The sequence below is a fragment of the Pseudomonas sp. Leaf59 genome (assembly GCF_920984685.1).
GTDB lineage: Bacteria > Pseudomonadota > Gammaproteobacteria > Pseudomonadales > Pseudomonadaceae > Aquipseudomonas.
This window is the reverse complement of sequence record NZ_CAKLBR010000026.1, coordinates 1-57,671: the sequence shown is the minus strand read 5'-3', so window position 1 is coordinate 57,671 and position 57,671 is coordinate 1. Positions and strand designations below refer to the sequence as shown.

Annotated in this window: 47 protein-coding genes and 1 pseudogene (1 of these 48 running past the window's edge); 22 read left to right on the top strand and 26 right to left on the bottom strand. The window is 61.6% G+C overall.

Features of this window, described 5'->3' with window-relative positions:
* On the top strand, positions 1-73 hold the 3' end of the coding sequence (locus LUB09_RS21820) for a Pr6Pr family membrane protein (protein WP_209989125.1). It extends 554 nt beyond the left edge of the window; the window shows 73 of its 627 coding nt (coding positions 555-627); the start codon falls outside the window, past its left edge; it ends in the stop codon at positions 71-73.
* Positions 74-393: 320 nt separating this feature from the next.
* Here the strand turns inward: LUB09_RS21820 and LUB09_RS21815 are convergent, their stop codons facing one another.
* Together LUB09_RS21815 and LUB09_RS21810 are read right to left on the bottom strand one after the other, a co-directional pair.
* Positions 394-1,161, bottom strand: a complete 768-nt coding sequence (locus LUB09_RS21815; protein ID WP_231423666.1) for a siderophore-interacting protein — start codon at positions 1,159-1,161, stop codon at positions 394-396.
* The gene (locus LUB09_RS21810) at positions 1,158-1,703 is read right to left on the bottom strand and encodes a PadR family transcriptional regulator (RefSeq protein WP_231423665.1); all 546 of its coding nucleotides are present in this window, start codon (positions 1,701-1,703) and stop codon (positions 1,158-1,160) included. The genes LUB09_RS21815 and LUB09_RS21810 overlap by 4 nt, the downstream gene beginning before the upstream one ends.
* 475 nt (positions 1,704-2,178) lie before the next feature.
* Here LUB09_RS21810 and LUB09_RS21805 point away from each other — a divergent pair, with 475 nt between their 5' ends.
* The 4 genes and pseudogenes from LUB09_RS21805 to LUB09_RS21790 form a co-directional block, all read left to right on the top strand.
* A complete protein-coding gene (locus LUB09_RS21805; RefSeq protein ID WP_209989134.1) occupies positions 2,179-2,697 on the top strand; it encodes a fimbrial protein in 519 nt (172 codons plus the stop codon).
* A 53-nt stretch (positions 2,698-2,750) separates the two neighbouring features.
* Complete coding sequence (locus tag LUB09_RS21800; protein WP_209989137.1) at positions 2,751-3,302, top strand: fimbrial protein; 552 nt, start codon at positions 2,751-2,753, stop codon at positions 3,300-3,302.
* 19 nt (positions 3,303-3,321) lie between these two features.
* Positions 3,322-5,937 carry an outer membrane usher protein gene (locus LUB09_RS21795; protein WP_231423664.1) on the top strand — a complete coding sequence of 872 codons (2,616 nt, stop codon included), beginning with the start codon at positions 3,322-3,324 and terminating at the stop codon, positions 5,935-5,937.
* A pseudogene (locus LUB09_RS21790) lies at positions 5,934-6,083 on the top strand (molecular chaperone); the annotation flags it as partial. The gene LUB09_RS21795 and the pseudogene LUB09_RS21790, both read left to right, overlap by 4 nt.
* On the opposite strand, the gene LUB09_RS21785 reads toward LUB09_RS21790, so the two are convergent.
* The 4 genes from LUB09_RS21785 to LUB09_RS21770 form a co-directional block, all read right to left on the bottom strand.
* A complete protein-coding gene (locus tag LUB09_RS21785) occupies positions 6,067-6,393 on the bottom strand; it encodes a hypothetical protein (RefSeq protein WP_231423663.1) in 327 nt (108 codons plus the stop codon). The pseudogene LUB09_RS21790 and the gene LUB09_RS21785 sit on opposite strands and share 17 nt — an antisense overlap.
* Positions 6,394-6,532: 139 nt before the next feature.
* Positions 6,533-9,613, bottom strand: a complete 3,081-nt coding sequence (locus LUB09_RS21780; protein ID WP_231423662.1) for a transglycosylase domain-containing protein — start codon at positions 9,611-9,613, stop codon at positions 6,533-6,535.
* A gap of 73 nt (positions 9,614-9,686) precedes the next feature.
* Positions 9,687-12,392 carry an NEL-type E3 ubiquitin ligase domain-containing protein gene (locus LUB09_RS21775; RefSeq protein ID WP_231423661.1) on the bottom strand — a complete coding sequence of 902 codons (2,706 nt, stop codon included), beginning with the start codon at positions 12,390-12,392 and terminating at the stop codon, positions 9,687-9,689.
* Between the two features lie 62 nt (positions 12,393-12,454).
* Positions 12,455-13,588 (bottom strand): OpgC family protein, encoded by a 1,134-nt coding sequence (locus LUB09_RS21770; RefSeq protein ID WP_231423660.1) that lies wholly within the window; start codon positions 13,586-13,588, stop codon positions 12,455-12,457.
* Positions 13,589-13,835: 247 nt separating this feature from the next.
* Here LUB09_RS21770 and LUB09_RS21765 point away from each other — a divergent pair, with 247 nt between their 5' ends.
* The 3 genes from LUB09_RS21765 (at position 13,836) to LUB09_RS21755 (ending at position 16,232) form a co-directional block, all read left to right on the top strand.
* On the top strand, positions 13,836-15,167 hold the full coding sequence (locus tag LUB09_RS21765; RefSeq protein WP_231423659.1) for an HD domain-containing phosphohydrolase: 1,332 nt from the start codon (positions 13,836-13,838) through the stop codon (positions 15,165-15,167).
* A gap of 154 nt (positions 15,168-15,321) precedes the next feature.
* Positions 15,322-15,729 carry an NUDIX hydrolase gene (locus LUB09_RS21760; protein WP_209989196.1) on the top strand — a complete coding sequence of 136 codons (408 nt, stop codon included), beginning with the start codon at positions 15,322-15,324 and terminating at the stop codon, positions 15,727-15,729.
* Positions 15,726-16,232: a GNAT family N-acetyltransferase gene (locus tag LUB09_RS21755; RefSeq protein ID WP_209989198.1), complete on the top strand. Its 507-nt coding sequence runs from the start codon at positions 15,726-15,728 to the stop codon at positions 16,230-16,232. Before LUB09_RS21760 ends, LUB09_RS21755 begins: the two co-directional genes overlap by 4 nt.
* A 130-nt stretch (positions 16,233-16,362) precedes the next feature.
* Here the strand turns inward: LUB09_RS21755 and metR are convergent, their stop codons facing one another.
* Both metR and LUB09_RS21745 read right to left on the bottom strand, forming a co-directional pair.
* Positions 16,363-17,280: a transcriptional regulator MetR gene (gene metR / locus LUB09_RS21750; RefSeq protein ID WP_209989201.1), complete on the bottom strand. Its 918-nt coding sequence runs from the start codon at positions 17,278-17,280 to the stop codon at positions 16,363-16,365.
* An 84-nt stretch (positions 17,281-17,364) separates the two neighbouring features.
* Positions 17,365-22,965, bottom strand: coding sequence for a dermonecrotic toxin domain-containing protein (locus LUB09_RS21745; protein WP_231423658.1), 5,601 nt, complete (start codon positions 22,963-22,965; stop codon positions 17,365-17,367).
* A 215-nt stretch (positions 22,966-23,180) separates the two neighbouring features.
* Between LUB09_RS21745 and LUB09_RS21740 the strand changes: the two genes are divergently transcribed.
* Both LUB09_RS21740 and LUB09_RS21735 read left to right on the top strand, forming a co-directional pair.
* A complete protein-coding gene (locus LUB09_RS21740; RefSeq protein WP_209989207.1) occupies positions 23,181-24,200 on the top strand; it encodes an alpha/beta fold hydrolase in 1,020 nt (339 codons plus the stop codon).
* Between the two features lie 54 nt (positions 24,201-24,254).
* Positions 24,255-24,908: a DsbA family oxidoreductase gene (locus LUB09_RS21735; protein WP_231423657.1), complete on the top strand. Its 654-nt coding sequence runs from the start codon at positions 24,255-24,257 to the stop codon at positions 24,906-24,908.
* Positions 24,909-24,923: 15 nt separating this feature from the next.
* Here the strand turns inward: LUB09_RS21735 and LUB09_RS21730 are convergent, their stop codons facing one another.
* On the bottom strand, positions 24,924-25,685 hold the full coding sequence (locus tag LUB09_RS21730; protein WP_231423656.1) for a MipA/OmpV family protein: 762 nt from the start codon (positions 25,683-25,685) through the stop codon (positions 24,924-24,926).
* Positions 25,686-25,915: 230 nt separating this feature from the next.
* On the opposite strand from LUB09_RS21730, the gene LUB09_RS21725 reads away from it, so the two are divergent.
* The 6 genes from LUB09_RS21725 (at position 25,916) to LUB09_RS21700 (ending at position 33,252) form a co-directional block, all read left to right on the top strand.
* Complete coding sequence (locus LUB09_RS21725; protein WP_209989216.1) at positions 25,916-26,617, top strand: MtnX-like HAD-IB family phosphatase; 702 nt, start codon at positions 25,916-25,918, stop codon at positions 26,615-26,617.
* Entirely contained in the window at positions 26,610-28,004 is a 1,395-nt protein-coding gene (locus LUB09_RS21720) for an aspartate aminotransferase family protein (RefSeq protein ID WP_209989219.1), read from the top strand. Before LUB09_RS21725 ends, LUB09_RS21720 begins: the two co-directional genes overlap by 8 nt.
* Entirely contained in the window at positions 28,001-28,894 is an 894-nt protein-coding gene (locus LUB09_RS21715; protein WP_209989222.1) for an alpha/beta hydrolase, read from the top strand. The genes LUB09_RS21720 and LUB09_RS21715 overlap by 4 nt, the downstream gene beginning before the upstream one ends.
* A 77-nt stretch (positions 28,895-28,971) precedes the next feature.
* Positions 28,972-30,096, top strand: a complete 1,125-nt coding sequence (locus tag LUB09_RS21710) for a GNAT family N-acetyltransferase (RefSeq protein WP_231423655.1) — start codon at positions 28,972-28,974, stop codon at positions 30,094-30,096.
* A complete protein-coding gene (locus tag LUB09_RS21705; RefSeq protein ID WP_209989229.1) occupies positions 30,096-31,874 on the top strand; it encodes a sensor histidine kinase in 1,779 nt (592 codons plus the stop codon). Before LUB09_RS21710 ends, LUB09_RS21705 begins: the two co-directional genes overlap by 1 nt.
* The gene (locus LUB09_RS21700; protein WP_209989236.1) at positions 31,864-33,252 is read left to right on the top strand and encodes a sigma-54-dependent transcriptional regulator; all 1,389 of its coding nucleotides are present in this window, start codon (positions 31,864-31,866) and stop codon (positions 33,250-33,252) included. Before LUB09_RS21705 ends, LUB09_RS21700 begins: the two co-directional genes overlap by 11 nt.
* Positions 33,253-33,281: 29 nt before the next feature.
* Here the strand turns inward: LUB09_RS21700 and LUB09_RS21695 are convergent, their stop codons facing one another.
* The 11 genes from LUB09_RS21695 to LUB09_RS21645 all read right to left on the bottom strand — a co-directional run bounded on the left by LUB09_RS21695 (position 33,282) and on the right by LUB09_RS21645 (position 45,693).
* On the bottom strand, positions 33,282-33,611 hold the full coding sequence (locus LUB09_RS21695; RefSeq protein ID WP_231423674.1) for a GlpM family protein: 330 nt from the start codon (positions 33,609-33,611) through the stop codon (positions 33,282-33,284).
* An 8-nt stretch (positions 33,612-33,619) separates the two neighbouring features.
* A complete protein-coding gene (locus LUB09_RS21690; RefSeq protein ID WP_269325508.1) occupies positions 33,620-34,957 on the bottom strand; it encodes a sigma-54-dependent transcriptional regulator in 1,338 nt (445 codons plus the stop codon).
* On the bottom strand, positions 34,954-36,855 hold the full coding sequence (locus LUB09_RS21685) for a sensor histidine kinase (protein WP_231423654.1): 1,902 nt from the start codon (positions 36,853-36,855) through the stop codon (positions 34,954-34,956). Before LUB09_RS21685 ends, LUB09_RS21690 begins: the two co-directional genes overlap by 4 nt.
* 171 nt (positions 36,856-37,026) lie before the next feature.
* On the bottom strand, positions 37,027-37,761 hold the full coding sequence (locus LUB09_RS21680) for an amino acid ABC transporter ATP-binding protein (protein WP_003208734.1): 735 nt from the start codon (positions 37,759-37,761) through the stop codon (positions 37,027-37,029).
* Complete coding sequence (locus LUB09_RS21675; RefSeq protein WP_053133478.1) at positions 37,758-38,429, bottom strand: amino acid ABC transporter permease; 672 nt, start codon at positions 38,427-38,429, stop codon at positions 37,758-37,760. Before LUB09_RS21675 ends, LUB09_RS21680 begins: the two co-directional genes overlap by 4 nt.
* Positions 38,429-39,175 (bottom strand): amino acid ABC transporter permease, encoded by a 747-nt coding sequence (locus tag LUB09_RS21670; protein ID WP_053133475.1) that lies wholly within the window; start codon positions 39,173-39,175, stop codon positions 38,429-38,431. Before LUB09_RS21670 ends, LUB09_RS21675 begins: the two co-directional genes overlap by 1 nt.
* Before the next feature lie 195 nt (positions 39,176-39,370).
* Positions 39,371-40,297 carry a glutamate/aspartate ABC transporter substrate-binding protein gene (locus LUB09_RS21665; RefSeq protein WP_231423653.1) on the bottom strand — a complete coding sequence of 309 codons (927 nt, stop codon included), beginning with the start codon at positions 40,295-40,297 and terminating at the stop codon, positions 39,371-39,373.
* A gap of 285 nt (positions 40,298-40,582) precedes the next feature.
* Positions 40,583-42,118, bottom strand: coding sequence for a glycerol-3-phosphate dehydrogenase (glpD, locus tag LUB09_RS21660; protein WP_209989250.1), 1,536 nt, complete (start codon positions 42,116-42,118; stop codon positions 40,583-40,585).
* Between the two features lie 287 nt (positions 42,119-42,405).
* Positions 42,406-43,161, bottom strand: a complete 756-nt coding sequence (locus LUB09_RS21655) for a DeoR/GlpR family transcriptional regulator (RefSeq protein WP_209989253.1) — start codon at positions 43,159-43,161, stop codon at positions 42,406-42,408.
* Between the two features lie 95 nt (positions 43,162-43,256).
* The gene (gene glpK / locus LUB09_RS21650; RefSeq protein ID WP_003231438.1) at positions 43,257-44,762 is read right to left on the bottom strand and encodes a glycerol kinase GlpK; all 1,506 of its coding nucleotides are present in this window, start codon (positions 44,760-44,762) and stop codon (positions 43,257-43,259) included.
* Between the two features lie 76 nt (positions 44,763-44,838).
* Positions 44,839-45,693: an MIP/aquaporin family protein gene (locus LUB09_RS21645; protein ID WP_209989257.1), complete on the bottom strand. Its 855-nt coding sequence runs from the start codon at positions 45,691-45,693 to the stop codon at positions 44,839-44,841.
* A 327-nt stretch (positions 45,694-46,020) separates the two neighbouring features.
* Here LUB09_RS21645 and ybaK point away from each other — a divergent pair, with 327 nt between their 5' ends.
* Positions 46,021-46,491 carry a Cys-tRNA(Pro) deacylase gene (gene ybaK, locus LUB09_RS21640; RefSeq protein WP_231423652.1) on the top strand — a complete coding sequence of 157 codons (471 nt, stop codon included), beginning with the start codon at positions 46,021-46,023 and terminating at the stop codon, positions 46,489-46,491.
* A 47-nt stretch (positions 46,492-46,538) separates the two neighbouring features.
* On the opposite strand, the gene LUB09_RS21635 is transcribed toward ybaK, so the two are convergent.
* Complete coding sequence (locus LUB09_RS21635) at positions 46,539-47,588, bottom strand: ABC transporter ATP-binding protein (protein ID WP_209989263.1); 1,050 nt, start codon at positions 47,586-47,588, stop codon at positions 46,539-46,541.
* A complete protein-coding gene (gene argF / locus LUB09_RS21630) occupies positions 47,585-48,505 on the bottom strand; it encodes an ornithine carbamoyltransferase (RefSeq protein WP_003231428.1) in 921 nt (306 codons plus the stop codon). Before argF ends, LUB09_RS21635 begins: the two co-directional genes overlap by 4 nt.
* A 435-nt stretch (positions 48,506-48,940) precedes the next feature.
* Here argF and LUB09_RS21625 point away from each other — a divergent pair, with 435 nt between their 5' ends.
* Both LUB09_RS21625 and grxD read left to right on the top strand, forming a co-directional pair.
* Positions 48,941-51,049 (top strand): molybdopterin oxidoreductase family protein, encoded by a 2,109-nt coding sequence (locus LUB09_RS21625; RefSeq protein ID WP_231423651.1) that lies wholly within the window; start codon positions 48,941-48,943, stop codon positions 51,047-51,049.
* An 86-nt stretch (positions 51,050-51,135) separates the two neighbouring features.
* On the top strand, positions 51,136-51,474 hold the full coding sequence (gene grxD, locus LUB09_RS21620; protein WP_057007688.1) for a Grx4 family monothiol glutaredoxin: 339 nt from the start codon (positions 51,136-51,138) through the stop codon (positions 51,472-51,474).
* 68 nt (positions 51,475-51,542) lie between these two features.
* Here the strand turns inward: grxD and bfr are convergent, their stop codons facing one another.
* Positions 51,543-52,013, bottom strand: a complete 471-nt coding sequence (gene bfr, locus LUB09_RS21615) for a bacterioferritin (RefSeq protein ID WP_003231421.1) — start codon at positions 52,011-52,013, stop codon at positions 51,543-51,545.
* A gap of 201 nt (positions 52,014-52,214) precedes the next feature.
* On the bottom strand, positions 52,215-52,433 hold the full coding sequence (locus LUB09_RS21610; RefSeq protein WP_209989275.1) for a bacterioferritin-associated ferredoxin: 219 nt from the start codon (positions 52,431-52,433) through the stop codon (positions 52,215-52,217).
* Positions 52,434-52,676: 243 nt separating this feature from the next.
* On the opposite strand from LUB09_RS21610, the gene LUB09_RS21605 reads away from it, so the two are divergent.
* Entirely contained in the window at positions 52,677-53,279 is a 603-nt protein-coding gene (locus tag LUB09_RS21605) for a peroxiredoxin (protein WP_003231418.1), read from the top strand.
* A gap of 98 nt (positions 53,280-53,377) precedes the next feature.
* On the opposite strand, the gene rnt is transcribed toward LUB09_RS21605, so the two are convergent.
* Positions 53,378-54,049, bottom strand: coding sequence for a ribonuclease T (gene rnt, locus LUB09_RS21600; RefSeq protein WP_003231417.1), 672 nt, complete (start codon positions 54,047-54,049; stop codon positions 53,378-53,380).
* On the bottom strand, positions 54,046-55,092 hold the full coding sequence (gene pyrC / locus LUB09_RS21595) for a dihydroorotase (protein WP_209989279.1): 1,047 nt from the start codon (positions 55,090-55,092) through the stop codon (positions 54,046-54,048). Before pyrC ends, rnt begins: the two co-directional genes overlap by 4 nt.
* A 156-nt stretch (positions 55,093-55,248) precedes the next feature.
* Between pyrC and LUB09_RS21590 the strand changes: the two genes are divergently transcribed.
* Both LUB09_RS21590 and LUB09_RS21585 read left to right on the top strand, forming a co-directional pair.
* Positions 55,249-56,157 carry a flagellar protein MotY gene (locus LUB09_RS21590; RefSeq protein ID WP_209989281.1) on the top strand — a complete coding sequence of 303 codons (909 nt, stop codon included), beginning with the start codon at positions 55,249-55,251 and terminating at the stop codon, positions 56,155-56,157.
* Positions 56,158-56,286: 129 nt separating this feature from the next.
* Positions 56,287-57,504, top strand: coding sequence for an argininosuccinate synthase (locus tag LUB09_RS21585; protein WP_209989284.1), 1,218 nt, complete (start codon positions 56,287-56,289; stop codon positions 57,502-57,504).
* Positions 57,505-57,671 lie beyond the last annotated feature (167 nt).

Below are 57,671 nucleotides of genomic sequence, written 5' to 3'. Positions count from 1 at the left end.
TCTGCTGGGGTTTGTGTTGGTCGCGCTGGTCATGGTGGGGCTGGGCAAGTATGCGAAGACTTGCGCGAACTGATGGGCAGCAGCAGGCGCTATCTCAGGCAACCAGCGTGTTGTGATGCGCGGGCTTGTTGTGGCGAGCCCTAATGCCGTTCAGTTAAGCGCAGCTCCCCTGTGGCGAGCAGGCTTGTCCTGCGCTGGGCTGCGCAGCAGCCCCAAAGCCAGGCGCTGAGCCGTATCAGGTACACCGCGTTTTGCTCGATTGGGGGCGCTTCGCACCCCAACGCGGGGCAAGCCCGCTCGCCACAATAAGCCCACAAAATTTCCTTAACTGAACGGCATTAGGGCCAGCCCGCTCACCACACAATACATGTCGAGTCTTTCACAGGGGCTGGCTCAGGCTTCGTCGCTGCCTTCCGCGCGCCAGTAGCCGGCGGCCTTGAGGAACTCTTCGTTGACCTGATGTGTGTCCAGCAGCACGCGGCGCAGCTGGCGCGATAGTCTGGATTCCGTGGCGACGAAGCAGTACAGCGAGCCATCCGGCAGCGTCAGCTGCTGCACCGTATCCAACAAGTCATCGCGGCCACGTATGACCCAGATCACTCGTACGTCCGCCGCACTCTGCAGGGCCTGCTGCTCCGCTTCATTCTCGATTTCAATCACCGCCAGCACCTGGCGCCCGGCCGGCAGTTCTTCAAGGCGTCGGCCAATGGCCGGCAGCGCAGTTTCATCGCCGATCAGCAGGTAGCTGTCGAAGATATCCGGCACGATCATCGAACCCCGTGGCCCGCCGATATGCAGGTGCTGGCCGACCTTGACCTGCTCGGCCCAGGTGGACGCAGGGCCATCGCCGTGCAGTACGAAGTCGATATCCAATTCACCAATGTCCAGGTCAATGCGCCGTGGCGTGTAGTCGCGCATGGCCGGTTGCGGGCCGTCGCCCTTGACGCTGAAAGTCGGGCTTTCCAGCGCAGCCTGTTCGGCGGCGTTCTGCGCAAACAGCAGTTTGATGTGATCGTCGCTGCCCAGGCTTACGAAACCCGCCAGCTCGGGCCCGCCGAGGGTGATGCGGCGCATGCGCGGGGTGATGTCGACCACGCGCAGCACCTCGAGGCGACGGCGTTTGATTTCATGGGTCACGCGATGGATGGCTTGGGTATTCATTGGTCCTTCCCGTCGGCAATGGCTTGCGCGGTGCGATTGAGCAGCGCCGCGACACGTTCGATTTCTTCCGGGCTCCAGCGCCCGTGGTGTGAGTGCAGGGCATGACGCACGTTGTGCACCGCCTCATGGATCTGCGGCGGGCGGTCCTGGCCACGCAGCGAGCGCTTGCTCACGTCGATGCGCATGCGCACCCCGTCCAGGGCCACCGCCTGCTCGCTTATGAAGAGACGACCGGCGTCGGTGATTGTGTAGCGTTTTTTCCCGCCATCGGCGTCGCCGCTGATCAATTCGCTCTCTTCGAGAAAGGTCAGGGTCGGGTAGATCACGCCGGGGCTCGGGCTGTAGGCACCGTCGAACAGGCCCTCGATGCGGCGGATCAGGTCGTAGCCGTGGCACGGCTGCTCGGCGATCAGCGCCGGCAGCAGCAGTTTCAGGTCACCCGGTGCAAACACGCGGGGGCCTCGGCCCCCGCGTTCGCGGCCTGGGCGTCTTTCAAAGCCGTCGCGGCTGTCGTGGTGGGGAGGATGATGATGCTCTTTCATGTGTCTGCTCTCCGTCATGGTTAGATACAACTTAAGATATATCTTGAAGCGGAAGCAAGCCGTGCTGACGGACGGTCACGCAGCCTTCTAGGCGCGTTCATATCTGGATACGCGTTGTTTAGTTCATCTTAGTGCAACTTGTAATACCGTTCTTACAGTCGCTGATAGACACTAATAGTTCTCGAAAACTTCAAGTAGTCCATTTCTTACAGTCGAATTCAAAGTTTTGGCAAAGTGCCAGTTTTTTCCCATAAGTTGTATTGACTTTCGACTACTCGAGTAAGCGAAAGCGCCTGCTTACTTCACACAAGTAACTCGGGATACTTCTCCGGCGCTAATCGAGCGTCCTGTTGTCAATGCAACTTGTTGGAAAACACGGAAGCCTTTCCGTGTCACTGGTCCTCAACGCCCGTAGTTCGCGGGCAGCGGGGCCGGGCTCTCTTACTGGCATTTTTATTAGATGGATATGTGCAATATGAAAACCAAAATGAAAACCGCGCTGTTGGCTATCGGTTTGTTGGCAGGTTCGGCGTCTGTTCAGGCGGCTGACGGAACAGTAACGTTCACCGGTTCAGTGCATTCGGGCGCCTGCTCCATCAAGCCTGAGTCCGTCGATCAAACCATTCCGCTGGGCGCGATCGCCAAGCATCAGTTGCAGTCGGGAGGTCAATCCAACCCTCGGCAAGTCCTGATCAAACTCGAAGGCTGCGACTTGTCCGGCCTCACCGACAACACCGTAACCACCACCTTCACCGCAGCACCGTCGACTGTCGTACCGGGTGCGATCGGTACCGTCGGCAGCGCCGGCGGCGTGGGCATCATGATGAGCCACGGCGGCAGCCTGGTTGAGCTGGGCAAGCCTACTGCGCCGCAGATCATCAGCACGGGTGACAACACCCTGGAATTCGGTGCCTACGTGAAAGGCGCCGCCACCGACCCGATCATTCCGGGTGATTTCAGCGCCGTCACCAACTTCACCCTGGCTTACCAGTAAGTCTGTTCCCCCGCCGCACCGGGTGCGGCGGGGGAATCTGGCGGGAGATAAAGGTGAAAACATTCATAAGTCTCGCTGTCGCCTGCTCCCTGATGAGTTTCACCAGCCTTGGCATCGCAGCGTCCCAGGGCGAAGGGATCGTCACATTGGGGGGGCAGGTGATGGACTCGGCCTGCGGGCTGGAACTGGCCAGTCGTGATCAAACCATTGAAATGCCGCCCGAGCCTGTCGGTCGCCTGTTGCGCAATACGCAGGGGGACCCTCATCCCTTCGAGCTGCGCCTGGTCAATTGTTCGTTGAGTCGCCCCGATCCATTTCGCCCCGGCGGGAGCCTGCCGGATTGGGAGCACCTGCGTGTGATGTTCGACGGTGCCAGCGACATGGACGGGCGCTCCTTTGCGTTGTTTGGCGAATCCCAGGGCGTTGCGCTGGATATCACCGATGCGGACGGCCACGGCAGCGTTCCAGGTGAAGCCATGCCGCGCAAACCCTTGGTTGAGGGCGACATGACCCTGCACTTCACGCTTCGTCTGGTGGGTAACGGGCGCCCGATAGTTGTCGGGCCTCATCGTGCCGCTGTGCGGTTCAAGTTGGAATACTTTTGAAGAATGATGGGTTGCTTGCATGTGGAATACGTCGAAGGTCAGAAATACGCTTCGCCCCAGTCTCTTTGGCGGGTTGATGACACTGGCAGGAACAGCGCTCGGGGCTGGGGACATCGAGTTCAATACCGACGTTCTTGATCTGAGTGATCGCACCAATATCGACTTGTCTCGGTTTGCCCGCAGCGGGTTTATCCTGCCGGGTACCTACCCGATGGTCGTGCAGTTGAATGGCCAGTCTATTCCTGAGCAATCGGTGACGTTCCATGCACCGGATGATGATCCGAAGGGAAGCCAGGCCTGTTTATCCGCAAGCCTTGTCGAGCAGTTGGGCCTCAAAGCGGCCGCAGTGGCCAAGTTCACCTGGTGGAAAGGCGGCGAGTGCCTGGATCCGCAAAGCCTGCCCGGTATGGAAGTCAGTGGCGACCTGGCCACCTCCACGCTGAGCATCAGTTTGCCCCATGCCTACCTTGAGTACAGCACCATCAACTGGGACCCGCCCGCGCGTTGGGACGAAGGCGTTCCAGGGCTGTTGGTGGACTACAACCTGACGGCACAGTCCAACTACCGGAGAAACGACGGCACCCGAAACAACCTGAGTGGCAACGGCACCGTCGGCGCCAATGCCGGGGCCTGGCGCGTGCGCGCCGATTGGCAGGGTCGGGTCGAGCGCGCCAACGAAGGCGCGTATGGCAATCAGACGCTGGAATGGAGTCGTTTCTACACGTATCGCGCCATTCCTGCACTGAAGGCGCGCCTGGTGGTGGGCGAGGACTACCTGTATTCGGACCTGTTCGACAGCTTCCGCTTTACCGGGGCGTCGCTCAATTCGGATCAGAGTCAGTTGCCGCCAAACCTGCGCGGTTATGCCCCCGAAGTGGTCGGGGTGGCCAAGACCAATGCCAAGGTCATCATCAGCCAGAAGGGCCGCGTGCTCTATGAAACCCTGGTGGCCGCCGGCCCGTTTCGTATCCAGGATCTTCACGATGCGGTGACGGGTTCGCTGGATGTGCGGGTTGAAGAGCAGGACGGTTCTGTGCACAACTTCAAGGTCGATACCGCCGGCGTGCCTTACCTGACGCGGCCCGGGCAGGTGCGGTACAAGCTGGCGGCCGGGCGACCGACCAACCTTCATTACGGCTCTGACGGCAACATGTTCGGCACCGGGGAATTCTCCTGGGGCGTCAGCAACGGCTGGTCGCTGTTTGGCGGCGGCATGACGGACAACAATTATCGCGCGCTGTCCGTCGGGGCCGGTCGCGACCTGCTGGCCTTCGGCGCTGTGTCGGTGGACGTCACGCAGTCCCACACCCAACTCTGGGGCGATACGCTGACGGGCAAATCCTACCGCCTGCAATATTCCAAGAACTTCGAGGAGTACGACAGCCAGGTGACGTTCGCCGGTTACCGCTTCTCCGAGAAGAACTTCCTGAGCATGAGCGAATACCTGGACGCCCGCCATTACGGGTTGAACGGCGAGCGCGCAGGCGGACGCGGCACACTCAACGAACACGGTGAATACGTCGAGAGCTGGAAGCCGATCGGCGGCAGCAAGGCGCTGTACACGGTCACGGTCAACAAGCAGTTTCGTGATCTTGGCGCTACGGTCTATGCCAGCTACAACAAGCAGACCTACTGGAGCCGGCCGGACACCCAGCGCTGGAACCTGTCGCTGTCGCGCTACTTCAACGTGGGCAGCGTCAAGAACATGAGCCTGTCGCTGAACCTGTACCGCAGCCAGGAATACCAGCACCAGGACAACGGCATGGCGCTCACGGTGAGCCTGCCGCTGGGGCGCACCGGCACCCTGTCGCTGGATTCCAGCCGGGCGGGTGGCAGCAACACCTTTTCATCGCGCTACAGCGACCGCCTCGACGAGCGCAACAGCTACCAGTTGAGTGCCAGCAACCGTTCGGCCAGTGCGTACCTGAGCCACACGGGCGATCAGGCCGACATCGACCTCAGCGCCAGCACGCAGGAAGGCGATTACCGCACCCTCAGCGTATCGGCTCGCGGCGGTGGCACGCTCACGGCACAGGGCGCTGCGCTGCACCGTACCGGCAGCACCGGCGGCACGCGGCTGATGGTCGACACCGGTGGTGTGCCCGATGTACCGGTGCGCGGCTACGGCTCGCCGACGCGCAGCAATGCGTTCGGCAAAGCAGTGATTTCCGATATCAGCAGCTATCAGCGCACGGCGGTGAGTGTCGATCTCGAACGCTTGCCGAGCAACGTCGAAGCCATGCAGTCGGTCACTCAACTGACGCTTACCGAAGGGGCCATCGGCTACCGATCCCTGGACGTGATTGCCGGAGCCAAGGCGATGGCAGTGTTACGCCTGGCCGATGGCAGCGCACCGCCGTTCGGCGCCACGGTAAAAAACGTCAAGCAGCAGGACACCGGCATCGTCAATGACGACGGCAATGTCTACCTCAGCGGCATCCAGCTCGGGGAGTTGATGATCGTCAGTTGGGGCGGACGCGAGCGCTGCATCCTCACGCTGCCCGACGTCCTGCCCGACGATGGTTTGACCGATGCCCTGCAACTCGGCTGCCGCCCGGTAGCCGCTGAACAATCCTCGCCCGAGCCAGCCGCGCTGCCCGGGAAGCACCTCGACATGGAGAACACCGCCACATGATGCTCACTACGCGTTTCACCCTGCTGGCCCTGGCGTTACTGGCCTTGAGCAACAGCGCCGTCGCCGCCGTCGGCCTGGACCGCACCCGCGTGATTTTCGACGGCGGCAAGGAGGCCACCAGCGTCAATATCACCAACAACAATACCCATCCACTTCGCCGTAGTGGGGCAGCAACGCGCCCTTGAGCAACGACTCGGCAAAGGCGCGCAGGTCGTTCAGCGGGCCGAGGCGTTTATCCAGCGCCGTCTGGGCCTGCCAATGCTCGGCAACGGCGGTCTTGAGCGCTTGATGCTGTGCAGGCGAGGCCCTGGGGTAGGGCACCGGCGTTCCGAGGCCATCGCGCTGGAGGGTTTGGATACGGGCCGGATTAGTGTTTTTTATCCACGCGGGCAGTGCGTTTTGGATCAGCTCGACATGGCGGCCCTGGAACGGGGCTGCGGATAAATCAGTAGGCATGATGTGAACCTGAATAGACCAGTTGAGCACCTGAGTCTATTCACTCGATACGCCTGAAATAAGCTTAAAAATTAGTCGGTTAGGCGTGCCTAACGGTCAACATTTCAGCGCTGAAAACTACCGGGATGCCACCCTTTTTTCAGCGCGCCACACACAGCGTGTTCGCGCCGGGTTGCAGGTACGGTGTGAGGATCGGTGCCATGCCCTTGAGTACCTGCACCGGCAAGGCTGAGGTGAAGGTGAAATGCTCGGCCGATGCGCCGGGCACGAACGCGGTGAGTGTGCCGAAGTGATGCTCGCCGATGTAGAACACGAAGGTCGCGGTGCGATTGACGGATTTTGAGCTGATCAGGCGCCCGCCGGCGCCCATGGCCTGGATGCGGTTATCGCCGGTGCCGGTCTTGCCGCCCATCGACAGTGGCGTGCCGTCCGCCAGTTTGAAACTGCCGGCCACGCGCTTGGCCGTGCCAGCATCCACCACTTGCGAGAGCGCGCCGCGCAACGCCGTGGCGACTTCACTGGGCAGTACCCGCCGCGCGCGGTCAGGGTCGCTGACCAGGTGTGTTTCGTAAGGGGTGCCAGCGGCAAAGGTCAGTTGGTCGATACGCACCACGGGCAGGCGCACGCCGTCGTTGAGGATGATGCCCATCAGGTCGGCGAGGGCGGCGGGGCGGTCGCCGGAACTGCCGATGGCGGTGGCCAGCGACGGCACCAGGTGATCGAACGGGTAGCCCACGGCCTGCCAGCGCTGGTGGATGTCGAGGAAGGCTTCGATCTCCAGCATGGTGCGAATACGGCTGTCGCGGGCGCTCTGGTGACGGCTCTTGAACAGCCAGCTGTAGACTTCCTGGCGCTCGAACTCGCTGGCCTTGATCACCTCGGTGAAGGTCGCCTCGGGGTGGTTGAACAGATAGCCGAGCAGCCACAGGTCCAGCGGATGCACCTTGGCAATGTAGCCCTGGTCCGGCAGGTCGTAGGCGCCGGGACCGTAGCTCTGGTAGAGCGTGGCCAGGCGTTGGTCGCTGAGCGTGTCGGCGGTTTTGAGGTGCGCGCGCACGAAGCTGTTGAAGTTCTCCTGACTGGCCCGGGGCAGCAGGTAACGGTGCACGGCGGCCAGGCGGATAGCGGTGGGGTGCAGGCTGTCCATGAACGTGTCGAGCCGCGCCTGGGTGTCCTTGTTGCGGTATTTTTTCCAGAACTTGAGCAGAAACGCGCTGCCTTCACGGTCGGCGAATCTGGCCAGGTATTCCTGGCGGCGCGGGTCGCTGTCGTCCTTGAGCAATTGCACGCTGGTGCTCTCATTGGCGTAGGTGACGTAGCGCACCACATCACGCATCAGGCGAATGAATGGCAGGTTGATCGACTCGCGCAACGCATCGCGCAAGGTCGGGTTGCGGCCGTTATCCTCGTTGCGAAAGTTGTGAAAGCGGTGCAGGCCGCCACCGGTAAAAAACGCCTCGCCGGGATTGGCCGAATAGGTGCGGTCGAGGGCCGCGTCGAGCATCTTCGACAACCTGCGCTCGGGGTTGCGTATCAGGTAATCCAGGGCCCAGCGCGACAACGCATCCTGTTCGGTCACCGCTATTTTTTTCAGCGCCTCGGCGGGTTGCGCGGCGTAGCGCCCGTGCAATTCGCTGATGATCTGCAGGTAGGTGGTCAGCACCCGCAGTTTGGCGGTAGAGCCCAGTTCCAGTTTGCTGCTCTGATTGATGTCGAAGGGCTGGTCGGTGTTGTCCGTTTGCACCCGCACGCGCGCACCGCCTGGGGTCAGTTCGAACAAGGTAAAGCTGTAACGCACCTGGGGCGTGCTTTGCGCGGTGAGCAGGCGCGGGCCAAGCAGGCCGATCTGCCCGGCGAAGGTCGGATCGGCCAGGCGCTTGAGGTAGTCGGTGGCCTGGGTTTGCAGGTCGTATTGCAGGGTGCTGCTGGCGGCCAGGTCGAGGCGGTCCAGGTCATACAGCGGGCGGTCGAGCAGGCTGGCGAGGCGGCTGCGCGCGACGGTGATGGCCTTGTTGGTGTCCACCGGCTGCAGCGTCGGCTGCTGTTGCCAGTCGCGGTAGGTGACATGCCTGGCGAGTGCGGCCGCGGCCAGCGCCGGGTCGATCACCTTGCTTTGGGCCAACAGGCGGATATGGCTGTCGGTCAATTGCGCCAGCTCGTCACGGCCCTTGTTCAGATAGTGCGAGGGGCGCCGCTGGGCGATCATTAGCGACAGCACCTGGCGCAGGGCCAGGCCTTTTGGCGCGAGGTCCTGCGGCGCATCGTCAGCCAGCAGCGCATTGACCTGATGGAAGTCGGCGCCGAACCACACCCGCAAACCTTCGGCCATGCCATGCACTTCGCCGTGCCCCGGCACAGCCGAGAGCGGCACCGTGTTGAGGTAGTCGCGCACGATGTTCTGACGGCTGGCCAGGGTGTCCGGCCCCGGTAGATAGGCCCTGACGCTGGCGGAAATCATCTGGCGGATTTTCTCGCCGCCCGACAGGGTCAGGCCGTCGGGCGAATGGCGGTACTTTTCCAACTGTGTGGCGAGGGTGCTGCCGCCGGCCGTTTGCCCAGGCAGATGCAGGAGCCGGGCCATCTGCGACCCAGCAGCCCTGGCGAAGCGCGGCCAGTCCACGGCCGGGTTGGCCGTGGGGTGTTGGGGATCGAGCAAGTCGCGGTCTTCGATAAACAAAAGGCTTTGCACGACCTGCGGGGGGATCGCGGCGAAGCTGGCATACAGCTGTTGCGGGTAAGTAAAACTGTACAGCGGCTCAGCGTGGCAATCGGTGAGGCTCAGACCGGCCTGGACTTTTTCGGCGTAGGGCACGTACAGCCCGCGCTGGGCGTAAGCCATCAAGGCCGGGGAGAAGCGCGCCTGCGCCGCGATCAGGTAGTTGCGCTTGAGCAGGCGTGGCAGGAATTCATCGAGCGCGCTGTAGCCCAGGCGCTGATCGAAAGGGCCGGCGCCGGGGTAGATGATCGCGTCGCTGGCACCGGGCTCCACGCGGTAATCCAGCGACGCGGCAAACGGGCTCAAGTGCTCGGCTTGCAAGCGCGAGGTGCGCATTTCGTTGCTCGCGGACCACCCCAGCGCCACCAGCGCGATCACCACCACCAGCCACATCAGCCGCCACCATTGCGCTCGCGAGCGGGGGCCTTGTGGCAAGGGCGGCTGATCCGCGCTGTCGGTGTCTACCGCAGCTTTGTTCGAATCGGTTTGCCATAAAGCGCCCATAGTCGATTGATCCCTTCACGCCGATTGATTGGACCTGAATGAAGCGTAGTCGCTGGCGGCGCTGTGTGAAAAATTACTCGGACGCTTGGCTCACACGTCGCAATGCGGCCTGTGTGGCCAAGGTGAGCTGGCGCACCAGGCGGTTGTGTTCGTCGTTCTCCAGGTCAACCAGTGACTGACGTCGCTCCAGGTATTCGTCCGACTGCTTAGATGGCAGTTGTTTTTCCAATAACTGCACTTTGTATTCGATGGTCTCTTTCACGGTAGCAAAGGGCTCCGGGTGACTCTTGGTCAAGTACTCTATCCAGAACGCTTCCATCAGCAGCCATTCCTGCAAGGCCGGGCTTTTGCCCAGACGTTGCAGTTGAGTGCGTGCGTCTTCAAGCACTGCGGGGGTCACGTAGCTTTCAACGGTGTACAGCAACTCCAGTGGGTAAAAGGGCAGGTTGAACTCCTTGGCCAGGCGCGCGCGGAAAAAAATCGTGACCTCAGCCGGGTCAACCTCTTGGCCAGCCAGTTCTCGGGCATGAATGAACTTGTCGGAAATATGGTCCAGGTGGTTCAGGTAGAAGCGCCCGGTGGACAAGGCGATCAACGCCCGGTCGCTTTCGTAGGTGCGGCTCAGTGACTTGGACTGGTGGATCCGATGTTCCAGTTCCATATTGGTAAAGGCCAGCAGTGCACTGTCACCGCACGTCCCGGCCCCATAGGTGTTCAGGCACACGTTGTTGCGCAATTCGGTGGAATCGCCCATGGCCTGCAGCAAGGTCCAGACCCGAGTGGTGAGCGCTTGCCTGGCGTCGGTCGAGGCCTTGTAGGCGAACGTCTCTGGCAGGTCCCGGAGTACCTGGAACACATCGTCGGCGCGTACTTCTTCATTGGCGCGCAACTGCTCCCACAACCAGCTGCGTTCGGTTATCTCGGTGGCGGGGACGCCGGTGAGCCACAGGTTGATGTCGTCAGACTCCGGCGTGTTGTGCAGCGTAGCCTGCGGCGCGTCCACGTTGATGGGCCTGGGGGCCAAGGCGTAGCGAATTCGCCGGCGGGCGGTGTCGGACAGCGGGTTGCCATGCAGGAAGGTCTCGCCTTCGGTCATTGACCGCGGGCCCGTGAACACCTGCTCGGGAACGCTGCTGATCAGGTTGTCTTCCAGGAACAGAGACCACAGCTGAGTCAGTTGCCAGGTGCCGGAAGGCCACTGGGTAATCCGGGTATTACGCAGGTTGAGTCTTTGCAGCTCACTGAGCCGGCTGACGTTGGGCGCAATGGCGAGCCTGTTGTGGCTCAAGTCGAGGTATCGCAGGCGGGTCATGTTGGCCAGCGCCGAGGCGAAGCTGCCGGCTTCGCCTTTGACCGCCGCATCCAGGCCCTGGCCAAGGCTGTAGGTCATGCTGCCCATCACCGCCAGTTGCATGATCCGGTTCATCCCGGTGACACCGCCGGGCATGGGGGTCAACAATAGTTGCAGGATCTCCCCGGCGACCGCTGCGACGCCATCCTTGAGCGCCTTCCAGTCGGCTTCCGAGCGGGTGGTGGCGAGGCTGGACAGGTCGGTCTGATAGCGCTGGATATGCCGCCCGACCAATGTGTTCACCAGTGACAATGTGCGCCCGGTCTTGGCGTCGGCGGAGAAGCGCACGCTGTCCAGCGTACGTTCCGGGAAGACCTCGTGGAACCCGTCATACAGCTTTGAGGCCAGCCAGCTCATGCCCTCGGGGCGCGGCTCCTGGGTCAGCAGTGGCTTGAACACCGACATACCGATCAGGGGCAACTGCCGGGAAAACCAGCCCAGGTCCTGTTGCTGATGACTGGTCTTGAGTTGCTGGCGAAGGCTGCTGTTCGCGCCCTTGGCATCCGCGTGATAACGGAACGCGCCACCGGGGCGCAGGGGGAAATATGACACCACCCCGAGGCTGGCGACGCGGATCACCAGCAGTGGCAACGGGATCGAGGTTTCCCAGGGTACGAAGGGCACGGCCACGATGGGGGTGGGCGCGCCGTTGAGGTTCAGAGTGTCGAAATCCAGCGGCGGGCCGTCCGGTTCGAGGGCGTTGCGCAGGGTGTCGTACATCGATTGCGCAAGGCCGGTGGCGGCCCGGGTACGCCATGATTCCAGCAGCTCGAAGCGCAACATGGCCCGGGTCGCGCTAACGAACAGACTGCGCAGATTGCCATTGACGGCCAGGGCCGTCTGCAGGCGCACTTGCAACTGGCCCCCGAGGTTCAGTTCGCGGGCAATGTTGATGAATGCCAGGGCGTCGAGCGGCTTACCGGGGCCGATAATTCTGCTCGACTCCACCAGGCTATAGCCTGAGTCCTGTATGACGGAATGGGTGAAGCCGAAGTTCAGGCAGGCGGCTTCCCACAACGTGACACGTTTGGTGTGCAGTGTATGGCGCCATTCGTCATAGGCGCGGCGCGGCCGCGATTCCGGTACACGCACCGGCGGGTCCAGGGGGAAGGGTTGCTCGCGTTTTTGCAGGTAGTCGGTTTCGAAGTGCAGTTGCTCGGGATCGCGGCCATCGAGTCTGGCGCGCAACTGCGTCATGCCTTCGGTCTTGAAGGCCGAAATCAGCGCGGCCTTCTTGGCTTCGAGGTCGGCAAGCGCCTGTTGTGCTTCGCGCAGCAATGTGAGGTAGTCGGCCTGCTCTTGTGCGCTCAGCGTGTGCATGGCCTGTACCACGTTGCGCTGGATCAGTTCCAGCGCCTGTTGCTGGCCCCATTCTGTGCTCGATTGCAGATTGCCGGACAGGTCGTTGAGGAGGTTGTAGGTGGTCACGTGTGCTCGCCTTCGCATTGAGTTGAAGGCTAATGGGAGCACGTCGTTTTTGGTTGCCGGGGCTATGTATTTAGCGGTTCGCGACCTTGCTCCGGTTGATTCAGGCGTTTATTGAATTCCAGCCATGCGGCCAGTGCCGCCATCAGCGCGACCCCCGCCAACGCGGTGCCAATTTGCAGGGTCGCGGTATCTCCGGTCAGCGCGTTGACCATGTCGGCCAACGGCGCCAGCAGCACGCCGAGGCAGAACACCTCCAGCGAATAACGGCCCATGCGGCACGTTTGCCGGGCCAGCCAGTTTTGCGTCCAGCCACGTCCCGGCAGCAGCTTGGCGGTGACGTAGGCAAGCGCGAGGAAATGCAGCAGGCGCACGGGTGAAAGGTCGGTCTTGCTGATCGGGTACAACAGGTCGCTCAGGGCGCTTGGCATCCACGCATCGTGGATCTCGGGCCAGCGCCAGGCCAGCGTGATCACCCCGGCGATCAGCGTGTAAAGCGCCGCCAGTACGAACAGCGGTTGCCTGGCAAGCGGTCGTGTGTGCACCAGACGCGGTCGGCTGGCGTGAATCGCCGCTGCACCGCCCAACACGAACAATAGCTGCCAGGTCACCGGGTTGAAGTACCACACGCCGTCGGCAATCGCCCGCAGGTTCCAGCCCATCCAGGGCGCCATCAGGTACACCGTGGCCGACACTGCCATCACCGCCCAGGTCATGCGCATCATCAGGGGCAACGCCAGCGCCAGCCCGGCCAGCAGCACGATGTACAGCGGCAACGGGTCCATCAGGTTGGGCTTGAAGCGCAGCAGCAATTCATCGGTGAGCGCCTGTTGCGGGTGGGTGACGAAATGCGTCAGGCCCATCTCCGCCACGAGGTCGCGGGTTTCCACATGGCTGTTGGCAAAAAACACGATGCCCATCAGCATCGCCAGCAAAAAGATATGCACCACGTACAGCACCCAGGTGCGCCGCAGGATTTTCAACGCGGCGATCCAGTACCCCTCGCGCTGCAGCACCTTGCCGTACGCCAGCACCGAGGCGTAACCGGCCAGAAACACAAACACTTCGGCGGCGTCGCTGAAGCCGAAGTTGCGCAAGGTGATTTGACCGAGGGGATTGTGGGGGACGTGATCCCAGAAAATGAAGATCAACGCCAGGCCCCGAAAGAAATCGATGCGCGGGTCGCGTCCGTTCAGCATGGCAGCGGGCTCTATGAACAAATTGTTTAGTAGGGACAGGCGCGCGCAGGGTGGTGCAGGCCGTGCGTCGGGCGGGCGCAGGTTGGCGGTATTTGTAAGCAATTGCAAAGTATGGATATTACTGAATGTCTCAAACGCTTCGCCTCGTTCGGTTCAGTTCATGAAAACCCAACTAAACTCTTCACTGTCCGCCAGGAGGCAGTTGCCCAGACCGTAAGGAGCGCACACCGACGATCCGAGGTATTCCATGGGAGAGTCCGTTACGTTCACCGAGGCCGAGCGCCCGGTGGTGCTGTTGATCGATGCCCACCCCGATGTGTTGCAGCGCCTCACGCAGTTGCTGCGCCTGGAGCCTGTTGCGCTGCACAGCGCGACCTGTGCCGCTGAGGCGTTGGCCATTCTGGCCAGTCATCCCGTCGACCTGGTGATGAGCGCCGCGCGCCTGCCGGACATGGACGGCGCCTCGCTGCTGGCGCATATCCATCAGGCATACCCGCACACCGTGCGCATCCTGTTGACCGGCGAAACCGACCTGACCCTGATCGTCAAAGCCATCAACGAAGGCGAGATCTACCGCTACCTGAGCAAACCCTGGAAGGATGAGGAACTGCTGCTGGCCCTGCGCCAATCCCTGGCCCACCAGCATTCAGAGCGTGAGCGCGCGCGTCTTGAACAGTTGATCCAGCGGCAGAACGATGAACTCAAGCAGCTCAACGTGTCCCTGGAAAAACGCGTGGCAGCGCGCACCAGTGAGTTGCAGCAAACCGCCGACATGCTCGACCTGGCCTATGAAGAGCTCAAGCACAGTTACGCCACCGGCACCGAGGTGTTTTCGCTGCTGGCCAACCTGCGCCTGCCGCGCGCCAAGCAGACCAACCGGCAAATCATCGAGCTGGTGCGCACCTGGTGTGTGTCCCACGGCGTCGATAGCGCCAGCAACCGCGACCTGACCATGGCCGCCGCGCTCTACAACATCGGCAAGCTGAGCTGGAGCGACAGCATGACCGCCGCGCCCTCGGACCTGCTGCACAGCACCGACCGCGAACGCTATCGTGCCTATCCGAGCCAGAGCGAATCGCTGCTGATGACCCTGGAGCCGATGAAAGACGCCGCACGGCTGATCCGCCATCACCAGGAACGCTGGGACGGCAGCGGGTTTCCCGACCACCTCAAGGGCGATGCTATTCCTGCGGGTTCGCGTTTGCTCAAGCTGGCGGTGGACTTTATCGAGCTGCAAAAGGGCCTGATCCTGGAGCGCCAGATGAACAGTGACGAAGCGTTGCTGTACATCCGCAAATACGCCGGGCGGCTCTACGACCCCAATCTGGTGGAAGACTTCGTGCGGGTCTGCGCCACCTACCTCACTGACGTGACCCTGGGCGATCCCAACGTCAAGGTGCTGGGCACCCGCGAGCTGGAAGAGGGCATGGTGCTGGCGCGCAACCTGAATGCAGACAACGGCATGTTGCTGCTCAATGCGGGCAAGTCGCTGAATTTGCCGTTGGTGGACAAGTTGATTGCGTTCGAGACGATGGAAGGCGCGCGGTACAGCGTGTTCATCAAGGCTCAAGCCAATTGAAGTGTGGGAGGGGGCTTGCGCCCGATGACGGCGGGTCGTTCCAGGTAAGCTGACTGCCATACCTCCATCGGGAGCAAGCCCTCTCCCGCATGGATTTGCGGTGTAACCTTGGGCCATGTGATCCTTGCGCCTTTGCATTCAAGGCAGCCTGTCCATGACCTCAACCCTTCGCATCGCCGCCGCCCTCTTGATCGGGAATGACGGCCAGACCCTGCTGGTGCGCAAGCGCGGCACCCAGGCCTTCATGCAACCGGGCGGCAAGATCGACGCTGGCGAACAACCCGTGCAAGCCCTGGCCCGTGAGCTGTTCGAAGAGTTGAACCTGCGCATCGAGCCGGACGCCGCCGTCTACCTTGGCCACTTCTCGGCACCCGCTGCCAACGAGCCAGGCTTCACCGTCGAAGCCGAGCTGTTCCGGGTAAACATCGATGTGGCCGTGACGCCCGCCGCAGAAATCGAAGAAATCCGCTGGATTGACCCGGCTGGCGATGGTGGCCTGCAGCTGGCGCCGTTGACCCGTGACCTGATCCTGCCGTTTTATCGCGCCGCGCTCAGCGCATGATCCTGCGCCCGCTGCAGGCTCATGACGCCGAAGCCTATCGCGCATTGATGCTGCAAGCGTATGACGCCTATCCCCAGGCGTTTACCTCCAGCGTCGCCGAGCGTGCGGCGATGCCTCTGAGCTGGTGGGAAAAACGCCTCGACAACCCGCTGGACCGGCTGCTCGGCGCGTTTGCCGGGGACCTGCTTGCAGGCATTGTCGGCCTGGCGTTCGAGCCTCGGGAAAAGGCGCGGCACAAGGTGACCTTGTTTGGCATGTACGTGATCGAGGCGTATCAGCAGCAGGGCCTGGGCCGTCGGCTGGTGGAAGCGGCGCTGGCTGAAGCGCGCCGGCATCCTCGTCTCAAAGTGATCCAGTTGACCGTCACCGCCGGCAATGACGCTGCGTTTGCGTTGTACCGGCGCTGCGGCTTTATCCAGTACGGCCTGGAGCCGCTGGCGGTGCGGGTGGGCGTGGAGTATTTCGACAAGATTCACATGTGGCGTGAACTCAAGGCCGAGTGAGGCCGTGGTTATCACACCGCTCAATGTGGGAGCTGGCTTGCCTGCGATAGCGGTCTGCCAGTGGAGGATGGAGTGGCTGGCACACCGTCATCGCAGGCAAGCCAGCGCTCGCCTGGTTTCATTGTGATGTTCAGCGCACGGCACTCACGCCATCCAGCGTGGAAAACGACGTGTCTTTGGCTGTCAGCAGAAAATCGCGCATATACGGCGCGTCCAGCATGTCGGTGCGCACCCCCGCATACAGCGTGGCAAACAAGCCTTTCTCGCCCAGGCGCTTGGCTTTCACATAACCGCGCGAGCTGTATTCATGCAGCGCCCAATGGGGCATGCCGCACACGCCTCGGCCGCTGGCGACCAGTTGCATCATCATCACCGTCAGCTCCGAGGTGCGCACTTGCGCAGGCTCCACGTCGGCGGGCTCCAGAAAGCGCGTGAAGATGTCCAGGCGATCGCGCTCCACCGGGTAGGTGATCAGGGTTTCGCTGAGCAGGTCTTCGGGCACGATGTACGACTTGCCGGCCAACGCGTGCTGGTTGGCCACCGCCAGCATGGCTTCGTAGGTGAACAGCGGCACGTAGGTGATGCCCGGCAGCTCCAGCGGGTCGGACGTCACCACCAGGTCGAGGTCACCGCGGGCCAGCGCCGGCAGCGGCGCGAAGGCGAAGCCCGAGGCCAGGTCCAGCTCGACCTCCGGCCACGCATCGCGAAACTGGTCGATGGTCGGCATCAGCCACTGAAAGCAGCTGTGGCACTCGATCGCCATGTGCAACCGCCCGGCGGTGCCACCGGCCAACCGTGCAATATCTCGCTCGGCGCCGCGCAGCAGCGGCAGGGTGGCGTCAGCCAATTGCAGCAGGCGCAGGCCGGCGCTGGTAAAGCGCAGCGGCTTGGTCTTGCGCACGAACAATTGCATGCCCAGGCGCTCCTCCAATTCCTTGAACTGGTGCGACAGCGCCGACTGCGTCAGGTGCAGGCGTTCGGCGGCTTCGACCAGGCTGTCGGCTTCACGCAGGGCGTGCAGGGTCTTGAGATGACGGATTTCGAGCACGGGCTTTCCATGAAGGTAATTTGAGACAAACACACATAGAGTGAGTTTGTCTCATGTTCCCATGGGTGTCGACCGTGCCGTGGCTCACAGATCTTTGAATTGTTCGATAAATACTGCACGGCTGACGTCGCCGCGCCAGATCGGCGTATGGCCGGGCTGCTGTTTTTGCCATTCCAGGCCCAGTCGCCGTTGCTCCGGCAGTTTCACGTGCGCTTTGACGACGCTATCGAAGGGTGTTGTGGCCGAGTCGTAATGCGCATGGACGTACCACAGCACCGGCTCACCGGGCCGGGTTAGGTCATGCACGGCGTACTCCTGGAGAAAATCGCTGCGATTGTCCTGGCGTTTTCCGTTGGCGATACGCGCTCCCAGTTTGCTCAGGCGGATCGTTTGCCGATCACCCTGTTGGGGCGAAAGCAGGTAATCGAGGAAGCCGCCGGTAGGCTGTTTACTGCTCATCGATTGCTGGACGCGCAGGTGTCGCCCGGCCACGGTCAACTCAGCAGCCTTGCTGCGCAATTGGCCGATGATGGGTTCGTCTGGGGATACACGTCCGATCCGATTGGCGCGCACGGTCAACTCTGCTGCTTCGCTGACAAGCATGTGCTCCAGGTTAAGCGGGCTCATGTTCTGTTGCGCATAGCTCTGGACCTTGCTTTGGTAGTGGTCCACGGCGCTGAGCCGGGACTGCGCGTCATTCACCAGGGTGGAGCGCGCAGGATTGAGTTCGGGAACCGGCGCCGATTGCTCAGTCACGGCTAGGCGGGCGCGATTGGAGTGCGGGTCCACGTGCCAGGTTTCGACGTGGCCGGTAGGTGCTTCGACGATATATTGGCGGGCGCTGGTCTGTGGGTTGATTGTTTCGGTACCCACCTGCAATCGGTTTTCGTCGGTGGTAAAGACCTTGAGTCCTGGGTCTCGGGCACGGCTGGGCGTGATGCCGATGTCGTTGCGAGCAAGCTCGATCATTTTTTCCACGTCATCGAGAAGTGTACTCAGGCGAGGCTGATCGAAGTGCTGTGGGTAGCCCAGGTTCCAGGTTTTCAGATCGCGGCTGAAGTTCTGGTAGTCCTGGATACAGGCCTTAAGTATGGCCAGGCGTTCACTGCGAGTGGCGGGCGAACGGTCCAGGAGGAAGTGAAGGTTGAGCGCACGCGAGACACCGGCATGGCTCTTGAGGGACCGTTGGAATAGATAGAACCAGGACAACTCGCTGATGCCGTCATAACGATTGAAGCATTCCAGACTGAAACTGATTTTGGCGTAACGTCGATAGTCCGCGCCGAAATTGTGATTAAGCTCTGTGAGGTCTGTGTCCAACGCCTTGTAAGCACTCAGAATGCGGGGGTCAGTCTCGGTGAACTTGAAGTTACGGTCGTGCATGATTTTCTGATGCCAGGTGTTGGCCATGTGTGCGCAACGCTCCACATCATCGAGCGCATCGCGAATCTCGAGGCTGATGGCTTTACGTCGCCTGGCGTGATCGATCAGGTAGCCAATCTCGATTCGTTCGATGGTCAGCGCGGAGAACTGCTCGATCCGGGTCAGCATTTCCCTTCTCGCATAATTGGCAAGCTGGATGTTATTTCTGACGATGCTTGCAGCATTCGCGCGGCGCACCGCCTGATGAAAGGTAATGGCCACACGACTGGCGGGCCGAGGCAGTTGATCGAGGCTGCTGTCATGCCGCAGGGCAAGCTCGATTGATTCTCGCAGGGACTGGCGCAGGTCCGTCAGAGCGGCGGATTTGCCCTGGACCTCAGCGTTCAGGTACAGCAGTTCCAGGCGTTTTGTTTTGTTGATCTGGGTGCTGACGCGTTGGCCAAGGGTCATTACTTCATCTTGCAGACGCAGTTGCTGGCGCCATGCGCGATCGGTCCACCAGAGGGGCAGGCGCTCGCGAATCGCCACAGGCCAGACGGGATCGAGGCGGTCCGCCAGGTGCCCGAGCACACCACCGCCGCCGGCGAGTCCACCGTTGACCAGCGTGCCGTACACCGCGCCGTGGGTGTTCCAGTCGCCGGCCTCATCGAGCACGATGGGCTGTTTGTAGGTTTTGGTGCGCGTCCCTTTCAAGCGCAACGTGTGCAGGCTTTGATCCAGTTCGACCTCAAACACACGGCCCTGGCTGAGCATGAAATCCCCTCGTGCGTGCCGGTAGACGTTGCGGTAGATCCCTTCGCTGTGCGGTTGCAGGCCGTGCAGGGATAGTGGTTGTTCGTACTCGTAGCCGGCGAAGCGTTCGACGAGGGTTGACGACTTGCGCAATGACGGCGGCGACAGGTGGGCCCCGCTGCGGCCGATCCGAATCAACGGATGCAGGCGAACCTCGGGGCGGGTCGCACCGGGGGCGACACCCAGCCCTGTGCCCAGGTCGACGCCGGCGTCGATCAGCGCTTGCAGGCTGGATGCCAGGGCGTCGATACCCTCCTGAACATCGCCGCGCAGGAACGCCGCGACAGCCATGTTGGCTTGCACCCACGCGTCATACAGGCCTATAGCCGTGCCGACAAACGGCACGAATCCCATGGCCAGTTTTATGAAATACATCGCCTGCGCACCTTTGCCCGCCGATTCGCGCAGACGCTGTGCGCTGTTGGAGCGTGAGGTGTTGCGATGAGCTTCCAGCAGTTGCCCCATATGGATATTGAGCAGGTTTTTCGAAAGAGAGGTGGAGGCTGGCCAGGCGACGCCCACACCGATGATGGCGTCGTAGTGCTCGAGCAGCGCCTGCTTGATGCGGTGAGCGTGTTGCTCGGTTTTACCACCCAGTGCACGCCCCGCCACGTACTGGTGCATTTCTTCGCGAAAGCACCCGTTGAACAGCGCTTTGCGAGCCGCTTCCAGGGTGTCGAAACGGTAGAAAAACTGACCATCGACGCGGTCGGGCAAGTACAACAGGGTAACGCCGCTGATCAATTCCTCGATAAAGGTCACGCCCAAGAGCGTTGAACTGAGACCCTCTGTGTCGCTGCCTCCGACTGTAAGGAGTGCCGGTTTGATGACGATCCGGCGATTGCCCTGGCGCCAGGCCTGGTCGGTGCTGGCGTCGATGGCGATGTCGAGGATCTGCAGCGCGTCGTCCTTGAGATGCCCGCGGACCTTGGCAATGCTGCGTTGCAGTTTGAGCAGCAACCGCCAGTTTTCCAGCAGGGTTTCCTGCTGGTAGGCGTCACTGAAGCTGGGGGCGGCAGGCGTGCCCAGGAAAGTGCGGGTGATCAGGTCTTCATATTTTTGCGCGACGTCCAGTTCCGCGATGATCCGTTTGACGTAGGGGGCGGTGATGCCCATCAGCAGTCGCTGGCGCTCGGCCTCATCGTCGTTGAGCACCTCGACCTTCATGAACTCCAGGCGGTCCTTGAGTGTGTCGTCAACGGTGAACAGGGCGAGTTCGTGCAACGTCAGCGTGCTGCGTGCGGTACTGGCCTTGTTCACGGTGCGCGGTGAAAACGAGCCGGGAGCGCCTGAACCCAGCAGCGGTTGCTTTTCAACCGTCACCGGAAGGTCAAGGGTGAGTGTGAAGGGCTTGAGCAGCGAGAAATCCTCGCGCAGACGCTGGTCGACCTGGCCCTGGCTGAAGCGGCTGGCGGACGGCAGGTCGCGTTGCACCAGCACTTGCGATCGGCGCAACGCGTCCACACTGGCGTTGATCATTGGCTTGACCTCGGCTGCCTGGGCGTCGGACAGTTCACTGACCCATTGCGGCCGCTGTTCGGCCAGCGTGACGCTGCGCTGTTGTTCGACCAGTTGCGCATAGGCAAGGTCGCGCGCGTCATGGCGGTGCACCTGCCATTCGAGCCTGCATTTTTCCGGCAGTGCCTGCAGCTCGGCCGCGCGTGCGTGCAGCACGGTCGGGTCGGCGTCGGTTTCCATCAACAACGCGGCCTTTTGTGAGCATTGATGTGTCTGCGACTGCAGACCGTAGTCGAGCGCCTCGCGCAGCACCTCGGTCAGTTGCAGGCTCAGCTCGGCATCATCCGTTTGTATGTTGAACAGCGCGGTGTGCAGCGCCTCTCGCGAAGCGAAGCGTTGCAGCCCGCCTGACCGGCCCGGCCACCAGAGCAGCACGCCGTGGTCGCTTGACGGATCTTGCAGGTCAGCCGCATTGATGATCGCCAGCGGGCCTTGCAGCTCCTGGCTTTGCACCACGGTCTCGCCATATTCACCGTTGCTGCTGCGCTTGCTCACGAGCAGGCGGCAAGCCGCAACCGGCAGGGTGCGATCCTGGCGGTCGGGTTGGTTCAGGACCGCCTGCAGCCTCAGGTATTCGTCCTGGCTGATCTGCTTGAGCAAACGTTGTATCTCGGCTTCAGCGCGCAGGCCTTTGACGCGCGCGGCGTAGAGTTCGCTTTTGGCGCGTGAGGCGGTTTTGTGCAGGGTCTGCAACTGCAGGCCGGTCTTGTTTTCCAGCAGTGTGGCCAGTGCGCTGTCGGCCGAATTTTGTGCCGCGCTCAGGTCATCAATGTGGGGCTTGAGCCTGTGCAGGGGGTCGGCCTGCCCTGGGTCAAGTACGGTTTCCAGGGCCAGGCGCTGCTGCTTGAGCGTGGCCAGGCGTGTCGCCAGCGGCAGGTCGGCGCTGAGTAAACCGAAGGGTGTGGGTTCGCTGCCGCGCTCTTCGTCGGCCTCTGCCGTGACCGGTGAATCAGGCGGCGCCGGGAAGAGCCCGTCGTCGCGCAGCTGTCGGTAAGTCAAATCAATGGCGTGCAACGCGTTCGCACCTTGTGTGGCGAAGTCCGTGCCGCTGTTTTGGGTCAGCGCTGCCAGCAGGCGCGCCTCGGCGTCGGCGAGCCAGGCATCCATCGCGTCGGTAAAGGGGTTGTCGATCAGCGCATAGTCGATCTCCGACGCTGGTGTCGGGCGGTCCGATGCAATCAGTTGGCCTTGTTCGGCCAGCATCCAGCTTTCCAGCGCGTTGCGTTCCTTGAAAATCTGCAACACCGGTTGCCTGAAGGGCGTGTACAGCAACTGTGCGGTGAGGGGGACGGTGTCGATGGTCAGCACCAGTGCCGCGTGCAGAGGGACGCAATGGCCGTCGGCCCACTTGAAGCGCAATCGCTCGGCGTAGACGGCCCTGTCGGAGTCCTCGGGCAAGGCCAGTTTGGCCAGAGCCGGTTTGAGTTGCTCGGTATTCAGTTGTCCGAGGGCGAATGCCACTTGGGCAGCGGCTTCGAAGTGGCCTTTATACAGCTGGTTGGCGCGTGTGCGTCGCGACACCGGCGTGTGTGGCGCACGGTCATCCCAGTAGCGTTTCCAGCCATGGGTGATGAAACCCCGCAGGTCCAGCGAGTCCAGGCGCTCAAGCATTTCGCTCGCCGTCAACGCAAACAAGGGATGCGTGCTGCGCAGGCCCACCACAATGAAGTCCTGGTTAATGGAGGCCGGCACCTCAGGGCGCTGTTGCAGCAAGGCAAGCGCGTTGTTCACGTTGATGAAGGGTTTATCCGTGCTGCGCAGGCCAACGGTGTCGCCGTCCAGGTCCAGTTTTTCCAGGATCAGTTGCGCCACCAGACGTTGCGGGGACGGAATGGCGCGCATGAGATCGAGCATTGCCTGACGGCAGTCTGCCCAGTGTTGGAGGGCTGAGAGCAACAGGCTTTCGTCAACCCACAGACGTCCCAGGTGGGAGGTGTAGTTGAAGTCATCCAGGTCCGTTGCCGGGGTAATTGGGGGATGTTCGTGGGGCATGATCAGCGGGCCTCGTCGTGAGGAGCGGGCTGCTCCTCTTGCAAAGTCGCCATTGCACGGGAATTTGCGATGCGTCATGCGGTATTTCTGTCTGGCATCCGGCGTAAATGACCGCTGGGCACTCTTCATCAAACTGTCATGCAACTGTGGCAGCGCGCTTGAACAAACTTCATCAGACTCGCGCTCTACTGGGGTTCTGCGTTTCGGTGTTTTCCATGCGTGTGTTGCTTTTACTGGCCGCTCTTTTATTCGGCCTGCCGTCTTTTGCGGCGTCTCGATGCGATGTCAATGTCCCGACCCAAACTGTCGACCTGGCGCAGGTGAGCATTGCCTACCAGAGCATCGGCCGTGCGTCCGACCCTGCCTTGCTGCTGGTGATGGGCCTGGGCGGGCAGTTGATCCACTGGCCTGACGAAGTGGTGGTCGCCTTGTGCGAGCAAGGCTTTCGGGTGATCCGTTATGACAACCGTGACGTCGGCCTGTCCACCTGGCGCCAGGCGCCGGCCAACGCCAACCTGACCTTCGAGGTGCTGCGCTACAAGCTCGGCCTGCCGGTGTCGGCGCCTTATACGCTGACCGACATGGCCGATGACGCCCTGGGCCTGATGGACGCCTTGCAGGTCCAGCAATTTCACGTACTCGGCGCGAGCATGGGCGGCATGATCGCCCAGCACCTGGCGGCCATGGCGCCGCAACGGGTGGAAAGCCTCACGCTGATCATGACCAGCTCCGGCGCCGAAGGCCTGCCGGCGCCGAACGCGGCCCTGGTGCAATTGCTGGCGCGGCGCAGCGCGCCCAACCGCGAAGTGGCGCTGGAGCAGCAGGCGGACCTGCTCGCAGCCCTGGGCAGCCCGAACGTGAAGGACGATCGCCAGGTGTTGCTGCATCAGGCGGCGCTGTCCTACGACCGTGCCTTCAACCCGGACGGCGTGAAGCGCCAGATCATGGCGATCCTCGCCGAACCGAGCCGCGTGCCGTTGCTCAACCAACTGCGCGTGCCAACGCTGGTGGTGCACGGCACCGCCGACCCGCTGTTGCCGGTGATGCACGGCATCCACCTGGCCGCGCATATCCAGGGCAGCCAGTTGAAGCTGATTCCAGGCCTGGCCCATCGTTTCCAGGAAGCGTTCAAGGCGCCGTTGCTGGCGGCGGTGCTGCCGTACCTGCAAGCCCACCGCGAGGATGCGGCGCACTGGGCGCAGATCGATGCGGTGGCGCCTTCGAAGGTGTTGTGACATTGGTGTATCGTGCAGCCTTTCCGGCACATTTTGCCAGCGAGGTTGCCTGCCATGAGTACTCCCCTGAAAATCGATTTCGTCAGTGACGTGTCCTGCCCCTGGTGCATCATCGGCCTGCGCGGCCTGACCGAAGCATTGGACCAGCTCGGCACCGAGGTGCAGGCCGAGATCCATTTCCAGCCGTTCGAACTCAATCCGAACATGCCTGCCATCGGGCAGAACATCGTCGAACACATCACTGAAAAATACGGCTCCAGTGCCGAAGAGTCCCAGGCCAATCGCGCGCGTATCCGCGACATGGGCGCCGCGTTGGGTTTTGCCTTTCGCACCGATGGCCAGAGCCGTATCTACAACACCTTCGACGCCCACCGCCTGCTGCATTGGGCCGGCCTTGAAGGCTTGCAGTACAACCTCAAGGAGGCGCTGTTCAAGGCTTACTTCAGCGATGGCCAGGACCCGTCCGACCACGCCACCCTGGCGATCATCGCCGAGAGCGTCGGCCTGGACGTGCAGCGCGCCGCCGAGATTCTCGCCAGCGACGAATACGCCGCCGAGGTGCGCGAGCAGGAGCAGCTGTGGATCTCCCGTGGCGTGACCTCGGTGCCGACCATCGTGTTCAACGACCAGTACGCCGTCAGCGGCGGCCAGCCGGCCGAAGCCTTCGTCGGGGCGATTCGCCAGATCATCCAGGAAGCCAAGGGCTGAGCCTTTGGGCGGCGGTCAGTCGAATTTATAGCTGATCGCCGTCTGCAACTGGCCCTGGTCGACATGACCGGCTTGCTTGACGAGGCTGCTGTTGGCCGCCGAGCCGACCAGGTGCACCCAACTGGCGCTGGTCAGCAGCGACCAGTGTGCGGCCAGAGGGAATTCGAAGCTCTGGGTCAGCGTGAGGTTCTGGAACCCCGCGCTGGCGTTATAGGCGCGGATCCCGGAAGCGGCCGACTCCCTGGCATCCACGCCGAAAAAGGTCTGGGTCTGACGCGCGTCGGCAAAGTGCGCCATCAGGCCGGTGCTGCCGATGACGCCGCCCAGCGGGTAGCCCAGCTCGCCGCCGAGCTTGCCGAGCACGCCACCCTGTTCGTGACCGCCGCCGACGGCCTGGCCCACTTGCGCATACACGCGCCAGAAATCGGCCGGGGCGTACTGGACGAAGCCGCCGATTTCGGCCATGTCCGGCACATCGTGCAGGCCGCGCAACGGTCCATTGCTTTCCCGGCCCTGCAGGTAATTGATATAGGGGCCGGCGCTGATGCCCTGGCTGTTGAGTGCGCGCCAGGTCAGGCCGTCATCGGTGTCCAGGCTGAGTGTGCCCCAGTCCAGGTCGAAGTAGGGGATGGGGCGCGCTTCGTAGTGGTTGCCGCTCGGGTCGTGGGGCTGATAGGCGAGGCCCGCGCCGACTTCTCCGCTGATGCCGGCGGCCAGCACCGCGCTGGAAAACACCCACGATAAACCGGCCAGTACAGCCGTCGTAACCTGGCGCATGGTGCGCACTCCTTGATCGGAACATGCGCGCATTCACGCGCGAAGGGCTGCTCCGGCGCAAGCACTCATCTTGTTTGTAGCAAGCTACAAAAATTGTAGCTTGCCGGGTACAAAACCCTCGCCAGAATCCGCCGAAAGCCCGGTTCCGTTGGGTTTTATCCACTTGGCACACTCCCTGCTCTATCCCTGGTGCAAGCGCACAGAGCGCGCTCTCACAAGGTACGACGCAGATGATTCACTGGCATATCGTGTGTGACTTCGACGGGACCATCACCCCCACCGACGTCATCGACAACGTCCTCCAACGCTTCGCCGGGCCCGAGTGGGAAACCATCGAACAGGAATGGCTGGACGGACACATCGGTTCACGCGAATGCCTGAGCCGCCAACTGGCGCTGATCAAGGCCACGCCCGCCGAGCTGCTGGCGTACTTCGACAGTGTCGAGATCGACCCGGACTTCCCGGATTTCGTCGATCACGTCATGGGCCTGGGCGCGACCCTCGAAGTGGTCAGCGACGGCATCGAGCAGGGCATCGCCCGCATCCTGTCGCGCAACTACGTGACCTTGCTGCCGATCCTCGCCAACCGCCTGCGCCAGGTCGACCAGAACAGCTGGCGCATCGACTTTCCTTATGCAAGCGACGCCTGCCGTGCCGCCTCCGGCAACTGCAAGTGCAAGTCCACGCCGGGCAACAAGCGCGTGCTGGTGATCGGCGACGGCAAGTCGGACATGTGCGTGGCCGCCACCGCCGACTTCGTGTTTGCCAAAGGCAGCCTCGCCGACTACTGCGTCGCCCACCACATTCCCCATGCGCGTTTCGACACTTTTGCCGAAATGCCCGCCTTGCTCGCGCAATTGCCCCAGGGCATCGCGGCCAACGCCACCTCCTTTACTGCTGCCGACAACCAGGAACTCTTCCACCATGTCTGATATCCGTATCGCCACCGCCGAAGACCAGATTCTTCTGGATAAAGAAGCCAAGTACTGCTCCTACGGCGACACCGTTCACTACATCGAGCCGCCGCGCATCTTCAGCCGTTGCGAAGGCTCCTACGTGTGGGACACCGAAGACCAGGCCTACCTCGACCTGCAGATGTGGTACTCGGCAGTGAACTTCGGCTACGCCAACCCACGCTTGAACAATGCGTTGAAGCAACAGATCGACACCCTGCCGCAAATCGCCAGCCAGTACCTGCACAAGGGCAAGATCGAGCTGTCGGAAATGATCGCGGTCGACGCCAAGAAGAAGTTCGGCCTCGACGGTCGCGTGCACTTCAATGTCGGTGGCTCGCAGTCCATCGAAGACTCGTTGAAAGTGGTGCGTAACGCCTCCAACGGCAAAAGCCTGATGTTCGCCTTCGAAGGCGGCTACCACGGGCGCACCCTCGGCGCCTCGTCGATCACCTCCAGCTTCCGCTACCGTCGACGCTACGGTCATTTTGGCGAACGCGCCAACTTCATCCCGTTCCCTTACCACTTCCGTGGCCCCAAGGGCATGACCAAGGAAGAGTACGGCAGCCACTGCGTGCAGCAATTCGCGCGTTTGTTCGAGACCGAATACAACGGCGTCTGGGACCCGAAAACCAACCAGTGCGAATACGCGGCGTTCTACGTCGAGCCGATCCAGGGCACCGGCGGCTACGTAATCCCGCCGATGAACTTCTACCGCGAGCTCAAGCATGTGCTGGATCAGCACGGCATCCTCATGGTGTCCGACGAAATCCAGATGGGCTTCTACCGCACCGGCAAACTGTGGTCCATCGAGCACTTCGACGTGCAGCCGGACGTGATCGTGTTCGGCAAGGCGCTGACCAACGGCCTCAACCCGCTGGGCGGCATCTGGGCCCGTGAAGAGTTGATCAACCCGAAGATCTTCCCGCCGGGCTCCACGCACTCCACCTTCGCCTCCAACCCGCTGGGCACGGCGGTGGGTCTGGAAATGTTCAAGATGACCAATGAAGTCGACTACGGCGCCATGGTCATGAACAAGGGCAAATACTTCCTCGAAGGCTTGCAGGACTTGCAGAAACGTTTCCCTATCATCGGCGACGTCGATGGCCTGGGCCTGGCGCTGCGCTGCGAAATCTGCGGCCCGGATGGCTTCACCCCGGACAAGGCGACCCTGGACTACATGGTCGAGGAAGGCATGAAGGGCGACATGGTGGTGGACGGCCGCAAACTCGGTTTGATTCTCGACGTGGGCGGCTACTACAAGAACGTGATCACCCTGGCACCGTCGCTGGAAATCAGCTACCCGGAAATCGACCTGGGCCTCAAGCTGCTCGAGCAACTGCTGGTGCGGGCAACCCAGCGGTGAACGGCGCAGGGATCGACCTCGGCGAAGGTACTGCCGGCTTCGTTCTCGGTGAAGGTCCGGTCGGGATCCTGTTGATCCACGGCCTGACCGGCACCCCGACGGAATTGCGCCAGGTCGCAAAGGGCCTGGTCAAGGCCGGTCATTGCACGGTGTACGTGCCGACCCTGGCCGGGCACTGCGGTGACAACAGCGACCTGCAGGCCACCGGCTGGCGTGACTGGTACGAAGGTGTGCGCAAGGCTTTCGTACAGATCAGACAGCGGCATGCGCAGGTGTTTGTCGGCGGCCTGTCCATGGGCGCGGTGATGTCGATGTACGTGGCCGCCGAGCACCCAGGGCAGGTGGCCGGCCTGTTGATGTATTCCACGACCCTGAAGTACGACGGCTGGAGCATCAGCAAGCTGGCGTTTCTGTCGCCGTTGCTGATGAAGATTCCGTTCGGCGTGCATGTCTGCCGCTTCGAAGAGAAGCCGCCGTACGGCATCAAGAACGAGCGCCTGCGGGCCGTTGTTGAACGCCAGATGAAAGAAGGGGAGAGCAGTGAGGCCGGCCTGTTGACCATGGAGGGCATCACGGTGCGCGAGCTGCACCGCATGAACGCCGTGGTCAAAAAACGCATGCGCGAGGTCAAGGTGCCGGCGCTGGTGCTGCATTCCATCGAGGACGACATCACCAGCCGCTGGAACGCCGACTACGTGGAGCGTCACCTCGGCGGCCCGGTGACCAAGATCCTGCTGGACAACTGCTACCACATGATCACCGTCGACCTGCAATACCGGCGGGTGATCGAGTTGAGTGCCCGGTTCGTTGAGCAACACACGACGATAAACACCACCGTGGTCAATGGGGGAGCTGGCTTGCCTGCGATTGCATCACGGCGGTCTGCCTGATCCACCGAGGGGCCTGTATCACAGGCAAGCCAGCGCCCACATGGGTTCGGTGCTCAGTACACAAATAAGGGAAATCCGTGATCACCACGCAAGCCTTCTCGACCATCCGGGCCATCCAGCGCAGTGCCTGGAACGACTGTTTTCCGGGTGCGCTGGAGGATTGGGACTATTACGTGGTGGTGGAGAACGCCGCCATCGCCGATTTCACATGGCGCTACCTGGCGGTCTATGAGGACGGCACGCTGGTGGCGGTGGCGGCCGCATTCATCACCCGTTATCGCCTCGACACCACGGTATCGGGCGCCGGCAAGCGTTTTACCGAACGCCTGGAGCGACTGTGGCCGGGTGTTTTGCAACTGCCGCTGTACGCCATCGGTTCGCCGATGGCCGAGCACTGTGATGCAGGCATTGCCAGCCGCGTGCCGCCGGCAAGGCGCCCGCTGTTGCTCAAGCAGTTGATCAAGGCCGCGCGCCAGGATGCCAGTGAATTCGGTATCAGCCTGGTGGCAGTCAAGGACGTTGCCTCACAGGACTCGCAGTGGGCCGCGAGTTGCCGCAGCGCAGGTTTCAAAAGCATGCCGGGCCTGCCCGGCGGCGTGTTGAAGGTGCCCTACGGCTCGGTGGACGCCTACCTCGGCTCGTTGTGCAAGTCGACCCGCAAGGACCTGCGCCGCAAGCTGCGGGCGCCGGGGCCGCGCCTGGAGTGGCGGCGTAACATCGATGATGTGCTGCCCGAGGTCATGCGCCTGTACGATGCCACGCTCAGCCGCGCCGACCTGCAATTCGAGCGCCTGCCGGCCAGCTACTTCACCGGGCTGCTCGAACGGATGCAGGGGCGTGCGGTGTGTGTGCTGTATTGGGTGGGCGAACACCTGGTGGCGTTCAACCTGATCCTGGTGGACGAGCATCGGCTGATCGACAAGTTTTTCGGGCATGACAGCGCGTTCGGTCGCGAGTACAACCTGTACTTTCGCAGTTGGCTGACCAATGTCGACTATTGTATTGCGCACCGGATCCCGCTCTATGAGTGCGGTCAGGAAGGCTATGCCAGTAAACTGCGCCTGGGTTGCGAGTTCCAGGGCAGGCATTTGTTCTTTCGCCATCGCAACCGGGTGGTCAACGTGCTGCTCAACCTGGTGAAAGCGTTTCTTCGACCGGACCGTTCCGACCCTGCCATGGCTGCCGTGATAAGCGAAACCTGATGATCAACAAGACCCGCCAGAAAGCCCGTCCATTTGCCATTTCGCGCTGGAGTGTCCAGCGCAAGCTGGTGTTGGCGTTCTGGCTGGTCAGCGTTATTCCAACGATGATCGCCGCCGAACTGGCCGCGACCACGCTGTCGCAGATTTTCGACAGCAACGTGCGCATCTGGCTGCAGGAGTCGACCAAGATCGTCAAGGACGAGATTGGCGATATCCTTCATGACAACGCGCGCATGGCCAAGCTGTTCCTGCGCTACACCAGCCCGCCGTCGAGCCCGCAGGCGGCGCGGCACGACCGGCTGACCGCCGACATCGCCGATGCCACCGATATCGATGTGGTCGCGCTGATCCGCAGCAGCGACCAGAAGGTGGTGTTCAGTACCGCGTCCGAAGACGTGGTCAAGCAGATCAACCTCACCAGCAAAGCGGTCCTGCAAACCGTCAAGGTGGCCGGGGTGATGACCGGCCTGGTGGTGTCGACCTTCGAAACCAACCGCGATGGCGTGGACTATCAGCTGCTGGTGGCCACCTACCTGGACAGCAGTTTCCTCACCAGCGTGGCCGACGTGCATTCCCTCGACCTGCGCCTGTACCTGGCCAACCCCGAGGGTTTTTCGGAAATATTCTCGACCCAGCGCTTCGACGATCATCCGTTGCGCATCCCGGCAAATATCGAAACGGCCATGCGTGCCAGCCGCCAGCCGAGCGAGCAGTTCACCAGCAACTACAGCGGTTTGTACTGGCCGATCTTCAATGATGCCGGCGAACTGCAGGGCGTGATCTTCAGCGGCTTGCTGCGCCACACCAGCCTGGTGGGGCTGGTCAATCAGAGCAATTTGTTCGTGCTGATTTTCCTGCTGAGTTCGGCGCTGTCGCTGGCCGCCGGTGTGCTGGTGTCGCGGCGCCTGACCCGGCCGCTGCGCGACCTGTCCGAGGGCGTCGATGCCGTGATCGCGGGGGATTATCAGCACCGGGTGCGGGCCAGCGGCGGTGACGAACTGGCGCAATTGAGCAGCACCTTCAACCACATGACCGAGCGCCTGGGCGAGCTGCATCACCTCGAAGCCCAGTTGCGCCGGCGCGACCGGCTGCATGCCCTGGGCGAGGTTGCCATGGGCCTGGCCCACGAAATCCGCAACCCGCTGGGCATCATCAAGACCGCCACCCAACTGCTGCACCGCCGCGTCGACCTGCCGGACAGCGACAAGCGCCACCTGGAATACGTGATCAACGAAGTCAGCCGTATCAACGAGTTGATTACCGAGTTTCTCGATTTCGCCAAGCCCAACCCGCCGCTGCGGGTGCAGCAGGCGGCACGCCCGCTGGTGGAGGAAATCCTCGGTTTTTGCAGCCCGGAACTGACCACCCACAACATCGATGCGCGCATCGACGACCAGGCGCCCGGTGCGACCCTGTATGCCGATGCCAAGCAGCTCAAGCAGGCCTGCCTCAATCTGATCCTCAACGCCATCGACGCGATGCCCGACGGAGGCCGCCTGACGCTGGGCATTCGCAGCCAGGGCAGCAATACGGTGATCAGCATCGCCGACACCGGCCAGGGCATTGCGGCGGAGATGATCGAGCGCATCTTCACACCCTTTGTCACCACCAAGGCGTCGGGCACGGGCCTGGGCCTGGCCAAAGTCTATTCGATCATGGAAAGTCACGACGGCAGCATCGAGTGCACCAGCGAGAAAGATGCCGGCGCCACCTTCAGCCTGTACATTCCGGCTGACGGTGAAGACGACGGCGACGATGAGGAAGGTCATGACGCATAACGTATTGGTGGTCGACGACGAGCCCAAGCTCTGTGACCTGCTGTCATCCGCCCTCAGCCAGAGCGGCATCCAGGTGTTCACTGCGGGCAACGGCCTGCACGCGCTCAAGGTATTGGAACAGGAAGACATTGACCTGGTGATCAGTGACTGGCGCATGCCGGGCATGGACGGGCCGGCGCTGCTGGCCGAAATCCGTGTGCGCTACCCGCAGGTGCCGGTGATCGTGATGACTGCCTACAGCACCGTCAAAAATGCCGTGCAGTCGATGCGCAACGGCGCCTACGACTACATCGCCAAGCCGTTCGATATCGACGAGCTGGATATCACCGTGGCCAAGGCGCTGCAGTTTCGCGACATCACTCGCGACAACGCACGCCTGCGCGCCGAGCTGGACGAACACGCCCAGTTCGACAGCCTGGTGGGCGACAGCCCGGCGTTTCGCCAGGTGCTGCAAGCGGTGGATTCGGTGCGCGACAGCACCGCGACCATCCTGCTGACCGGCGAAAGCGGCACCGGCAAGGAAATGGTCGCCCGCGCCATCCACAAGCATGGCAGCCGTGCGGACAAGCCCTTCGTGGCAGTCAATTGCGCGGCCATTCCCGAAGGCCTGCTGGAAAGCGAGATGTTCGGCCACCGCAAGGGCGCCTTCACCGGCGCCGTGGCGGACCGGGTTGGGCGGTTCATGCAGGCCGACAAGGGCACGCTGTTTCTCGACGAAGTGGGCGACATGCCCCTGGCGTTGCAGGCCAAGATCCTGCGTGCCTTGCAGGAGCGGGTGATCGAGCCGGTGGGCGATCCGCGCGAGCGCAAGGTGGATGTGCGGGTGATTGCCGCCACCAATAAAAACCTGCTGGAGGCGGTGGCCAGGAAAGAATTTCGCGAAGACCTGTATTACCGCCTCAACGTCTTCCCGATTCCGCTGCCGGCGCTGCGCGACCGCGCAGAAGACATCGTGCCGCTGGCCCGCCACTTTGCCCACACCATCAGCGCGACGGCCGGCAAACGTATCACCGGCTTCAGCCCCGAAGCGTTGCAGGCGATGGCGGCGTATCACTGGCCGGGCAATATTCGTGAGCTGCAGAACTGCGTCGAGCGGGCGACGATCGTGGCGGCGTCGCCTGTGATCGAAGATATCGACCTGCCGGGTTACCTGTATGCCTCAAGGCCCGCCGAGACGGTGCTGCGCAGCGACGCCCCGGACGTGCCCCAGGATCTGGATGCGGCGCTGGCGGAGGTGGAGAAGGGCTACATTCTGGCGGCGCTGCAGGAGAGCAACGGCGTGCAGGCCGCAGCCGCGGCGAAGATCGGGATTTCCGAAAGGAGCTTCTGGTATCGGCTGAAGAAGCTGGGGATTCAGGTGGACAAAATAGTGCGCTGAGAGGGATTTTCTGTGGGAGCGGCAGTGTGTCAGGTGTGAACCCTGACCCATACGGTCACCAGCAGCGTTGCCGCCATCAGCCAGGCGACAGTGGCGACGGCCAGCGAGGCTTCAAGGCGCATTCGGTCGACCATCACATACAGCGTCGCCAAATACACAAAATACGGAATGATCGACCACATCCCGAACAGGATGGTGGTCTTCAAGTCGTCCACCGACCGGCCCTTGCCGACGATGTAGTGGGCGATCAGCGCAAAGGTCGGGAACAGTGGCACCAGGCCTGCGATGTAATAGTTTCGGGTCTTGGCCAGCGCGGCGAGTATCAACACCACCGCCGCGCCCAGGGCGGCCTTCAACAGTAGGTCCATCAGTGGCTCAACCCGTATTTTTTGACTTTGTCGAACAGCGTGGTCTTGGCCATCCCCAGTTCCTGGCTGGCCTGGGTCAGGTTGCCGCCGCTGCGCTGCAGGGCATCGGCGAGCAGGTTGCGCTCGAAGGCCTCCACCGCTTCGGTGAAGGCCAGCCCATGGGTGCTGCCGCCCGCGCCGGACTTTTTGAAGGCCGGAAGACCGAGGGCGAAGCGTTCGGCGACGTTGCGCAGTTCGCGCACATTGCCCGGCCAGTCGTGGCTCATCAGGCTCGACAGGGTCTGGTTGTCGAGGTCAGGCACGCTGCGGTCGAAGCGCAGGGATGACTGCTGCAAAAAGTGTTCGAACAGTTGCAGGATGTCTTCGCGACGCTCGCGCAGCGGCGGCAGTTCCAGGGTGACCACGTTGAGCCGGTAATACAGGTCGCTGCGGAACAGGCTGGCGCGGCTGAGTTCGTCGAGGTCGGACTTGGTGGCGGCGATCACCCGGCAGTCCACCGCCACGCTCTGGTTCGAGCCCAGGCGTTCGAGGGTGCGTTCCTGCAACACCCGCAGCAACTTGATCTGCAGGTTGATCGGCATGCTTTCCACTTCATCGAGGAACAGCGTGCCTTCGTGGGCGTGTTCGATCTTGCCGATGCGGCGTTTGCCCGCGCCGGTGAAGGCATTGGCTTCGTGGCCGAAGATCTCGCTTTCGAACAGGTTCTCCGGCAGGCCGCCGCAGTTGAGCGCGACGAACTGATGGGAATGGCGGCGGCTGAAGTCATGCAGGCAACGCGCGACCAGTTCCTTGCCGGTGCCGGTCTCGCCTTCGATCAGCACGTTGGCCGAGGTGTCGGCGACATTGGCAATCAGTTCGCGCAGGTTCTGCATGGCCGGCGAACGCCCGATGATGCGGCCTTCCAGCGAGTCGCGCTCGGCCAGTTGGCGACGCAGTGCCCAGACCTCCCGCGCCAGAGCGCGCTGCTCCAGGGCGCGGCGGGCGACATCGACCAGGCGTTCGGGGGAGAAGGGTTTCTCCATGAAGTCGTAGGCGCCATTGCGCATGGCGCCGACCGCCATGGCGATGTCGCCATGCCCGGTGATCAGCACCACCGGCAGGCTTTTATCCAGCGCCTTGAGGCGGGTGAGCAGTTCCAGCCCATCGATGCCCGGCAGGCGAATGTCGCTGATGACGATGCCGGCGAAGTGCTCGCCGACGTGCTTGAGCGCCTCTTCGGCGCTGCCCACGCCGACACTGGCAATGTCTTCCAGCGCCAGCGCCTGTTGGCAGCCGAGCAGCACATGGGGGTCGTCTTCGACGATCAGCACGGTGAGGTCTTGGGGCGTGATATTCATGTCGACTCAGTGGGTTGAGTGCCCGCCAGCGGCAGGCTCAGGACAAAGGCCGTGCCACCAGTGGCCGGGTGTTCCACGGCAAGGTTGCCGCCGGTAGCCGCCGCGAGGCTGGCCGACAGGGTCAGGCCAAGGCCAAGGCCCTGCTCGCCGGGTTTGGTGGTGAAGAACGGTTCGAACAAATGCTTGCGCGCCTCGGCGTCGACGCCGTGGCCGTTGTCGCGCACCCGCAGGCGGTATTTGCCGTCGCTGCTGCTGCCTTCGAGCCACAGTTCGGGCATCGGCTGGGCTTGCATGGCATCCAGCGCGTTGCCGATCAGGTTGACCAGGATCTGCTCCAGGCGCGTCTGGTCGATCTGCAACTGCACAGCGGCGAAGTCACGGTGCACGCTCAGCGGCAGGCTGTCCAGGCGCGCGCCGAGCACTTGGAATGCAGCGTCCACCGCCTTGCTGAGGCTGGCCTGGCTCTGGTCATCGCCACGCCGGGCAAACGAGCGCAGGCTGGCGGTGATGCGGCCCATGCGGTCGATCAGCTCGTTGATGGTCTTGAGGTTGGCGCTGGCGGTGTCCAGCGCGCCTCGCTCAAGGAAGCGCACGGTGTTGCCGGACAAGGTGCGCAGCGCGGCCAGGGGCTGGTTCAGTTCGTGGGCGATGCTGGTGGACATCTGGCCGATGGCCGCCAGCTTGCCGGCCTGTACCAGTTCATCCTGGGCGCGGCGCAGGGTTTCTTCGGCCTGGCGGCGCTCGCGAATCTGGCCCTTGAGCCGTTCGTTGCTGGCGCGCAGGTCGGTGGTGCGCTCGGCGATCCGCCGTTCCAGCTGGCTGTTGGCTTCCTGCAAGGCTTCGCGCGCGGCGAGGCGGGTGGCGATCACCTTGCGCCGCTCGTTCCAGGCGATCAGCAGGAATGCCACCAGCCCGAACGCAACCGCCACCAGAATGCCCTGGTTGATTGCGGCGCGGCGCAGGTCGTTGAGCGGGGTGAGCAGGGTGAAGTTCCACGGCGTATCGAGGAGCGGGCGGGTTTGCGCCAGGTAGCTCACCTCGTGGGCGTCGTTGACCACTTCGCTGTTGGCCGGGAAGGTCAGTTTTTCGCTGACCTCGTTGAGGCGTTCGCGGGCCAGGGGTTCGAGTTCGTTCAGCGTCGCCCAGTAATATTGCAGGCTGTGGGCCAGGCGGTCGCGGGTGTCATCGCTCAGCGGGCGCACGGCCTTGAGGCGCCGGGCCGGGTCGCTGGAGAGGATGATGATGCCGTTCTCGTCGCTGACGAACGCTTCGAGGCGCGCGCGCTGCCAGCGTTCTTCCAGGGCTTCGAGACGTACCTTGACCACGGCCACGCCAATGATCTTGCCGTGCTCTTCCAGGCCGTGGGCCAGGTAGTAGCCGGGTTCGCCATTGGTGCTGCCGATGCCGTAGAAGCGCCCGGGCTGGCCGCGCACGGCATTCTGGAAGTAGGCGCGAAAGGACAGGTCTTCACCCTGATAACTGTCGGCATCGCGCCAGTTACTGGTGGCCAGCACACGGCCGGTGGTGTCCATCACGTAGATGGCCCGACTGTGACTGCGTCGGTTCAGGCCTTCGAGGTAATCGTTGACGGTCTTGCGGGTTTCCTGATTGGGCTCGGCCAGCAGTTTGGACACGCTGGATTCCAGCTCCAGCAGGCTGGGCAGGTAGGTGTATTTGCCCAATTCGCTCTCGACCGTGCGTGCGTGCAGCTCAAGCTGGCGCTCGCCGGTGTCGCTGAGGGTGCGGATGCCATAGTACTCACTGATCCAGAAGCCGATGAAACCCAGGCCAGTCATCAGGGCGACGACCAGTGGCGGCAGGAACAGTTGGCGTATCAGACGAGGTTTCACGGCAAGTGATGGCGGTGCGGCGCGAAATTGGTTGGGGTCGCATTTCATCACAGATGCCTTGGGTCAACCAGCGCTTGCCAGCCTGTGAGGTTCGGTGTGGGAGGGGGCTTGCTCCCGATAGCAGTCTGTCAGTCGATACATCTGTCACTGATCCACCGCTATCGGGGGCAAGCCCCCACCCACATTGGCCCGGTTTCTACAGTGGGAGCCGTGGAGTACTTAGTGCTGCAGGATTTTCTCGAGGAAGTGCTGCGCGCGTTCGGAGCGGGCGCTGATGTCGCCGAAGAATTCCTCTTTCGGGCAGTCTTCGATGATCTTGCCGGCGTCCATGAAGATCACGCGGTCGGCCACTTTGCGCGCGAAACCCATTTCGTGGGTCACGCACATCATGGTCATGCCTTCCTGCGCCAGTTGCACCATCACGTCGAGCACTTCGTTGACCATTTCCGGGTCAAGGGCCGAGGTCGGTTCGTCGAACAGCATGACGATCGGGTCCATGGCCAGTGCGCGGGCAATCGCCACACGTTGCTGTTGCCCGCCGGACAACTGGCCCGGGTGTTTGTGGGCATGTGCCGAGAGGCCGACCCGCTCAAGCAGTTGCAGGCCCTTTTTGGTGGCCTCTTCCTTGCTGCGGCCCAGTACCTTGATCTGCGCGATGGTCAGGTTTTCGGTGATGGTCAGGTGCGGGAACAGCTCGAAGTGCTGGAACACCATGCCTACCCGCGAGCGCAGTTTGGGCAGGTTGGTCTTAGGGTCGGCAATGGAGGTGCCGTCGACGACCACGTCGCCTTTCTGGAACGGTTCCAGTGCGTTCACGCATTTGATCAGCGTCGATTTGCCCGAGCCGGACGGCCCGCACACCACGATCACTTCGCCTTTTTTAACCTCGGTGCTGCAATCGGTCAGCACCTGGAAGTCGCCATACCACTTGTTGATGTTCTTGATAGAGATCATACGGCAAACCTTTTTTGCAGACGCTTGACCAGCAGCGAGGCGGAAAAGCTGATGATGAAGTAGACGACACCGGCGAAGATCAGGAACTCATTGGAGCGGCCGATGATGTCGCCGTTGGAGCGGGCGGAGTTGAGGAAGTCCACCAGGCCCACGGTGTAGACCAGCGAGGTGTCCTGGAACAGGATGATCGACTGTTGCAGCAGCAACGGGGTCATCTTGCGGAACGCCTGGGGCAGGATGATCAGGCGCATGGTCTGGCCGTAGGTCATGCCCATCGCTTGTGCGGCGGCCATCTGGCCCTTGGGGATCGACTGCACGCCGGCCCGCACGATTTCGCAGAAGTACGCGGCTTCGAACATCATGAAGGCCACGACGCAGGAGGTGAATGCGCCAATCGGTGTGTCTTCGCCGGTGATCCAGCGCAGCACGAACGGCACTGCCAGGTAAAACCAGGTGATCACCAGCAGCAGCGGGATCGAGCGGAAGTAGTTCACGTAGGCGCCGGCCACACGCGACAGCAGTTTGCTCGACGACAGGCGCATCAGCGCCAGCACCGTACCCAGCGCGATGCCGCCGATGACGCCCATGACCATCAACTGCAAGGTCATGAGCATGCCGTTCCACAGGCCCGGGATGGCGGGGATGATACCGCTGAAATCAAGTTCCATTATTTGCCCCCCACGGAGATCAGGCCGGGCACGGCGACTTTCTTCTCGACCACGCGCATCAGCAGCATCAGGCTCATGTTCAGGGTGAAGTAGATCAGCGTGGCCAGGGTGAAGGCTTCGAACAGGTTGGCCGAGAATTCGGCGGTCTGTTTGGTTTGCGCCAGCAGTTCCATCAGGCCGATCAGGGACGCCACGGAGGAGTTCTTGAAGACGTTGAGGAATTCGGAGGTAAGCGGCGGAATGATGATGCGGTAGGCCTGCGGCAGCAGCACGTTCCAGTAGATCTGCGGCAGCTTGAAGCCCATGGCGCGGGCCGCGGATTCCTGGCCGCGTGGCAGCGCCTGAATACCGGTGCGCACTTGTTCACACACACGGGCGGCGGTGAACAGGCCCAGGCACACGACGACGCTGAGGTAGGCCGAGGTGGTCGGGTTGAGGTCCTGTTTGTACCAGTCCTGCAGGTTTTGCGGCAGCAGGTCGGGTATCAGGAAATACCAGATGAACAGCTGAACCAGCAGCGGCACGTTGCGAAACAGCTCGACGTAGCAGGTCGCGATACCCGCCACGAGGCGATTTGGCACAGTGCGCATGACGCCCAGAATGGACCCCAGCAGCAAGGCGATAATCCATGCCACGACGGCGATGGCAATGGTCCAGCCCAGGCCGGCGATGTACCAGTCGAGATAGGTCTCGCTGCCAACGCCGGTGGACTTGAAGAACACGCCCCAGTCCCAGTTGTAATTCATTAGGGTCTCCCCTCGAAATCGATCGATGTACAAGCACCCGCTTGGGGAAAGTCCATTCCCGCCCGACGTTGAACGCCAGGCACACGCGATCGGCTCGGAAACCGCCAGGTCGAGTGTTCCAAAAATACTGCCAGCAGGTAGTAACAGATGCCTGAGGGAGGGTGAACTCCCTCAGGCGATAAGGTTAGTTCAGTGTCAGATTTTTACGTCGGGCGCCGGCTTGTCGCTTGGGTTGGCGATCAGCTCTTTAACCTTTTCGCTCATCGGGAAGTTCAGGTTCAGGCCTTTGGGTGGGATCGGGCTTTCGAACCACTTGCTGTAGATCTTGTTGATCTCGCCGGATTTGAACAGGCCGACGATGGCGTCATCCACGGCTTTCTTGAAGGCCGGGTCGTCCTTGCGAACCATGCAGGCATAGGCTTCGAAGGATTGCGGCGTACCGGTGATGACCCAGTCGTCCGGCTTTTTGGCCTTGGCTTCTTCACCGGCCAGCAGCGCGTCGTCCATCATGAACGCAACGGCGCGGCCGCTTTCGAGCATCTGGAAGGATTCGCCGTGGTCCTTGGCGGAGATGACGTTCATGCCCATCTGCTTGTCGGCGTTCATCGCTTTGATGATGCGCTCGGACGTGGTGCCGGCGGTGGTCACGACGTTCTTGCCTTTGAGGTCGGCGAAATCAGCGTAGGACGGCTTGCCATCCTTGTCTTTCTTGACCAGCAAGCGAGTGCCGATTTCGAAGATGTTGGTGGTGAAGTCGACTTGCTGGGCGCGTTCGGCGTTATTGGTGGTGGAGCCGCATTCCAGGTCCGCGGTGCCGTTCTGGATCAGCGGAATACGGGTTTGCGAGGTGACCAGGTTGTACTTGGCCTTCAGGTCGGGTTTGTTCAGGTCTTTTTTCAGGGCTTCAACGATAGCCAGCTGAATGTCGTGGGAGTAGCCCACAGGTTTGCCCGAGCCATCTGCGATGTAGGAAAACGGAATTGAGCTGTCGCGGTGCGCGAGTGTGATGGTGCCGGAGTCGTTGATTTTCTTCAGCGTGCCGGTGAGTTCGGCGGCGAACACTGGAGTGCTGATCAGAGCAGCAGCGATAGCTGCGCCCAGGATATGGGGAACGATGCGCATCAATACTTCCTCGACATTTGTTTTTTTTATGAAGCCGGATAGGCGGCTCTCTTGTACGGCGAATGCCCATAACGGCTGCTGGGAGGCCCTGGGCAATCGTTGGGAAGTGTAGAGCATGAGTCGTGCCAGTCAGCGGTTAAAAGATTAATGCGCTGATTTGTATAGGAATTAACTTTATGTGACAGCGGATTTGCCAGGTGTGAGTACGGCAAACCGAATGGGGGAGGGAGATGGTGTTCGGAAAACCGAATGGTATGGGAGCGAGCAGGCTCGCTCCCATACAGGTCAGGCGGCTTCGATCTTGCGGTTTTGCTCGACCTTGGACAGATAACGCTGCAGCTTTTCCTGTTCTTCCGGCGTGGTGAACAGGCCAAGTTTGGTGCGGCGCCACAGTACATCCTGTGGCTGGGTCGCCCATTCTTCGGCGCACAGGTAGTCGACTTCGCGGGTATAAAGGCCGCCACCCAGGTGCTCGCCCAGGTCTGCCAGCGACTGCACGCCTTCCAGCAGACGCCAGGTGCGGCTGCCGTAGGTCACGGACCAACGGCGGGCGATTTCGCCTGGCACCCAGTCGAATTTATTAAGAATGGCGTCTGCCAGGGCTTGCGGCGTGGTCATGTCCTCACCGCCCGGCAGGCTGGCGGTGGCGGTCCAGCTTGGGCGCATCTGCGCGAAATAAGGTGCTAACTGGGCCATGGCCGACTCGGCCAGCTTGCGATAGGTGGTCAGCTTGCCACCGAACACCGACAAAATCGGCGCCTCACCGGTGCCGCCGGACAGCGACAGGGTGTAATCGCGGGTGATGGCCGATGGGTTGTCCGACTCGTCGTTGCACAGCGGGCGCACGCCGGAGTAGGTGTGGACGATGTCGTCGCGGCTCAGTTGTTTCTTGAAGTGCGCGTTGACCACCTTGAGCATGTAGTCGGTTTCGCCTTCGGTCACTGCCACCTTGGCCGGATCGCCGGTGTATTCACGGTCGGTGGTGCCGATGATGGTCAGGTCGTTCAGGTACGGAATAGTGAAGACGATGCGCTGGTCTTCGTTCTGCAAGATGTGTGCGTGGGCGCCTTCATAGAGCTTGGGCACGATCAGATGGCTGCCCTGGATCAGGCGGATGCCGTACGGCGAATCCAGCTTGAGGTCGTCGCGGATGAACTTGGCGACCCATGGGCCAGCGGCATTCACCAGCGCCCTGGCGCGAATCGAGAACAGACTGCCGTCGGCGCGCTCCATGTTCATTTCCCACACACCCTGGCTGCGGTGTGCGCTGACACAACGGGTCTGGGTGTGGATATGCGCACCTTTCTCCCGTGCGGCCATGGCGTTGAGTACCACCAGGCGGGCGTCGTCGACCCAGCAATCGGAATATTCGAAGCCTTTGGTGATTTCGCTTTTCAGCGGGCTGTCGGCGCCGAAGGTGAGGCTCTTGGATCCGGCGAGCTTCTCGCGCTTGCCCAGGTGGTCGTACAGGAACAGGCCGGCACGAATCATCCACGCCGGGCGCAGGTGCGGGCGGTGCGGTAGCACGAAGCGCATCTGCTTGACGATGTGCGGCGCCTTGGCCAGCAGTACTTCACGTTCGGCCAGCGCTTCGCGCACCAGACGGAACTCATAGTGTTCCAGGTAGCGCAGGCCACCATGAATCAGTTTGCTGCTGGCCGAAGAGGTGTGGCTGGCCAGGTCGTCCTTTTCGCAAAGGAATACCGACAAACCGCGCCCGGCTGCGTCTGCTGCGATCCCGACGCCATTGATCCCGCCACCGATTACGGCAACGTCATAGACTTCGGCAAGGGGTGGAGCAGGCAAGGTAGAAGGGTTCATCGGCTGGCCTCGCAATCTTTTCGTATTGGAATTCGAACATTAATGTTCATTTGCGAAAATGGTAGCTGATAAACGCGGGCACAGCCAGTCGACTTCGATTGAAAAAACTCATCGAAGGACGGGGAAGGGAAAATTTGTGAACATTCGCCTGGGGAAGGGCTTAACAAAAAGGTAACTGTCGGATTGTCATCGGGAGCAAGCCCCCTCCCCATGTTGACCGCATTCCTTCTATTGGAAACAGGTCAAGTGTGGGAGGGCGCTTGCTGCCGATGGCGGCGGTCCTGGCGCTACACCACTTCCAGCCTGACCTTGTGCTCATTTAACAACTGCACCAACGCCGGCACCGGCTGCTGATCGGTCACCAGACAGTCCACCAGGCTGATCGGCCCCAGGCGAATCATGGCATTGCGCCCGAACTTGCTGGAGTCCGCCGCCAGGATTACCTTGCGTGCATTGGCGATGATCGCCTGCGACACCCGCACTTCCTGGTAATCGAAGTCCAGCAGGCTGCCGTCTTCGTCAATCCCACTGATACCCACCAGGGCGAAGTCGACCTTGAACTGGTTGATGAAATCCACACTGGCCTGGCCCACTACGCCGCCGTCACGGCGCACGTTGCCGCCGGTCAACAGCACGTCAAAGTCGTCCTTGGCGCTGAGCATGGTGGCGACATTGAGGTTGTTGGTGATGATTTTCAGGTGGTTGTGATTGAGCAGCGCACGGGCGATGGATTCGGTGGTAGTGCCGATGTTGATGAACAGCGAGGCATGATCGGGGATTTGCGCGGCGATGGCTTCGCCGATGCGCAGTTTCTCGTCGCGCATCTGGTCGGCCCGCATAGCGTAGGCGGTGTTTTCGACGCTGGAATCATAGGCTGCGCCGCCGTGGTAGCGGCGCAACAGGTTGGCATCCGCCAGTTGGTTGATATCGCGGCGGATGGTTTGCGGGGTGACAACGAACAACTGCGCCATTTCCTCGATACTGACATAACCGCGTTCGCGGACCAGTTCGAGGATTTGTTGCTGGCGGGGAGGCAGATTCATGGGGCGTCCTTTGGGCTGCCATACAAAAGTGGCCCATGATGACGCAGGAATCCGCTCCCTGCCAGTTACAACCCCAAGAGGGACCGGCGCCCGGCTTATTCGGCGCCTTCGTGCGGCTCCCAGTCGCGGGTGCGGCTTACCGCTTTCTGCCAGCCGGCGTAGAGTTTCTCTTTGGCGGCTTCATCCAGTTGCGGTTCGAATTCGCGCTCGATCACCGCCTTGCCGCGCAGTTCGTCCAGGCTGCTCCAGAAACCGCAGGCCAGGCCCGCCAGGTAAGCGGCACCCAGAGCCGTGGTTTCACGCATTTGCGGGCGCTCCACCTGGGTGCCGAGGATGTCTGCCTGGAACTGCATCAGGAAGTTGTTGGCCACTGCGCCACCGTCCACGCGCAGGGCCTTGAGGCGTTCGCCCGAGTCCTGCTGCATGGCGTCGAGCACGTCGCGGGTCTGGTAGGCAATCGACTCGAGGGCTGCACGAATGATGTGGTCCACGCGTACGCCACGGGTCAGGCCGAACAGTGCGCCACGGGCATACGGGTCCCAGTACGGCGCGCCCAGGCCGGTGAAGGCGGGCACCAGGTACACGCCGTTGCTGTCCTTGACCTTGCCGGCAAAGTATTCGGTGTCGGTGGCGTCGGCGATGATTTTCAGTTCATCACGCAGCCATTGCACGGTCGAGCCGCCGTTGAACACAGCGCCTTCGAGGGCGTAAGCCACTTCGCCACGCGGGCCGCAGGCGATGGTGGTGAGCATGCCGTGCTTGGATTTGACCGCCTTGTCGCCGGTGTTCATCAGCAGGAAGCAGCCGGTGCCGTAGGTGTTCTTGGCCTGGCCGGGCTCCACACACATCTGGCCGAACAGCGCCGCTTGCTGGTCACCGGCGATGCCGCCGATGGCGATGCCGCTTTTGGTGCGGCCATAGATTTCCGACGACGATTTCACTTCCGGCAGCATCTCGCGCGGTACGTCGAGAATCTCCAGCATCTTCGCGTCCCACTCCAGGGTGTGGATGTTGAAGAGCATGGTGCGCGAGGCGTTGGTGTAGTCGGTGACGTGGGTTTTGCCGCCGGTAAATTTCCAGATCAGCCAGCTGTCGATGGTGCCGAACAGCAGTTCGCCGTTGCGCGCACGCTCGCGGCTGCCTTCAACGTTGTCGAGGATCCACTTGAGCTTGGTGCCGGAGAAGTACGGGTCGGTGACCAGGCCAGTGGCGTCGTTGATGTATTGCTCGTGGCCGTCGCGCTTGAGCTGCTGGCAGATCTCGGTGCTGCGGCGGCACTGCCAGACGATGGCGTTGTAGATCGGGCGGCCGGTGTTCTTGTCCCACACCACGGTGGTTTCACGCTGGTTGGTGATACCGATGGCGGCGACCTGGTCATGGTGCAGGCCGGCCTGTGCCAGGGCTTCGACCATCACCGCGCTCTGGGTGGCAAAAATTTCCATCGGGTCATGCTCAACCCAGCCGGCTTGCGGGTAATGCTGGGTAAACTCGCGCTGGGCGGTGCACACCACGTTGGCGTCACGATCGAAGATGATCGCTCGCGAACTGGTGGTGCCCTGGTCGAGGGCAATGATGTAGTTCTTATTCTGAATGTCGGTCATGTCGATTGCCTTGTACGAAAAAGGGAAGTCGGAAGTCAGCCTGGGCCGCAAAGGGCAGGGGACCAGGCCGGCGCTTTCAGGAAATACGCGTGTTGCCGTTGACAGCCGTGTCAGGTGTTTCAGCTACAGCAGGGACGGCGCTCGGCAGGTGACGGGCGATCAGCCCGCGGTAGGCCGCAGCACCCAGGCATGCGCCGACAATCGGCGCGAAAATCGGCACCAGGAAATAGGGAATGTCGCGACCGCCGGTGAAGGCTATTTCACCCCAGCCGGCGAAAAAGGTCATCAGCTTGGGCCCGAAATCCCGCGCCGGGTTCATCGCAAAGCCGGTCAGCGGGCCCATGGCGCTGCCGATCACCGCAATCAGCAGGCCGATCAGCAGGGGGGCGAGGGGGCCGCGTGGCAGGCCGTTGTTGTCGTCGGTCAGGGCCATGATCACGCCCATCAGGATGGCGGTGATGACCATCTCCACCAGGAACGCCTGGGCCGTGCTCAACAGGGCATGGGGGTAGGTGGAGAACACCGAGGCCAATTCCAGGCTGGCTTGGGTGCCGCGCACCAGATGGTGTGTTTGTTCGTAATCGAAAAACAGGTTGCTGTAGAGCGTGTACACCAGCGCCGCGGAACAGAAGGCGCCGGCGACCTGGGCGAGGATATAGAAAGGCAGTTTGCGCTTTTCGAAATCGGCAAACAGGCACAGGGCGATGCTGACCGCCGGGTTGAGGTGGGCCCCGGAAATACCGGCGGTGAGGTAGATCGCCATGCTGACGCCGATCCCCCAGATGATGCTGATTTCCCATAAACCGAAGCTGGCACCTGCGACCTTGAGCGCAGCGACGCAACCGGTACCGAAGAAGATGAGCAGCGCGGTGCCGAGGAATTCGGCCATGCATTGGCTCGAAAGTGAAGGCTGTTGAAGAGCAGTTGTCATGGAAAACCTCATTTGTTGTTCTTGTCTGGCGTACGGCCTCGTTGGGCCTTGCGCGATTTTCACCAATGACGAGGATCCCCATCCGCGCCACGGCTTACTGCTTGAATACTGCGGAAACCATTCCTACAGCATTCGGAAACGAAAAAATATAGACAAGAATGACGGCTGTCAAAGGTCGAAAGTGAACTGTCAGTCATTTTCCAACTATTGGTCTGATGAATGATCATGCTTGTGACAGCATTTATTAGGGCAAGCGTGGCCCACGCTAGAGCGTTTTACGTGGGCTTGGCTTAACATCGGCCATCTGTTTGCCTGACCGGAGACATCATGACCCCCGCATTGGACCTGCTGAAGAAAGTTCGCGCCGAACATCGCATCCACAGTTACGAGCACGATCCCAAGTCGGCGTCATATGGTCTGGAGGCCGCAGAAAAATTGGGCCTCGACCCGGCGCGGGTGTTCAAGACCCTGCTGGCCAGCACTGAAAAGGGTGAGTTGCTGGTGGCGGTGGTGCCGGTCGTCGGAAGCCTGGACCTCAAGGCCCTGGCGCAGGCGGCGGGCGCGAAAAAAGTCGAAATGGCCGACCCGGCGGCGGCGCAGCGCGCTACTGGCTATTTGCTGGGGGGGATCAGTCCGTTGGGGCAGAAAAAGCGCTTACGCACGTTTATCGATGTGACGGCGCAGCCGCTCGAGACGATTTTTGTGAGTGCGGGGAGGCGAGGGCTGGAAGTGGAATTGACAGCTTCGGCGCTGGCTGAAAACACTCAGGCCACCTTCGCCCCGATTGGCAGAATATGATGTCGGGGCACTGAAAATCCAAGGTGGGAGCAAGCTCCCTTGCACTTTCAGCGTGCTGCCTGAAACAGCACCAGATGTTCTGCCGCAACCCGAATGCCTACATCCACGCCCACCTGATGGTCCGCATGGCTGGGGAAAATCGATTCCAGCTGCGCACCGGTCGGCAACTGCAGACGGTAGAGCGTCGAGGCGCCGAGGAAAGTCTTGCCGATAATCCGCGCTTTGAGGGCGCTGTCCGGCGCATGGACGATATCGTCCGGACGCAGCAACACCTCCACCGCTCCCCCCGCAGGCCAGGTGTAGGCGCGGTTGCCGCGCAGCTCACCCAGTTCGGTGTGCACGGACTCCGGCGAGCTCAATTGGCCACGGATGAAGTAACCCTGGCCGATAAAGCTGGCGACGTAAGGGGTCTGCGGTTCGTGATAAAGGTTGTAAGGCGTATCCCACTGTTCCAGCCGGCCTTCCTTGAACACGCCCACCTGATCGCTCACGGCAAACGCTTCTTCCTGATCATGGGTGACCAGGATCGCACTGGTGCCGCGTGCCTTGAGAATCTCGCGCACTTCATGGCTGAGCTTGCGCCGCAGTTCGCCATCGAGGTTGGAGAAGGGCTCATCGAGCAACAGCAGTTGCGGCTCCGGCGCCAGGGCGCGGGCGAGGGCGACGCGTTGTTGCTGGCCGCCGGAGAGTTCGTGGGGAAAGCGCTTGCCCAGGTTCTTAAGGTTGACCAGTTCCAGCAGTTCGGCAACCACGCGGTCTTTGTGCGGGTGCTTGCGAATGCCGAACGCAATGTTGTCGGCCACGCTGAGGTGGGGAAACAGTGCGTAGTCCTGAAACACCATGCCGATACGACGTTTCTCCGGTGCCAGGGTGAAACCGGCGCTGGAGATGACTTCACCGGCCAGGCTGATCTCACCTTCGTGCACCGGTTCGAACCCGGCAATCGCTCGCAGCGTGGTGGTCTTGCCGCAACCCGAGGACCCGAGCAGGCAACCGATATCGCCGGCATTGAGGTGCAGATTGAGGTTCTGCACCACCCGTTGATCGTGATAACCGCATGCCAGATTGCGCAGGTTCAGCAGTAGGGGCTGGCTCATGCGTGGTGGTACGACGGCGGCACAAGAAATTCGAGCAGGGCCTTTTGCGCGTGCAGGCGGTTTTCGGCCTGGTCCCACGCCACCGAGCGCTGATCGTCGAGCAGGTCGAGGCTGATTTCCTCGCCACGGTGCGCCGGCAGGCAATGCATGAACAGCACATCGGGAGCGGCCAGATCGAGCAGGGCGCGGGTGACCTGGTACGGCGCGAACCGGGCCAGGCGCTTGGCGGTTTCTTCTTCCTGACCCATGGAGGTCCACACGTCGGTGCTCACCAGATGCGCGCCGGCCACGGCTTCACGCGGGTCGCGCACGAGGGTGACGCGGCTTCCGGCTTGTTCGAGGAAGCGTGCGTCAGGCTCGTAGCCTTCAGGGCAGGCAACACGCAGCTGGAAGTCGAACTGGATCGCCGCTTCTATATAGCTGTTGCACATGTTGTTGCCATCGCCGATCCAGGCCACGGTCTTGCCCTGGATCGAGCCACGATGCTCAAGAAAGGTTTGCATGTCGGCCAGCAACTGGCAGGGGTGCAGGTCGTCGGACAGGCCGTTGATCACCGGCACCCGCGAGTTGGCGGAAAATTCGGTCACGGTACTGTGGGCAAAGGTACGGATCATCACGGCGTCGAGCATGCTCGACATGACGATGGCGCTGTCGGCGACGGTCTCGCCTCGGCCCAGTTGCGTATCGCGCGATGATAAAAAGATGGCCTGGCCACCCAGTTGAATCATGCCGGCTTCGAACGACACGCGGGTGCGGGTCGATGACTTCTCGAAAATCATGCCGAGCACGCGGTTTTTCAAAGGCTCGAACAGTACGCCGCGGTTACGCAGGTCTTTAAGCTCAATGCCTCGACGGATCACGCCGACCAGCTCTTCGGGCGTGCAATCCATCAGGGAGAGAAAGTGCCTAGCGCTCATCATTAACTACCTTTTGCAACAGACCGCAGATACTCAAAGCCTTGTTTATTGTGACAACGGGCGAGACCTGCGGCGAAAGCCGCACGGGGCGACGAAATAGGGGAAGGCGCGATGTTATAATTAAATGTCGCGTCTTACCAATAGGGCTACGGTTTTTAAGGGTGTTCAGCGGGGCGTCAATGCGCGTTTGAAAACAACTTCCTGACAGCAGCGGGCCATTTGTACACTGGCGTCGTAACCTTTTGCAATGCGCGGCGGCGGGGCCAGGCCAGGCTGCGTCGGTTTTCTGCGACGATGCGTGCACCGTTGAAACATTTGCTCACGCTCTCGGCCATGGCCTGGCCTGATGCCAGCCGATTCATGCCGCGAAGGTTACTGGTGCCAAGGTTCCCGGCGGCCCATAGTTGCCCCAAAGCCCCTATAAAGAGACTGGCCATGACCAAGACTCTCCACCACCGTGCCTGCCATCTGTGTGAAGCCATTTGCGGTCTGACCCTGGAAACCACCCAGGCCGACGACGGCAGCCTGGCGATCACGTCTATCAAGGGCGACGCAGAGGACGCCTTCAGCCGTGGGCATATCTGCCCCAAGGCCGTGGCGTTGCAGGATATCCAGAATGACCCGGACCGCCTGCATCAGCCCATGCTGCGCGTCGGCAGCCAATGGCAACCGATCCCGTGGGAAGACGCCTTCGCGCTGGTGGCTGAACGTCTGTCAGGCATTCAGGCGCGTCATGGCCAGAACGCGGTGGCGGTCTACCAGGGCAACCCGAGCGTGCACAATTATGGGCTGATGACCCACAGTAACTATTTCCTGGGGCTGTTGAAGACGCGCAATCGGTTTTCCGCGACCTCAGTGGATCAACTGCCCCATCACCTCACCAGCCACCTGATGTACGGCCACGGCCTGTTGCTGCCGATCCCGGACATCGACCACAGCGATTTCATGCTGATCCTCGGTGGCAATCCGTTGGCCTCCAACGGCAGCATCATGACCGTGCCGGATGTGGAAAAACGCCTCAAGGCCATCCAGGCCCGGGGCGGCAAAGTGGTGGTGGTCGACCCTCGGCGCAGCGAGACGGCGGCGATAGCGGACCAGCATCTGTTCGTGCGGCCTGGCGGTGACGCGGCGCTGCTGTTCGGCCTGCTCAACACCCTGTTTACCGAGAACCTGACCCGTACCAGCCATTTGCCGGTAGCCGGCCTTGAGGAAGTGCGCCGCGCCATTGCCGGGTTTACCGCCGAGGCCATGAGCAGCCAGTGTGCCGTGCCCGCTGAACAGATCCGTCAGTTGGCGCGTGATTTTGCCGCCGCGGACAAAGCGGTGTGCTACGGGCGCATGGGGGTGTCGACCCAGGCGTTTGGCACGCTGTGTCATTGGCTGGTGCAGTTGATCAACCTGGTGACCGGCAATCTCGACCGAGTGGGCGGCGCGCTGTGCACCACGCCGGCCGTGGACCTGGTGGCGTCCACCGGTGGCGGGCATTTCAATCGCTGGCAGAGCCGCGTGTCCGGGCGTCCGGAGTATGGTGGTGAATTACCCGTGTCGGCCCTGGCGGAAGAGATGCTTACTGCAGGCGAAGGGCAAATCCGCGCGCTGGTGACGGTGGCGGGCAACCCGGTGCTGTCCACGCCCAATGGCCGCCAGTTGGAGCAGGCGCTGGAGGGGCTGGAGTTCATGGTCAGTGTCGACCTGTATATCAACGAGACCACGCGCTATGCCGACCTGATTCTGCCGTCCACTTCGGCGCTGGAGAATGATCACTACGACACCACGTTCAATATGTTCGCGGTGCGCAACGTCACCCGTTTCAATCGCGCGATCCTGCCCAAGCCGGCGGGCGCTCTGCATGACTGGGAGATTTTTGTCGGTTTGGCCAAGGCCTTTGCCGCGCAGACCGGCGTGGTGCTCAAGCCGACGGTGGCGCCGGCGCAGATGATCGATGCCGGCCTGCGCGCCGGGACTTATGGTGATGCCTCCGGTCACAAGCTGTCGGTGGCGATGCTGGCGGACCATCCCCATGGACTGGACCTGGGGCCACTGGCGGCCAACCTTGCTGCGCGCTTGAAAACCGCGGATGGCAAGGTGCAGGCAGCACCGGCGGTGATCCTTGCCGACCTCGTGCGCTTTGCGGCACAACCGGCGCCTGTGGCTGACGAGCTGCTGCTGATCGGCCGTCGCCATGTGCGCAGCAACAATTCGTGGATGCATAACTATCACCGGCTGGTGAAGGGCAAGCCACGGCACCAGTTGCATATGCACCCCGAGGACCTGGCGAGCCGGCAGTTGACTGATGGCCAGCGCGTGCGCGTCAGTTCGCGCATCGGCATGATCGAAGTTGAAGTGCTCGCCAGTCTGGAGATGATGCCTGGGGTGGTCAGCCTGCCCCACGGTTGGGGCCATGGCCGCCCGGGCGTGCGGATGACAATCGCCAGCAGCCAGCCGGGAGCGAGTGCCAATGACTTGACTGACGAACGGCAGTTGGATGAATTGTCCGGCAATGCCGCATTGAACGGAGTGCCGGTGCAGGTAGCGGCCGCATAAGGAGCCTGAGCATTGTGCCGGGATTTTGCGTTACAATGCGCCACCGTGCCGACCTGTGAGTCGCAAAGTTCCAGCCGAGGTGTTCCATGGATATCATCGAAACGATCAAAGAGCAGATTGCCAACAACACCATCCTGCTTTACATGAAAGGTGCACCGAACGCGCCTCAGTGCGGTTTCTCCGCGAAGGCATCCCAGGCCATCATGGCGTGCGGCGAGAAGTTCGCCTACGTGGATATCCTGCAGAATCCTGAAATCCGCGCCAACCTGCCCAAGTACGCCAACTGGCCTACCTTCCCGCAACTGTGGGTAGCTGGCGAACTGGTCGGCGGCAGTGACATCATCACTGAAATGGCAGCGGACGGTTCGTTGCAGGCGCTGGTCAAAGATGCAGCAGCCAATGCGGCGGCCAAGACCGACGCTTGATTGGCCCGCAATAAAAAGCCCCGCTTCTCGAAAGAGAGCGGGGCTTTTTTGTACCTGCGTGGTGTGGGTTATTCGCCCATCTGCGACTGCAGGTAATTCTCCAGGCTGACTTTGACGATCAGGCCCAGTTGGGTCTCCAGCCAGTCGATGTGCTCTTCCTGGTCTTCCAGAATGTCTTCCAGAAGCTCACGGCTGCCGAAGTCACCGTGGGTTTCGCAGTGGGCAATGGCGGCCTTGAGGTCGCTGTGGCTCTTGCGCTCAAAGCCCAGGTCGCTGTTGAGCATTTCCTGGGTGTGTTCGCCGATGTTCAGCTTGCCCAGGTCCTGCACATTCGGCAGACCTTCCAGGAACAGGATGCGCTTGATCAGCGCATCGGCGTCCTTCATGGCCTTGATCGACTCTTTGTATTCGCGCTTGCCGAGCTTTTCCAGGCCCCAATCGTCGTACATGCGGGCATGCAGAAAGTACTGATTGATCGCGACCAGTTCATTGGCAAGGATTTTGTTGAGTTGCTGGATGACTGAGATGTCGCCTTTCATGACTGGGGTCCTGCCCTGTAATAGCTGTGTATGAGGCAGAGTTTGAGCGGCGGAAACCTTAGTGTCAAACCTAAGTTATTGAATAATAAATGAAAATTAATCGGAATAAGAATGTTTGTGTTCCGCGTCTTGGCGCTAACTAATTGAATTACAGGCATAAAAAAACCGGACTTCGGGTCCGGTTCTTTAAAACACGCCTATTTAAGCGTGTGTAAATTCTGCTGAGTAGGGGGGCGCGCTTTGCGCTGTCTGCAGTTGGGTCAGCGTTTCCCGTACCACTTGCTTGGCGAGGCAGGCACATTTACCACACTGGCTGGCAACGCCGGTGGTTTCGCGCACTTCCTTGTAGCTGCAGCAACCTTCATAGATTGCTTCGCGGATTTGTCCGTCGGTGACGCCAGTACAAAGGCACACATACATAGGGAGAACCATCGCGGTGTGAGGCTTGAATGCGTTGGATCTTAATGTTAACGAGAATGATTGTCAAAGTACATTCACAGGGTATTTCCCGGCGCGGCGCCCGCGCTGACGAACGGTTTTTTCAGTGTATGATGCTCGGTCTTCACGAAGCGTGACTGCGTCACAGCTCTGTCGCTTGAACGCGGCAGACTCAAGGCCGGTCCTGTTACTTCAATCTTCACCCTTAACATCAGGAGATACCCAATGAGCGTACTCGTCGGCAAACAAGCCCCGGATTTCGACGTACCTGCCGTGCTCGGCAATGGCGAAATCGTAGACAGCTTCAAGCTGTCTGAAGCCATCAAAGGCAAATACGGCCTGGTGTTCTTCTACCCGTTGGACTTCACCTTCGTCTGCCCGTCCGAGCTGATCGCTCTGGACCACCGCATGGACGATTTCAAGGCGCGCAACGTTGAAGTGGTTGCCGTGTCCATCGACTCCCATTTCACCCACAACGCGTGGCGCAACACGGCCATCAACGATGGCGGCATCGGCAAAGTCAAATACACCATGGCTGCCGACATGAAGCACGAGATTGCCAAGGCCTACGACGTTGAATCCGAAGGCGGCGTGGCGTTCCGTGGCGCGTTCCTGATCGACGACAAGGGCGTTGTGCGCTCGCAGATCATCAACGATCTGCCGCTGGGGCGTAACATGGAAGAGCTGATCCGCCTGGTCGACGCGCTGCAGTTCCACGAAGAGCACGGTGAAGTCTGCCCTGCCAACTGGAAAAAAGGCGACAAGGGCATGACCGCTTCCACCGAAGGTGTTGCGGCTTACCTGACCGAGAACGCCGGCAAGCTGTAAGCCGAATTCGAGGTACAAAAAAACCGGCCTGTGAGGGCCGGTTTTTTTATGCATGCATGGAAAAGGCTTTTTCGGGAGTGGGCTTGCTGCCACCCGTCTCAGTCGCCGAAGTCTTCCCAGCCGCCCATCTGCTTCCAGCGGTTAACGATGCCGCAGAACAGCTCGGCGGTCTTCTCGGTGTCGTAGCGCGCCGAGTGAGCCTCGCGGCCGTCAAAGTCGATACCGGCGGCCTGGCAGGCCTTGGCCAATACCGTTTGACCATAGGCCAGGCCGGCGAGCGTGGCGGTGTCGAAGCTGGAGAAGGGGTGAAACGGGTTACGCTTCATGTCCAGGCGCGCCACGGCGGCGTTGAGGAAGCCCAGGTCGAAGCTGCTGTTGTGGCCAACCAGGATCGCGCGTTTGCAGCCATTGGCTTTCAATGCCTTGCGTACGCCACGGAAGATATCGGTCAGCGCCGCTTCTTCACTGACCGCCATGCGCAACGGATGGTCGAGCTTGATTCCGGTGAACTCCAGGGCGGCCGCTTCGATGTTCGCGCCTTCGAACGGCTCGACGCGGAAGAAATGCGTGTGTTCGGCAAACACGAAACCCTGCTCATCCATGCCGATGGTGGTGGCGGCAATTTCCAGCAAGGCGTCGGTGGCGCAGTTGAAGCCACCGGTCTCTACGTCGATGACAACCGGCAGATAGCCGCGAAACCGCTCGGCCATCGGATGGCGAGAGCCGCCACCGCTGTGCTCGTGTTCGTCGTCGTAATGGTCTTCACTCACTTGCTTTCCTCCAGCAGGCGCCAGCGCAGTGTTTCACCGGCGCGCAGCGGGATTACGGTCAGCTCGCCAAAAGGCAGGCTGGCAGGGGCGGTCCAGTCTTCGCGGACCAGGGTGATGCGGTCGGTATTGGCCGGCAGGCCGTAGAAGCGCGGGCCATTGAGGCTGGCGAACGCTTCGAGCTTGTCCAGCGCATTGCGTTGTTCGAAAGCTTCGGCGTACAGCTCGATGGCAGCAAATGCGGTGTAGCAACCGGCGCAGCCGCAGGCGGCTTCCTTGGCATGCTGGGCGTGGGGCGCCGAGTCGGTGCCGAGGAAGAACTTCGGGCTGCCACTGGTGGCGGCGTCCAGCAAGGCGACCTGATGGGTGTTGCGCTTGAGGATCGGCAGGCAATAGAAGTGCGGTCGAATCCCGCCCACCAGCATGTGGTTGCGGTTGTACAGCAGGTGATGGGCGGTGATGGTCGCGCCGACGTTTTCCGAGGCTTCGGTGACGAACTGCACGGCATCAGCGGTGGTGATGTGCTCGAACACTACCTTGAGGGTCGGGAACAGCTCGACCACGCGACGCATGTGCTCGTCGATGAAGATCTTCTCGCGGTCGAACACATCCACGTCGCCACGGGTGACTTCACCGTGGATCAACAATGGCATGCCGACCTCTGCCATGGCTTCGATGGCCGGCAGAATCTTGTCGATGCTGGTCACGCCGGAGTCGGAGTTGGTGGTGGCGCCCGCCGGATACAGCTTGGCGGCGTACACAAAACCGCTGGCACGGGCTTCGCGAATTTCTTCGGGCTGGGTGCGGTCGGTGAGGTAGAGCACCATCAACGGTTCGAAGTGGCTGCCGGCCGGTCGTGCAGCGAGGATGCGCTGGCGATAGGCGTCGGCTTGCGCGGCATTGCGCACCGGAGGTACCAGGTTGGGCATGATGATGGCGCGGCCAAACGTGCGCGCTACATCGGCCACGGTGTGGGGTAACGCAGCACCATCGCGAAGATGAATATGCCAGTCGTCGGGACGCAGCAGGGTCAGGCGGTCGGACATTGGGAATTCCAGGCGGGTCAATCTGGTGGGAATGCTACCGGAAAAGACTGTTGCAGGCACTCGCTATCAAGTTTTGCAGGATGCGACCGATAGCTGGGGGTATGCCTTAACGACGTATGACGCCTTGATGTGTTGTAGAAACCAGTGGAGCCGCCCGTGCGCCAGCATTATCTAGCCCTGCTCAGTGTGTTCGCCAGCCTGCCTGCAATGGCCCTCACGTTCCAGACACGTCTGGAGAACATTGAGTGGAAGGTGGAAGGCGATCAGTTCGAGTGCCGCCTGACCCAGCCGATCACCGATTTCGGCTCGGGTGAGTTCGTGCGCCGTGCCGGCGAGCAGGCGACGTTTCGCCTCAAAGCCTATAACGGTGCACTCGGCGCAGGCTCGGCGACGCTGCTGGCGGCCGCTGCACCGTGGCAGCCGGGGCGCGGCGATATCAATCTGGGCGCGGTGCGGGTCGGCAGTGGCGATGTGCTGTTTAACAGTTCCCAGGCCCAGGCCGGGCGCCTGTTCACTGGCCTGCTGGAAGGGCGCAGCCCCACTGTGCGCCATTACGGGCGCGAAGGCGGCTACTCGGAGGTTCGCCTGTTGCCAGTGAAATTCAACAAGGCCTACAACGACTATCAGGTGTGCACCGCCAAGCTGTTGCCGATGAATTACGACCAGGTCAAACAGACCGAAGTCGGCTTCCCTGGCGGTGGCGTTGAACTGGACTCTGCTGCCAGGCAGAAGCTGTCGGTGATTCTTGCGTACCTGAAAGCCGATCCCACGGTTAACCATGTGGAGTTGAACGGTCACTCCGACAACAGCGGCAATCGCCTGACCAACCGCGACGTCTCGCGCCGCCGTGCCCTGGCGGTGATGGACTACTTCAAGGCCAATGGCATCCCGGAGTCGCAGATCACCCTGCGATTCCACGGTGAAAGCTATCCGCTGGCGCCCAACACCAACGCGGCCAACCGTGCGCGCAACCGTCGTGTGAACATTCAGCTTGAACGCGTGGCGGCCCCCGAAAAACCGGCACCGCAGGCTACCGCTCCAGGCAATCCGGCACACACTTCATAAGGTGCGACCCTCGGTCGCGCCGTCGACATAATCTGTCGCTTTATCTTCATTTGCTGTCGCGCCCCTGTAAATTCACGGTTTTGATCGGTAGAATCGTCGCCTTTCCGTACAACCCCGTGGAGTGATGGCATGGCCGACGTAAACAAGGTCGTTCTCGCGTATTCCGGCGGCCTGGACACTTCGGTGATCCTCAAGTGGCTGCAGGATACTTATAACTGTGAAGTGGTGACCTTCACCGCTGACCTGGGTCAGGGCGAAGAGGTCGAACCGGCACGTGCCAAGGCGCAAGCCATGGGCGTGAAAGAGATCTACATTGACGACCTGCGCGAAGAGTTCGTCCGCGATTTCGTCTTCCCGATGTTTCGCGCCAACACCGTCTACGAAGGCGAGTACCTGCTGGGTACCTCCATCGCACGTCCGCTGATTGCCAAGCGCCTGATCGAAATCGCCAACGAAACCGGCGCCGACGCCATTTCCCATGGTGCGACCGGCAAGGGCAACGACCAGGTGCGTTTCGAATTGGGCGCCTACGCCCTCAAGCCAGGCGTGAAAGTGATTGCACCGTGGCGTGAATGGGACCTGCTTTCCCGTGAAAAGCTGATGGATTACGCTGAAAAGCACGCAATCCCGATCGAGCGCCACGGCAAGAAGAAGTCCCCGTACTCGATGGACGCCAACCTGCTGCACATCTCCTATGAAGGCGGCGTGCTGGAAGACACCTGGACCGAGCACGAAGAAGACATGTGGAAGTGGACCGTCTCCCCGGAGAACGCTCCCGACAAGCCGCAATACCTGGAACTGACCTACCGCAACGGCGACATCGTCGCGCTGGACGGCGTCGAGATGACCCCGGCCACCGTGCTGGCGACCCTCAACCGCATCGGCGGCGAGCACGGTATCGGCCGTCTCGATATCGTCGAGAACCGTTACGTGGGCATGAAGTCCCGTGGCTGCTACGAGACACCCGGCGGCACCATCATGCTGCGTGCCCACCGCGCTATCGAGTCCATCACCCTGGACCGCGAAGTGGCTCACCTCAAAGACGAACTGATGCCCAAGTACGCCAGCCTGATCTACACCGGCTACTGGTGGAGTCCTGAGCGTTTGATGCTGCAACAGATGATCGACGCCTCCCAGGCCCACGTGAATGGCGTGGTGCGTCTGAAGCTGTACAAGGGCAACGTGATCGTCACGGGTCGCAAGTCCGAGGAGTCGCTGTTCGACGCCAATATCGCCACCTTCGAAGAAGACGGCGGCGCCTATAACCAGGCGGACGCGGCGGGCTTCATCAAGTTGAACGCACTGCGCATGCGCATCGCGGCCAATAAAGGTCGCAAGCTGTTCTGAGTGTTCCAGGTGATCTGAAAAAGGCCCCTTATTCAAGGGGCCTTTTTTTGGTGCGCCAGGCATGGCGCGTTGCGCGAAGCGCAACCAGTTTGGCTGTGGTGGCCACGCTGGTGACTTGGAGGTGAAAGTCCTCTACACACCCGGCAAGGGGAAGTGTTAGCCAGAGG

Bases quoted from the DNA above. Each gene is read 5' to 3' on its own strand.
- LUB09_RS21815 (WP_231423666.1), bottom strand. From the start codon at position 1,161: ATGAATACCCAAGCCATCCATCGCGTGACCCATGAAATCAAACGCCGT.
- LUB09_RS21810 (WP_231423665.1), bottom strand. From the start codon at position 1,703: ATGAAAGAGCATCATCATCCTCCCCACCACGACAGCCGCGACGGCTTT.
- LUB09_RS21805 (WP_209989134.1), top strand. From the start codon at position 2,179: ATGAAAACCAAAATGAAAACCGCGCTGTTGGCTATCGGTTTGTTGGCA.
- LUB09_RS21795 (WP_231423664.1), top strand. From the start codon at position 3,322: ATGTGGAATACGTCGAAGGTCAGAAATACGCTTCGCCCCAGTCTCTTT.
- LUB09_RS21785 (WP_231423663.1), bottom strand. From the start codon at position 6,393: ATGCCTACTGATTTATCCGCAGCCCCGTTCCAGGGCCGCCATGTCGAG.
- LUB09_RS21780 (WP_231423662.1), bottom strand. From the start codon at position 9,613: ATGGGCGCTTTATGGCAAACCGATTCGAACAAAGCTGCGGTAGACACC.
- LUB09_RS21770 (WP_231423660.1), bottom strand. From the start codon at position 13,588: ATGCTGAACGGACGCGACCCGCGCATCGATTTCTTTCGGGGCCTGGCG.
- LUB09_RS21765 (WP_231423659.1), top strand. From the start codon at position 13,836: ATGGGAGAGTCCGTTACGTTCACCGAGGCCGAGCGCCCGGTGGTGCTG.
- LUB09_RS21760 (WP_209989196.1), top strand. From the start codon at position 15,322: ATGACCTCAACCCTTCGCATCGCCGCCGCCCTCTTGATCGGGAATGAC.
- LUB09_RS21755 (WP_209989198.1), top strand. From the start codon at position 15,726: ATGATCCTGCGCCCGCTGCAGGCTCATGACGCCGAAGCCTATCGCGCA.
- LUB09_RS21745 (WP_231423658.1), bottom strand. From the start codon at position 22,965: ATGCCCCACGAACATCCCCCAATTACCCCGGCAACGGACCTGGATGAC.
- LUB09_RS21740 (WP_209989207.1), top strand. From the start codon at position 23,181: ATGCGTGTGTTGCTTTTACTGGCCGCTCTTTTATTCGGCCTGCCGTCT.
- LUB09_RS21735 (WP_231423657.1), top strand. From the start codon at position 24,255: ATGAGTACTCCCCTGAAAATCGATTTCGTCAGTGACGTGTCCTGCCCC.
- LUB09_RS21730 (WP_231423656.1), bottom strand. From the start codon at position 25,685: ATGCGCCAGGTTACGACGGCTGTACTGGCCGGTTTATCGTGGGTGTTT.
- LUB09_RS21725 (WP_209989216.1), top strand. From the start codon at position 25,916: ATGATTCACTGGCATATCGTGTGTGACTTCGACGGGACCATCACCCCC.
- LUB09_RS21720 (WP_209989219.1), top strand. From the start codon at position 26,610: ATGTCTGATATCCGTATCGCCACCGCCGAAGACCAGATTCTTCTGGAT.
- LUB09_RS21705 (WP_209989229.1), top strand. From the start codon at position 30,096: ATGATCAACAAGACCCGCCAGAAAGCCCGTCCATTTGCCATTTCGCGC.
- LUB09_RS21700 (WP_209989236.1), top strand. From the start codon at position 31,864: ATGACGCATAACGTATTGGTGGTCGACGACGAGCCCAAGCTCTGTGAC.
- LUB09_RS21690 (WP_269325508.1), bottom strand. From the start codon at position 34,957: ATGAATATCACGCCCCAAGACCTCACCGTGCTGATCGTCGAAGACGAC.
- LUB09_RS21685 (WP_231423654.1), bottom strand. From the start codon at position 36,855: ATGAAATGCGACCCCAACCAATTTCGCGCCGCACCGCCATCACTTGCC.
- LUB09_RS21680 (WP_003208734.1), bottom strand. From the start codon at position 37,761: ATGATCTCTATCAAGAACATCAACAAGTGGTATGGCGACTTCCAGGTG.
- LUB09_RS21675 (WP_053133478.1), bottom strand. From the start codon at position 38,429: ATGGAACTTGATTTCAGCGGTATCATCCCCGCCATCCCGGGCCTGTGG.
- LUB09_RS21670 (WP_053133475.1), bottom strand. From the start codon at position 39,175: ATGAATTACAACTGGGACTGGGGCGTGTTCTTCAAGTCCACCGGCGTT.
- LUB09_RS21665 (WP_231423653.1), bottom strand. From the start codon at position 40,297: ATGCGCATCGTTCCCCATATCCTGGGCGCAGCTATCGCTGCTGCTCTG.
- glpD (WP_209989250.1), bottom strand. From the start codon at position 42,118: ATGAACCCTTCTACCTTGCCTGCTCCACCCCTTGCCGAAGTCTATGAC.
- LUB09_RS21655 (WP_209989253.1), bottom strand. From the start codon at position 43,161: ATGAATCTGCCTCCCCGCCAGCAACAAATCCTCGAACTGGTCCGCGAA.
- glpK (WP_003231438.1), bottom strand. From the start codon at position 44,762: ATGACCGACATTCAGAATAAGAACTACATCATTGCCCTCGACCAGGGC.
- LUB09_RS21645 (WP_209989257.1), bottom strand. From the start codon at position 45,693: ATGACAACTGCTCTTCAACAGCCTTCACTTTCGAGCCAATGCATGGCC.
- ybaK (WP_231423652.1), top strand. From the start codon at position 46,021: ATGACCCCCGCATTGGACCTGCTGAAGAAAGTTCGCGCCGAACATCGC.
- LUB09_RS21635 (WP_209989263.1), bottom strand. From the start codon at position 47,588: ATGAGCCAGCCCCTACTGCTGAACCTGCGCAATCTGGCATGCGGTTAT.
- argF (WP_003231428.1), bottom strand. From the start codon at position 48,505: ATGAGCGCTAGGCACTTTCTCTCCCTGATGGATTGCACGCCCGAAGAG.
- LUB09_RS21625 (WP_231423651.1), top strand. From the start codon at position 48,941: ATGACCAAGACTCTCCACCACCGTGCCTGCCATCTGTGTGAAGCCATT.
- grxD (WP_057007688.1), top strand. From the start codon at position 51,136: ATGGATATCATCGAAACGATCAAAGAGCAGATTGCCAACAACACCATC.
- bfr (WP_003231421.1), bottom strand. From the start codon at position 52,013: ATGAAAGGCGACATCTCAGTCATCCAGCAACTCAACAAAATCCTTGCC.
- LUB09_RS21610 (WP_209989275.1), bottom strand. From the start codon at position 52,433: ATGTATGTGTGCCTTTGTACTGGCGTCACCGACGGACAAATCCGCGAA.
- LUB09_RS21605 (WP_003231418.1), top strand. From the start codon at position 52,677: ATGAGCGTACTCGTCGGCAAACAAGCCCCGGATTTCGACGTACCTGCC.
- pyrC (WP_209989279.1), bottom strand. From the start codon at position 55,092: ATGTCCGACCGCCTGACCCTGCTGCGTCCCGACGACTGGCATATTCAT.
- LUB09_RS21585 (WP_209989284.1), top strand. From the start codon at position 56,287: ATGGCCGACGTAAACAAGGTCGTTCTCGCGTATTCCGGCGGCCTGGAC.